The organism is Streptomyces sp. NBC_01410 (assembly GCF_045040195.1).
Lineage (GTDB): Bacteria > Actinomycetota > Actinomycetes > Streptomycetales > Streptomycetaceae > Streptomyces.
This window is the reverse complement of record NZ_CP109530.1, coordinates 115,344-173,014: the sequence shown is the minus strand read 5'-3', so window position 1 is coordinate 173,014 and position 57,671 is coordinate 115,344. Positions and strand designations below refer to the sequence as shown.

The following is a 57,671-nucleotide window of genomic DNA, read 5'->3' as shown; positions in this document are numbered from 1 at the left end:
AATCAGGGAGTTAGTATCCGAAGTTCCGGTGGAGGAGCTGTACCGGCGGCACCGTTCGGCGGTTCTGTCTTATGCGCGTACGTGTTGCCGTGATCCACACACGGCTGAGGACCTGGTCTCGGAAGCGTTCGCCCGCACGCTGCAGGCGGTGCGGTCCGGGGGCGGTCCGGAGGCCGCCTGGCGACCGTATCTGCTCACCGTTGTCCGCCGCGTCGCCGCGGAATGGGCGGGCACGGCACGGCGCACCGAGCTGTCGGCCGACTTCGAGCAGTGGCTCGGCAATCTGCCCGACAGTCCCGAGGCGGAGAGCAGCGAGGAGCGGATACTGCGTCTGGAGGACAACAGCCTCGTCATCCGCGCGTTTCGCTCGCTGCCCGAGCGCTGGCAGGCCGTCCTGTGGCACACCGCCGTCGAGGAGGAACCCGCCTCGAAGGTCGCCGGCCTGCTCGGCATGGGCGCCAGCGGGGTCGGCTCGCTGGCGTCCCGGGCCCGGGAAGGGCTGCGCGAGGCGTACCTGGCCGTGCATGTCGAAAGCGCCTTGGTGAGCGAGGATTGCCGCCGCTACAGTTCCCTGCTCGGAGCCGCGGTGCGCCGTAGTGGCCGTCGCCCGAACAAGGACCTCGACCGGCACCTCGCGCAGTGCCCGCACTGCGCTCACGCGCTGAGCGAACTGACCGACCTCAACGAGCGGCTGGGCTCCGCGCTGCCGACATGTGTGCTGTTGTGGGGCAGTTCGGCGTATGTGGCGGCCCGGATGGCCGAAGCCGGCGCGAGTGCCGCTGGTGCGGCCTTGGCACCCGGCACACTGGGCGGCGGCCTCTCCCCGAACGGTGGTACGGGGTGGTGGCCACCGGCCGCGGACTCCCCACTGCGCTCGGGCGCGTTCGCCGGTGGCGTCGTCACCGCCCTCGCGGTCGCCCTCCTCGTCCTGCCCATGCCGTTCGGTGACGGCGGCACCGAGTCCTCGCCCTCGCAGGCGGCGCCGGCCCTGACGGAGGCCGAGCATCCGCCGCCCGTGACGGTCACGGCCGCCCCCTCCCAGCAGACCCCTTCCGGCCGGGCCGGGCCGGCCGTCCACGCATCGGGTACGGCATCGGGGAAGCCGGCCAAGCCGTCTCCCACCGGGGCCGGTCTCGGGACCGTCACCTGGTCGGGCACCCTCCGCAACCGGGGAATCACCGCGAAATGTGTCGAGCCTGCCGGCACAGCAATCGTTCAGAACACGTGCGACGGCAGCAAGGACCAGGTCTGGCAGACCGTGTGGTCCAAGACCAGCAAGGACTACAGCCGGCTGCGCAACGCCGCCACCGGCGAGTGCATCGACTACGGTGCAGCGACCTACCACTCCGGGACCACCGGCAAGGACGTCATCGACGTCGGAATGTGCCCCTGCCGCACCGAGGGCGAAGGACAGCTGTTCCGCTTCGACCTGTGGTGGGTCGAGAACGACGGCAGCTACCTGGTGCGCGCCGACCGAACGGACGGCAAGCCCTGGGACGAGATGGTGCTCGGCATGCTGGACTGGTCGGAAGGCGGCGACCCGCCGCCCGAGACGAACGCCCCCCTCGTGCTCACCTACAACTACTACAACTCCACACGGCTCCGCTATTTCGTCGAGGGCAGGTGACAGGGCAGGCCGGGCCGGACCCCGTACGAGCCGGTCACTCAACGGCACTTGGGCCCCACTCGGCAAAGACTCGGCAAAGCAGCGGGATGGACGCTGTCGAACACCCTCTTCTCCTGTGACCAGCCAAACACGCATCTCGAGGGGGACTCAGTGGCCCGAAGCGTCCTCGCGCACCACGTCCACCAGCGCTTCAGCGACGCGCCCTGCGTTCGGCGGGTGCGGAGACCACTGTCCGTTGCGACCAGACCGACGCCGCGTCGGTCACCGCAAGGCCGGTTCCCGAAGCGGGTTCAGCACGTTGGGTTTATGCGGTCATGAGGTCCGCCATCGGCGGCCTCACGGCGTAAATCACGGCCGGTGCCGCAGCCAGATCCCCGCGTCGGCGCTACCGAATTCAACCAAAGCGAGTATCACCACAATTCCTTGCCGGCTGGGGAGCAGTGTCTCAGCCGGCAGGGAGGGTGGTGCCGTGACGGAGTTCACCCATGGCACCACCGGACTTGAGTGGAAGGCTCCTCAATGCAATTGCTCTTGGGCTCGCGACCGTCGCAGCAACCTCTCTCCGACGCTGCTGTAATGATTGCGTTGCGCAAAGGCCGGATCGAATTCTTTCGGCATCTCTACCGCCGCCACTACGCCGCAGTGCAGGCATACGCCTCCCAATGCGTGAGAGGTCCGCTGCATGTGCAGGAGGTGACGTCAGATGTCTTTGCGCACCTGTTCCAACAGATGGTCTCCGGGGAATCGCTCATCGAGCGTCGTCATCCGGGATGCCTGCGACCCCAGTTACTGGGAAAGGTCCGCACCACCGCGATCAATCGCTGGCACCGGGAGCGCGACACGCTGTCGCCGGACTTCCAGGCCTGGGTCGCGGCAGGATCACGGTGGCCCTGGGGCGAAGACGGCCAGCTGGCTCTCGCGTACGAGCGCCTCCCGGCCACCACCCAGTGCCTGCTGTGGCACTCGGTGGTGGAACGGGATGATCCCGTGTTCACGGCACGCATCACGGGCCTGGATCACCATGCTGTTCCCGCCGCGTGCGACCAGGCCATGACCGCGCTGCGCCAGGCCCGTGCGGACCTGTACCTCGAGCGGCTGGAACGTCCGGACTGCAGGGATGTGATCGAGCGGCTGACCCGGCGGCCTGAGGCGGACCCGGCTGAAGGATGGGGCCATCTCCGCGCGTGTCCGGCCTGTGCGGCTGTCTACAAAGACCTGTCCCAGCTCGACGAGCAGCTCGAAGCGCAACTGCCGGTACGGCTGTTGGGATGGTGGACGGGAGCGCGATACCTGCGTGCGAAGGCCGCCATTCCCATACCACTGGGCGATCCGCCGTTCCTGGCAAGGCTGCTGGAGCGAGGCCCGGCCGATGCCCCCGCAGAGCCCTCGCGTGTACACCGGGCCACGGCGGCCACCCGGGGGAGCCGGGGAAGAAACAGGGCAGCGTCCCTGCAGTTTCCTCCTCGCTCCCGGGCCGCTTTCGCGGTGGCGGGCTTCCTGGTCGGCGTCGGCGCGGGCGTGCTCCTGCTGACCGCTTGTGACCCGCAGCTCGGAGCGCACAGACAACCGCCGCTTGCCTCCGGACCTTCACCTGCCCCGAACGACCCGCCGTCACAGCAGGCAACACCTCCTCCTGCGCTCTCGGCCCGATTCCCCGTCCAGGCCAATGCGTACACATCGCAGCAGGGGACAAGCGCCAGCCCCGACCCCGGTGCCCGTGAGCTCGGAAGCTCTTCTGTCCTGCGTTACGACCGGGTCGATTTCTCCACCGTCCGAGACACCCTCGCCGTGGCGAGGCTCGCGGGGCCGTCGGGCGGCGGTGCCCGGATAGAGCTCAGGCTCGATTCCCCTGCCCGACCACCGCTGGCACAGATCATTCCAAGTGCCGACGGTTCCGTGAATGACATCTCGGTGCCCATCACCCCCGTCGTCGGCGTGCACCGTGTCTACGTCACCGCGCACTGCCCGACGACCACCGATCGATGCGTCGAACTCTTTGCGTTCGGTGCCGCACCGTCGCTGTCTGGGGCTCTGCTCGTCCTTCACCGTCCATAGGGGGCGTCATGCTCATCATCCGCGGCCAGCACCGAGCAGCCACGACTTCCTTGTTGCGTGCGAAGAGGCCGACCTGGTGGAAGCCGAAGGGACTGGTCCTTCTCGGGCTCACGTCGGTGTCGGCTGCGCTGCTGCCACTCACCACCCCGGTGGGGGAACCGCGAACGCCGGTGCGGTGAGTGTGCCGCGTGCCGCTCCGGCAGTGGGCGCCGCGGCAGTTCCTCATCACCACGCGGCGCCGGCGGCGGCGATGGGGCCCGCCGCCGACGATTGCGGACCTCGTCAGTATCGACGGTGCGCGAAAGGTCATCCGTTTCGCAAAGCCTGATTCGCCTCGCCGCGCAAACCGAACGAGACGGCGCACGTTGTTGTTGCGTCCCTTCCTTCAGGCGCTTAAGCGCTGATTCGAGTCGCGCCAGGGACGAGTCGAGTTCCCAGCGGAATGCTGGTCGAGAGAACCTCGACCGGCATTTCTGCGTTGCCCGGGGCGGGACGTGCGCACATGCGGAGGCGACGCTCCGTCAGAATCCAGAAAAATTCCCGGAGTTCCGTTGAGTGGGTCTGGATCCGCATCCGTACTATCAGGTGACGGTTGCCAATGATTCGGCCCAATGAGGTCGTCATTCGAGGCAACCGGAAAGTGGGGTCTGATGGCCCCTGAGATCCAGCATGGAAAGGAAGAATAAGTCATGGGATTTGATCTCTTCGCGCTCGGCCGGCAGGGTGCCGGGCGCGGCCAGCAGGGTGCCGGGCGTGGCAGGCAGGCCGCTGGGCGCTGCCGGCGTGGCGCTGGTCAGGGCGTGCGGGGCAACGGCCGCGGCCAGGCCCGCGGGGCAAATGGAGGCCGCAGGCGCGCCTGCGGGTAACCGTTCTGCGGATACGAGAGATTCCAGTCGGCTCCGGCAGTCGGCCCTGCGGATGACAACGCCGGAGTTCTCTCGGTCCGCCTGACAGGGACTCGGGGATTGATACCGTCAGCCCCTCTTGCGGACATCAACTCCGATCACCGCAACGAAAGGGCCGCGGCCGCAGCATGAATTGTTGCGGCCGCGGTCTGCCGGGGAATGGCTCGGCTTCGGCAATCGCAGCACTCCAACCCAACACCGGTTATATGCGTCAGATGAGCAAATCAGTCATGCCCACAGTCGCCATCACACGCGGACAGCGAGTCCGTCACGCGAGAACATCGCCTGTTGCCAGCTTCAAGGAATTCTGGCCATTGGCCCGGAAGAACAGACCCGCCATGGCGGCGACCTTATTGTTGCTCATGCTCTCCGCGGGTTTCCAGACAGCCTCCATCTGGCTGGTTTCCTACCTCACCGACAATGTGCTTGCCGGTGGCAGGGTCTCTGCGTTCTGGCTGCCCGCCGCGACATGGCTCGCCTTGGCGGTTCTCGGTGGACTGGCGGGATTTGCGGGCGGATACCTCGCCGACTGGGTTAGTGAGCACTTCCTGCTTCAGTTGCGTGACCACACCTTTCAGCACCTGCAGAAGCTGCCCCCGGACTATTTCGGAAAGCGTGGGATCGGCGACCTGGTGGCGCGGCTGACAGGCGACATCGAGGCCGTGGAGTCCCTGGTCACCTCCGCTCCGGTAGCAGCAGTGACCGCCATGTTCGAGATCGTGTTCTTCACCGTCGCTGCCTTCTGGATCAGCTGGCCGCTCGCCCTGGCGACCGTCGCTGCCGCTCCAGTGTTCTGGCTGGTCGCTCGTGCCTTCTCCCAGCGCATGCGGACTGTGACCCGGCAGGAGCGAGACAGCAACGGACAGCTCGCCTCCCTGCTGGAAGAGAACCTGACCAACATGCCCGTTGTGCAGGCATACAACCGGCAGGAAGCAGAGCGCGCACGGGTGCACCGCGAAGGGCGGACATGGATGCGTGCGAATCTACGCCAGGCGCTCCTGGACGGTGCCTACCGGCCCCTCAGCGGGTTTGTCGAAACCCTCTGCGTCCTGCTCATCATGGGCATCGGAGCCTGGCAGATCTCTGCTGGTCAGCTCACCATCGGCGGCCTCCTTGCCTTTTCGGCATACGTCGGACATCTGTATCCCCAGTTGGAGCAGGTCAGCGCACTTTTGATCCAGATGTCGTCGGCGACGGCTGCAGCGGAACGCGTCTTTGAGGTGCTTGCAGCTCGGCCCGTTGACCCGCCCACGGACGGTCTTGTCACTGTCGATGACGGTCCTGCTGGACGCATTTGCCTTGACAAGCCGCACCTGAGCAAGGCCCGTCCGCGGCGACGCACGGCCGTTGGGTCCACTCGGGGCTCCGGCAAGCGCCCGACTGCACCGCACACGCCAAGCCTCGACCGGCCGGCCCCGTCCGAAGTCCTCGCATCGGTTCGTGGCTCGATCGCCTTCGAAGGTGTCAACTTCTTCTATCCCGGTGCAGCCCGACCATCGCTCTGGGAAGCCTCGCTCACCGCTGCACCCGGTCAGCTCGTTGTGATCACGGGACCGAGCGGGGCCGGCAAGTCCACGATCGGCAAGCTCCTTCTACGCTTCTACGCTCCCTCGGCCGGCCGCATTCTTCTCGACGGTCTGGACATTGCCCCGATGACGGCGGCATCACTTCGCCAAAACGTCTGTCTCCTGCCGCAGGAAAGCATGCTCTTCGAGGGGACGATCCGTCAGAACATCGCCTACGGTCGTCCTGACGCCGACGAAGAGCAGATCACCGCAGCCGCCAAGGCCGCCGACGCGCACGATTTCATCAGCGCCTTACCTGACGGGTACGCCACCTCGGTCGGCCGGCAGGGCCAGTTCCTCTCCGGAGGGGAACGTCGCCGACTGGCCATCGCACGTGCCATGATCCGTGACGCACGGGTCCTCGTCCTTGATGAACCCACTACGGGCCTGGACGACGAATCCGCGGAGCGGATCACGGAACCCCTTCGCCGCCTGACCACCGAGCGCACCACGTTCCTCATCACTCACGACCTGCGACTGGCCTCTTACGCCGACACCATCATCGAGGTGGATGCAGGAACGTTGACGACGATCACTCCCTGACGCACGCTACGGAGCCCGCCGCCGCGCTGCCGACAGCCGCGGATGATCTTGTAGTTCTTCATGCGGTCGAAGGCATGCTCGACGCGGGCACGGACCCGGCCATGTTCCGCGTCGTCCCTCTCCTCACCCGCCATCAGGGATGCCCCTCGGTCGGGAAGGCGGTCGGCGTTGCTCGTTCCGGGCAGGGGATATCGGGCTGTTCGCCGTCCGGTGGCGCCTGTTCGAGCCTGGCGCACGCCCGGGCCGCGGCTGGATGAGCGACCTGCGGACCTGCCCGTCACCTCGGCGCGGCCGCGGGTCAACTCAATGACACACGGGCCGATTTGGCAAAGCATGGGCAAAGCGGCGGGATGGTCGGGCCCGGACAGAGTCCTCTCTGGTGACCGGCCGACGGTCTTCCGCGCTCGTGACGACGCGCGTGAGGCCCTTTTCTTCCTTGCTCTCGGGGGCGATGTCATGGTGCGTGCGTCACGGTTGTTCCGGCTGTCCCGGTTCAGAAGCAGAGGTCTCGTTCTCCTGGCCCTGACGGCAGTCATGACAGCGCTGCTGCCGCTGGTCACTACTACCGCCGACGGCGGGACTCCCGCCGCGCGCCCGCACCCGACCGCCACGGGGCAGGCGGCGCCGCATTCTGCGCCGCATCACGGGGCGGCGCCCGCGGCGGCGATGGAGCCTGCCGCTCCCGTACTGCCGCGTGCGGGCTGGACGGCCATGGCAAGTGACGAGGAGACCGCGGCCGAGGACGGCCGTGCCCAACTGGTCCTGGACGGGAATGCCGACACTTTCTGGCACAGCAAGTGGTCGGGCACCCCTGTGCCGCTGCCGCACAGCATCACCATCGACATGCACCGCACAGCGGTCGTCTCGGGCTTCGTCTACCAGCCGCGCCCCAGCAACATCGCCAACGGCCGGATCGGTGAATTCGCCATTCACCTCAGCGCCGACGGCACCAGTTGGGGGGCGGCCGTGGCGAGCGGGACCCTGGCCGACGACGCGACCACCAAAACCCTGAGCTTCGCCGCCAGGGGCGCCCGCTTCGTACGGCTGACCGCCACGTCCGAGGCCGGCGGGCGCGGTCCGTGGTCCTCGTCCGGGGAGATCAACCTGCTCGGCGACCCCGGTTCGCCCGCTTCCGTCGTCGACCTGCCGCGTGCGGGCTGGACGGCCATGGCAAGTGACGAGGAGACCGCGGCCGAGGACGGCCGTGCCCAACTGGTCCTGGACGGGAATGCCGACACTTTCTGGCACAGCAAGTGGTCGGGCACCCCTGCGCCGCTGCCGCACAGCATCACCATCGACATGCACCGCACAGCGGTCGTCTCGGGCTTCGTCTACCAGCCGCGCCCCAGCAACATCGCCAACGGCCGGATCGGTGCCTACTCGGTCACGACCAGCACCGACGGCACCACCTTCGGCGCGCCCGTGGCCACCGGCACCTGGAAGGACGACGACTGGGTCAAGGGCGCCACGTTCACCCGTCCCGTCACCGCCCGCTACGTCCGCCTCACCGCCACCACCGAGGCCGGCGGGCGCGGTCCGTGGTCCTCGGCCGCCGAATTGCGCCTGAGCGGCCCGGCCGACCCCGAGGCCCACGGAGCGTGGGGACGGCTGACCGGCTTCCCCCTGGTGCCGGTGGCCACCGCGGTACTGCCCAACAACAAGCTCCTGGCCTGGTCCGCTTACGCCATCGACCGCTTCGGCGGCAGCAACGGCTACACCCAGACCGCGATCATGGACCTGGCCACCGGCAGGATCACCCAGCGCCGCGTCGACAACACGGGCCACGACATGTTCTGTCCCGGCATCGCCCTCCTCGCCGACGGCCGGGTACTGGTCACCGGCGGCAGCAACGCCGCGCGTGCCAGCATCTACAGTCCCGCCACCGACGAGTGGATTTCAACAGCCGACATGAACATCGCACGCGGCTACCAGGCCATGACACTGCTCTCCAACGGTGACGCGTTCGTCCTCGGCGGCTCCTGGAGCGGCGGCACAGGCGGCAAGGACGGCGAGGTGTGGTCGGCCGCCAGCGGGACCTGGCGCAGGCTGCCCGGTGTGCCGGCTACCGGCACGATGACCGCGGACCCGCAAGGCCCCTACCGGGCCGACAACCACCAATGGCTGCACGCCACCTCCAATGGACGGGTCCTGCACGTCGGTCCCAGCAAGCAGCTCAACTGGATATCCACCGCAGGAGACGGCAGCATCACCCCGGCAGGCACGCGCGCGGACAGCGCCGACGCGATGAACGGCAACGCCGTCGCCTACGACATCGGCAAACTGCTCACCCTGGGCGGCGCCACCGCCTACGAGAACGCCCCCGCCACCAAGCGCGCCTACACCGTCGACCTGAACGGCGGCGCACAACCCGTCAGCGCCCGCACCGGCGACATGGCCCATGCACGGGCCTTCAGCAACAGCGTCGTCATGCCGGACGGAAAGGTTGCGGTCTTCGGCGGACAGTCCAACCCCGTGCCCTTCAGCGACGCCGGCCCCGTCCTCACCCCCGAGATCTGGAACCCCGCGACCGGCACCTTCACCGCGATGGCCTCGATGGCAGTACCGCGCAACTACCACAGCGTCGCCAACCTCCTCCCCGACGGGCGCATCTTCACCGGCGGCGGCGGTCTGTGCGGCGACTGCGCAACGAACCACCCCGACGGAGCGATCTTCACCCCGCCCTACCTCCTCAACCCCGACGGCACCGAAAAAACCCGGCCCCGCCTCACCGGCAACACTCCCGCCAAGGTGGCTCACGGGGCGAAGCTGCCGGTGACCACCGACACGGCCATCGCTTCGTTCGCTCTGGTACGAACCGGAGCCGCAACCCACTCGACCGACAACGACCAACGACGAATACCCCTGACCTACGAGACGACAGGCACCAACAGCTACGCACTCAACATCCCCTCCGACCCCGGCATCGCACTGCCCGGCACCTACATGCTCTTCGCGCTCGACACACGAGGCGTCCCCAGCAAAGCCGCACTCCTCACCATCGGCTGACGCGTGAGCGCATTCGCACTCTGATCAACCCGACGCAGACGGTCCCCGGAATCACTTGAGTTCTAGTGGTCCTTGCAACACTCCAGCTCAGGGGATGCTTTGGACTTCCAGATCCGGGACCGCCCGATCAACCAGGGACGCCGTGCACTGATCGACGAACGGCGGATCCACCTTCAGCTCGTGGGTGTCCCACAACCGCTGGTTCGCCGCCTCGCTTTGCGGACGTGGGCGGACGAACGGGGATGACCGGTACTGCACCGAGTGTCCCCGCAGCTGGGCTTCGAGTGGGAACACGCGCGACGCGCCCGCGGCGCCTTGCACTCGCGCTGCCGAATGGCTCCTTGCGACACCGCGGGAAGGCCGGACAGCGTCCGGCGGTGTGACGAACTTAGGCACATCGCATAGGAGTTGACTATTCGAGGGATCGAATCAGGGGTACCTGCTTAACTGCGGGCTCCGGGCAGTAGTGAGTCGGCCCTGCTGCCCGGCCGACGCGTCACCCGGGTGGGGAGCGACCAGCGCAGGCTTCAACGCGTGCTGGGGAACCTGGTCTCCAACGCCCACAAGCATGGCCGTCCGCCGGTGGTGGTCCTGACCGTCGACGGCCAGGTCATCACCGTGCGGGACCACGGGGACGGCTACCCCGGGCATGTCCTCGACCATGGCCCCCAGCGGTTCAGGAACCAGTCCGCAAGCGGCAGGAGGACCGGTCACGGTCTCGGGCTGACCATCGCTGTGGGGCAAGCCTGTGTCCTCGGTGCCACGCTCCGGTTCTCGAACGGCCTGACGGCGGAGCCGTCGCCGAACTCGTACTCTCCCCGCCGAGCCCGGAACAGCGGCTCCAACAGCCAACGGACCCAGGCAACTCCCGCCCGAAGGTGTAGGAGAACGCTCACGGCTTCGCGCACCGCCAGAACCGCTTGAACAGCGCTCGCCGATGGAGTCGGCGGCGTGTGCGGGGAGCGGCTCGCCGGGCCATGGGGAGAAACGAAGTGTTGGTCCGCGCGCCTTGGCAGGTGCGTGGGGTGCTGTTGATGGCGTGGCAGTGGCGGACATTGTTCGTTCCTGCCGAGTCGGTTCACCGCGCCACCTGGGACCGGAGTCGGCACAGAGGCGGTGCGTTGGAGCGGGAACAGCCGGATGGGTGCCGCGTGGCCCGTGGGTACAGGGGAGGTGTGTTCGGGCCGCTGCTGACATGAGGGGATGGGTCCCGGCACCTCAGGTGCCGGGACCCGTGTCACCCGTCATGTCACTGGGGGCAGGGCGCGTTGCAACCCAGCGTGTACGACCCCGATCCTGAGAGGGAGCGGACCTGGTAGGTGTGGCGGCCGCTGGATCCGTGGTGGGTGAGCGTACCGCGCGACCAGCTGGTCGCGACGGTCTGTTAGGTGGTTTCCGTTGCAATGCGGCAGCGCGAGGCTGACGTTGCTGCCGCTGGGGCCGCAGAGGCCGGCGCGGTGTGTGCCAGCGGCGATGAAGCAACCGCCGTCGCGCTGGTAGGCGGAGCCGTTGGTCAGGCTGCCGGTGCGCGACGCCTCGTGGCTGGTGCAGGCCTGTCCCCGGGCGCCGGCGTTCAGCTGATCCTGGAGCTGATGGCCCGTTCCATCGCGGTGAGACCGATGAGGTTGAAGGGCTTGTTGATGTTGCGCATGAGGGAGTCCTGCGACGGGCGGTAGATGCCGCGCTCGAACTGGTGCCCCCCCTCGTAAGCCCCGATGACGCCGCCGTCTGGGGTGTTCAGTCCCAGGAAGGACGCCCACTTGGCCCCGCGCGGGTCGGTGGTGACGTTCGGTTCCCTGGGTTCACCGCCCCGGTAGGTGGTGCCCGGTGTGAAGTACTCGTCGGCCAGGCCGCCTACGGAGTGGCCGAGTTCGTGGATGGCGATGCGGCCGGACTGCGCGTTGCCACCGGAGACGCTGGCGAGGCTCGGGGCGCCGGCGCCGCCGTACTTGGTGGTGTTGCCGACGGCGAGGATCGCGTCGACGCCGGGGGCCTGGGCGGCGTACGCCTTGGCCTTCGGCTCGTCGACACACAGCAGCCGCTCGAGACCCCCGCAGAAGAAGCGCATGTCCAGGGCGGTGTCACGGTTGATGCCCGGAGAGGGGTCGTTGTCCACGCCGGACTCGTTGGACCGGGCGTTGACCAGCCACACGTTGATGAGCTGGCGGTACTTGTTCCACGGGGCCGTGGCGGCAATCTCGTTCCACTTCGCCTGTGCGTGCTGACGCAGCAGCCCCGTCTGTGAGGCTGTGTAGCCGTCGCCCACGATCACCATGTCGAATCGCGAGGCAGACGGTCCGGTGTTCTGAAGGGCGGTCACCTCGGCGGCCGCCGCCTCGGCGTCGGTCGACGCGGCGCGTTTGACCCGCTTGGATATGCTCACCCGGGTGATGGTGCCGTCCGGCGAGAACACCTCCTGCCCTTCGGTCGGCTCGGCGGTGCCCGCCGCCGCGGCCTTGGGCCGCACGTCCTCAACCGCCGGACGGGCTGAAGAATTCAGCCCGTCCGGCGTTTGAGGAGCGTGGGTCCATCCCGCAGGCACGGCGGCGAATCCCGCAGCACACAGCATGGCCACGGCCAGTAAGACTGAACCTCGTCGGCGCATCAGCGCTCCTCCTTGTGCCTCAATTGGTGTGGGTGCGGCAGTACTTCGGCGGCCAGCCGCCGCCATGGGCGGGGTGCGGGGCTGCGGCGTATCAGCGGCGTGCGGCCCGCACCCCTGTCGGCCCCTCCTGACAAGCCCTCTGGCTGAAGGGGAGACATCGGGGCCGAGCCTCCGCGTCACCGGCCGAGGGGCTTCTTCACCTCGCCTGGCACGGCAGGAGGATGCGCGGCCGCCTCGACGCGCGTGCGTGTGGCGTTGGGTGCCTGACGTCGGGCGTATGCGGCCCGGCAGCGCACCGCCGTCGCCCAGCAGGGCCGCCCCTGAGGCATCGACACGGTCCATCAACCGCTCGACGGCCTCATCCGCCAGCTCATCGGGCTTGCCCTGCCGGATTCTTCTTGTCGCTCACGTCCGATCCGGGAGGCTGGGGGGCCCACAGCGAGCCCCCGGCCAACCTGCCCCCTCACGGACTTGGACGATCTTTCAGATACGCCCCCCGGAATCGCCACCTCACTCCGGGGGGCGTCCTGTTGTGCAGAGTCGTACGCGTCTCAGGACCTCCTTTCCGGTGTCGTGCAGTTGCCCGGCGTTTGGATCGAGGTGAATTCCTGGTAGTGCGGAGGTGGGTGACCCGCTCCCGCCCCAGGGACGGCGAGGCGGGAGCGGGAACCCGGTGCTGTTCCCGAGCTATCCGACGCGCTCGACGCGCACGTTCCGGATGACGTTCTTGCCCGGTTCGCGGACTTGCTCGAACGCCGCGTTGTTCAGCAGCACACAGCTTCCGGAGGGCGAATTCACCTCGACGGTCGTCGACCTGTTGTTGTCGAGGTTTGTCACCCTCAGCTGCGTCCCCGCAGGGAACTGGTTGCTGGATGCCGCCGGTGCACCGCCCTCTCCGGACAGTGTCACCGTCGACCCGGCACAGACCACCTGGGCCGCCTGGCGGCGGCCCGACCCGTTGCAGCCTGCGGATTGCTGCTGCTGCCTGATCTGACGGATCGCCGCTATCGAATTGGCGATCCTCGCCCGGGAGTTGACGTTGGGGTTGGCCCGCTCATTGGCGATGAACCGCTGGTGGTCCGCCCCAAGCCTGGCCAGCCCGTTGCACCTGCCACGGCCGCCGCGTTGAGCGCCTTGATCGCCTCCTCCCTGCCGGTCTCCGGGTGGGACGGCCTGGCGGCGGCCCGACCCGTTGCAGCCTGCGGATTGCTGCTGCTGCCTGATCTGACGGATCGCCGCTATCGAATTGGCGATCCTCGCCCGGGAGTTGACGTTGGGGTTGGCCCGCTCATTGGCGATGAACCGCTGGTGGTCCGCCCCAAGCCTGGCCAGCCCGTTGCACCTCGACGACTCGTTGCCCTGCCGCTGGCCGGCATTTCCGGTTCCGGTCATCGCGAATGCCGCACTACCGACCAGTGCGGCGGTGCCGACTAGCAGGACGATTTTCTTCTTCTTCGTGATCATTCTCTTTCGGGACACTTTCAACTCCGTCCTCGATGGCGAAACACGGTTCGGATTCGACCCGTGTGCCATGGAGTACGTGCCGATTCTCGATTGCGTTCAGAGCCCCATTTGATCTTTTTCGCGCCCCGTGGATTGCGCCCGAAGGCAGGGGTCACTGAATCCGGAAAGGTCGCACAGGAATTGACGGAACGCACCCTAGGGTGAAATCTCGGACGTCATGCGTGACTTCGAGAATGAGCTGGGGAACGCCCAAAAGGAATGTGTAATACCGTGACACGGCTCTCCCGCCGGAGAGGCGGAACGCCGCGGCCGGGGAGCGGCATCCGACTCCTCGGTCAACTCCCCGTGCGTCTGAGGATGTCCGGGCAGCAGCGGATCGACTCGGTGAGTCGCAGCCGCTGCTCGACGTTGTGCATCAGGGCGCTTCGGGCCATCGGGTTCCCCGCAGATGTGTGTCGTATGGAGGGCCGGTCATGATGAAGGACTGTGTCCGGCCCCTGCCGTCCCGCCTCTTTGTCGATGCTTTACCAAACCGGCTCCCGCATCGCTGAGTTGACAGGGTGTGTACGGGGCTCGCCTGTCTCTCACCGGCCCTCGACCCACGTAGCGGAGCCGTGGAGCGTTGTCGTAGTTGTTCGTGATCACGACCGTGGGGTTGTCCCGCGTGGGCCGCGGGCTGCACGACTCGCACCAGTCCAGCATGCCGAGTTGCATCTCGTCCCAGGGCTTGCCGTTGCAGGGGCCCATCACGACGGGCATGTTGACGGCGTTGTCGCACCTGCTGGGGTCCTTGAGTTCGGCGCGCACGAGGTAGCTGTCGCCGGACTCCCTCCCACCACGGGTCGAAGCGGAACAGCTGTCCCGTACGGCCTGCACCTTGAGTGCGTATCCGTGTTTTGGGGCTACGAATAGTCGGCTCCCGGTTGAGTCCCTAGGTTTGCTGCGTCGGACAGGTGCCGTGCGTGCCGTGCCTGTCTGGGGCAGCGAGGTGTGCCTTGCGAATTGGCTGTATCTGCAGGGCCGCGGCTAACGGTGCCCTGCGGGGCGTTGGGGGCACGGTCAATCTCTCGTCCGTCGGCGACCGGTCGTGACCGCCAGGCGGGTGCGATGTATCGGGACCTCGACTGCCAATTTTGAGCATAGCGACGTCAACACTCCACATACAGAAAGGGATTCCGCGATGGCCAGACACAAAAGGGTGTCCGCGAAGGGCCGGCACAGAAAGGATTCCGGGAAGGGCCGTCCGGGACTCGTGGCTGCCGCGGCGGGAGGGGTGCTGTACGGTGCGCTGTTCGTCTCCAACGCGTCGGCGGCTGAGACTACCGATGCACAGTCCACTAGCGCGGAGCAGCAGCAGTCGTACCAGGAGCAGTCGGGTACCGACGAGCAGTCGTACCAGGAGCAGTCGGGCGGGGAGGAGTACCAGGAGCAGTCGGGTACCGACGAGCAGTCGTACCAGGAGCAGTCGGGTACGGACGAGCAGCCGGTCAAGGAGATGCAGTCGGGTACGGAGGACCAGCCCGGCACGGATGACGTGCAGTCGGGTACGGACGAGCAGCCGGTCCAGGAGATGCAGTCGGGTACGGAGGACCAGCCCGGCGTGGAGGACCAGCAGCCGGGTACGGACGAGCAGCCGGGCACGGAGATACAGCCGGGCGCGGAGGACCAGTCGGTCCAGGACGAGCAGCCGGGTCTGGACGCCCAGTCGGGTACCGAGGACCAGTCGGTCCAGGAGATGCAGCCGGGCACGGATGACGTGCAGTCGGGTACGGACGAGCAGCCGGGCACGGAGATGCAGCCGGGCGCGGAGGACGAGCAGCCGGGTCTGGAGGCGCAGCCGGGTACGGACGGGCAGCCGGTCCAGGAGATGCAGCCTGGCGCGGAGGACGTGCGGTCGCACCAGGAGGCGCAGTCGGGCGGGTACGAGGCTCAGCCTGGCGCGGAGGACGTGCAGTCGAGCACCGACCAGCAGCCGGAGCAGGAGGTGCAGCCTGGCGCGGAGGAGCAGCAGTCGTACCAGCGGACGGAGCCCGGCGCGGATGACATGCAGCCGGGTGCCGACGAGCAGCCGGGTACGGACGCCCAGTCGGGTGCCGACGAGCAGCCGGTCCAGGACGCCCAGTCGGGTACCGAGGACCAGCCGGGCGCGGAGATGCAGTCGGGTACCGAGGCGCAGCCGGTCCAGGACGCCCAGCCGGGTGCCGAGGAGCAGCCGGTCCAGGAGGCGCAGCCGGGCACCGACGAGCAGCCGGTCCAGGAGGCGCAGCCGGGTACGGAGGACCAGTCGGGTACCGAGGACCAGCGGCCGGGTGCCGAGGAGCAGCCGGTCCAGGACGCCCAGCCGGGTACCGACGAGCAGCCGGCCCAGGAGGCGCAGCCGGGTACGGAGGACCAGCAGCCGGTCCAGGATGCTCAGCCTGGCACCGACGAGCAGCCGGTCCAGGAGATGCAGCCGGGTACGGAGGACCAGCCCGGTGCGGAGGGTCTGCAGGAGTCCCAGGGGACGGAGCCCGGCGTAGAAGGCGCCCAGCCGGGTACTGACGAGCAGCCGGAGCAGGGAGTGCAGCCTGGCGGGGAGGCCCAGCCGCCGGGTCCGGCTGCGCAGCCGGGTGGGGCGGAGCAGCAGCCGGAGCAGGGAGTGCAGCCCGGTGCAGAGGGCTGGCAGGAGTCCCAGGGGACGGAGCCCCGCGCGTACGACGCGCAGCCGTACGAGGAGTTCAGGACTGTAAAGGTGAACGAGGTCGACGGGGCCAGTGTCTTTCAGATTGTGGAGGGCGATGACGGATCCCAGCCCGGCGTAGAAGGCGCCCAGCCGGGTACTGACGAGCAGCCGGAGCAGGGAGTGCAGCCTGGCGGGGAGGCCCAGCCGCCGGGTCTGGCTGCGCAGCCGGGTGGGGCGGAGCAGCAGCCGGTCCCAGAAATGCAGCAGGGTACGGAGGGGCAGCCGAACGACGACGTCACCTTGCTGAACGACGTCAACGGGCAGAGGGTCTTCCTAATTCCGGAGGGCGAGGAAGGATCCCAGCCCGGCGGGGAGGCCCAGCAGCAGCCGGGCCTGGTGGTGCAGCCGGGAGAGGGGGGTGAGCAGCCGGTCCAGGTGCAGGTATCGGAGCCGGCCTTCGCCGCACCCGACGCACGGGACCGCCAGGCAGATGTAGGCCCCAAGGTGGTCGCCATACAGAACACCGGCCCGTCCAGTGAGCGCTTCGACCTGGTATTCGTCGGCGACGGCTACAGGAAATCCGAGCAGGATCTCCAGCGACGCCATGCCGAAGAACAGTGGAAGGGGCTCGCGGAGTCCGAGCCGTGGAACAAGTATCGCGACTGGACCAATGTGTGGCTGGTCCCCGTGGTTTCCAAGGACTCCGGAGTGGACGACCCGGTCCGGGGCATCAACCGCGACACCGCGTTGGACATGGGCTTCCGCTGCGACGGTCGTACCGACCGGCTGCTGTGCTCTCCGGACTACACCAATGCCAAAGCGAAGTCGTTCGCGAGCCAGGCCCCGGAGGCCGACGCGATCATCGCGATGGCCAACTCCAACACGTACGGTGGAGCCGGCGGTGCCGGCGTCGCCACCGTGTCTGGCGGCAACGCTGCTGCCAATCAGGTCCTCCAGCATGAACTCGGCCATTCGGTCGCCGGCCTGGCCGACGAGTACTACACCCCTGGTACCACCTACTCCGGTGGTGAGCCGACCGCACCCAACGTCACCAAAGATCCGAAGGGCTCCAAGTGGGCCTCCTACCTGGGCCGGCCCACCCCCGACGGCGGAGTGATCGGCGTATACGAGGGCGGCCATCAATTTGAGCGCGGTATCTACCGGCCCTCGAAGGATTCAAAGATGCGTATCAACGGCAAACCATTCAATCTGGTGAGCCTGGACGCCATGGACCGTGCTATCCGGTCCAAGATCATCCGCCCCGCCGCCCCTGGCGCGGACACCGGTGGCGGCGGCACCGCATAGGAGCACCGGGCGGGGTGACCCCTTCGGCGCCGACGCAGCCGGCCGACAACGACTCGCTGAGCGTTTGGTGACGGTGATTCGCGTGTGGTCCCGGGTCGGCTATGGCGCCGGTCCGGGGTCACTTCGCCGGTCTTGCCGCGGGTGGAGGCGGCAGCGCCTGGCGACCGGCAAGAGCTGCTGATCGACGCCGCCTACGGAGAGGCGTACAGCGATGACCTCTTCGAGCATGGCTGGGCATGGGCCGCGCGGCCGGGTGGAGGCTGGTATGGCAGGTATGCCTTGCGGAACACGTTGGCTAAGCTCACGTTGGCCCCATGACACACGAACGCGTGTCCACCTTCGCGGGGGAAGGCCCACTGGCGCACGAATCTCACGTTGCGGCAGGTGGCGCCGCTGTTCGGGGTCTCGAAGTCTGCGGCCGACCGCATCCTCGATCACCTCGCACCGCTGCTGGCCATCTCGTCGGCCCGCCGGCCGCACAAGGACACCGTTTACATCGTCGACGCACCCTGGTGCCGACCCGCGACCGGAGCATCGCCGCCTCCAGCAAGAACTACCGGTACTCGACCAACCTGCGGGTCGTCATCGACGCCAACAGCCGTCTGGTCGTGGCGATCGGAGTTCCGCTGCCCGGCAGCCGCAACGACTGCCGGGCGTTCACGGAGTCCGGTGTCGACCGGGCGCGGGGCCCCGGTTATCGCAGATGGCGGCTACCAAGGCACTGGCCTTCTCGTCCCGCACCGCAAACGGCGTGGCCAGAAGCGTCTCAGCCCGCAGCAGGAGGCCGAGAACACCGGGCCCGAGCACGAGTGGAACACGCCCTGTCCCGACTGAAGAACTGGAAGATCCTGCGGGACTGCCGACTCAAGGGAAGCGGTGGTCACCAGGCCATGCTCGGCATCGCCCGGCTACACAACCTGGCCGTCACCGGATAACTCACGCAATACACGGGGCACCCTCTAGCGCTGCGCGGCCTCCGCCCGGTCGCCTTCTTCGCGGCGGTCGTCTTGGCCGCTGCCTTCTGCTCCGGTGGCTCGTGCACGTCGGCCTCGGCGTCCTCGCGCGCGAGGCCTTCGCCTTCGCCCCCGGCTCCGGCGCCTCCAGTGGAGCGTGACCCTCACGCTTGGCCGCAATCACCTCGTGCAGCGCTTCCGTGTAGGTGTCCCGGAATTCGTCGCCTTCGAGGTCCTCGCGCGTGAGGGTGTCGATCAGCCGCTCGGCTTCGGTGTCGTGTGACAGCTTCGGCGATCTCGTCGGTGTCCGCCGACCCGGCTCTGCGAGAGACTTTGGCTTCCCTCAACAACCCCGCGCTGATCCGCCGTTGTGCCCATCTCGCCCCCGATCGCGGCGGGGACTACGCCGATGTCCAGGCCGCCACGCTGGTCACTCCTCACCTCCTGGCCCAGCGCATGGAGCAACTGACGGAGCAAGTGCGTGACCTGCAACGACGCTTGACCGCCGTTGCCCAGACCCACGCCCGGCAGTTGCTGGAGCGACCGCTATAGGGCCTGACAGTGCCATCACGCTGTTGATCACCGCAGGCGACAACCCCGAGCGTCTGGCCTGACGAGGCTGCCTTCGGCCGCACTGTGCGGAGTCAGCCCGTAGAACGTTCCTCCGGCGAGCAGCAGCGCAGACGCTGTAACCGTGGAGGCGACCGGCAAGCCAATGCCGCGCTCTACCGCATCGTGCAGAGTGGCCTTCGCTGGGATCCACGCACCCACGAGTACCTCAAGCGACGGACCAGCGAGGGAAAGACCCGCCGCGAAGTGATCAGCTGCTTCAAGCGTTGCGTCGCTCGAGAGATCTCTGTGAAGTTCAGCGTGCTGCGGGTTGCGGCCGCATCGTCACCTCGCTGTATAACGGTTTGGTTACGTAGCGGGATGGTGCGGCCGTAAGTCGCTCTTCATCACCATAAGAAGTTCCGCCCCGTCCACGGCACCAGGATGATCGCCATTGCCCAACAGCCCCACCGGCACCCCTGCCGCAGGTGCCGCCAGCAGTGACGCCAACCTGGCCGCCGGCGTACGCAACGGCACGTTCCGCGAGGCCCAGACCGCGCTGCAGAAGTTGTACCGGCGGCATCAGCCGCCAGTGACCTCAAAGGCGTATGCCCGTGCGCTGCAGGCAATGCGTGGCGGCAGCGGTCCCGAGGGGGCCTGGAGCCCGTACCTGCTGACCATGGTCTGCCGCACCGCCGCAGCCTGGGCCCTCACGGCCCGCCGTACCGAACTCGCTCCCGGCTTCGAGACCTTGCGGGTGCAGGCGGCGGTGACGGAGAGCGGAGAGGAGCGGAGGCGTTCTGCAGCTTGCCCGAGCGCTGGCGGACCGCTCTGGCACTCGGCCGTCGAGGGCCAGTCGCCGGACGGGATCGTGGCGCTGCCCGGACTCAGCCCGAGCGGCGCCGCCTCGCTCGCGGCACGCGTGCGCGAGGGTCTGCGGGCGGCTTACCGGGCCGAGCATGCGAGGGATGCAGCGGTGCCGGACGAATACAGTCATGTCGCTGGCCCACTGGCTGCATCGGTCCACTGCGCGGGGCATCGTCGCGTCCACCGGGGTCTGGAGCGGCATCTGACGGTCTGTTCCGGCCGCCGTCGCGCATCGCTCGACCTGCGGAAACTGAAGGATTCGTGGAGTGTTGCACTCCGCGTCGACGTCCTGCCGCGAGCAGGGGACTGCTGCGGGCCGAAGGCCACGGAGGCCGTGGTCGCACGGCGGCCCGGCAAACGGTGGCGGCAAGACCGGTTTCGGTGCGAAGAGACCCTCAGGGTTGTCGGCACGGGCGCCTCCCTGCTCGCCATTCACCTCAGCAGCCGTACGAGGCGAAGTGCGACGGCAGCCAAACGCTGCAATGGGAACTGATGAGCGACCGTATCGCCCGGGAGGTGACCATCGGCACCTGCGCGACCGGCCTCACTTACACCGGCTCGGCGATGGACGGTGCTCCGGTCTGTCAGCCACGTGCCATCTGCAACTCCGCCGCGGCCACGGCCCGCTGGGCGTACCTCCGGTTCGACGGACAGACAGCCTTCGCGCAGAAGGATTCCAGCCCGGTCCATCGGCACGATGGCCAGCCGCTTCAAGTCGCCATCGCTTCGATTCGTTTACGAGGGCGATGCCTGTGGTGGCAGCCAGCACACATGTGGCGGGGCCGGCCGGGACCAGGCGGGCTACCGGATCGAGTTCGAGTACGGGGAAACGAAGTAGGGGGAACGTGATGCGTGAGCGTGAGTGGGACTCGGCAGTACGGGAGTCGTTGGCCTCGGCTGCGCCGGGCGCGTCGGTCCTGGTGATGGTCGAAGGAGAGGCAGGGACCGGCAAGAGCAGGTTTGTGCAGTGGTTGCTCGCTCTTCCTGAGCTCGGCAGGGTGCATCGCCTGACGGTGACCTTCAAGGTGTCTGGTGCTTGCGTCGTCCGCGAGTCCCCCCATGTGAAAGGCGCCGCGCCGGCGGGGCCGGAGGCCAGGTCGGCACGTCGTCCCGAGCCCCCGCAGCCCGGAGCCCTGCAGTCCGGCGCTCCCGTGGCGCCCGCGTGGCTGGCCCCGCTGGCGGCTTCCTCTCTGAGAGAGCTGGCGGCCTCGCTAGGCACGGGTGTTCCGGTGCTGCTGGTGGCCGAGGACGTTCACCGTGCGGACGAGCAGGACGCTCGTGCACTGCGTATCCTGCTGGCCGATCCGCCGGCCGGACTGCGCGTTGTGCTGACCTGTCGCCCCGAGGAGCTGGCCAGTCGCGGGCTGATGCTGGGCGCGCCGGTGGGGTACCCGGCTGAGTTGCCCGTCATCCGATTGCGGCTCGGGGCACTGAGTGAGGCCGAGGTGCGCGGGATGGTGGTGGAGGCGTTGGGCGAGGACGATTACTCGGATCCGTTTCTTGCTCGGCTCTGCGAGCGGTCGGGGGGAATCGCGCAGGTCGTGGCTGATCTGTTGGAGGAGCTGAAGACGGCCGCGTCGCTGCCGGACCCGGGAACCGCAGAGGCCGGTCGGAAGCGGTTCACGGCCAAGGACATGGACGAGGTCAGGGTGCCGGTTCGGCTCGCCGAGTCGGTGGTCGGCCGCTTGGCGGCGCTGGACGAGGAGCCACGGCGCGTGGTCTGGGCGGCGGCAGTGCTCGACGAGGCCGCGACTGAGGAGGAGTTGGCCGCCGTAGCGGCCCTGCCGGCGGAAAGTGGGCGTGCGGCGCTGACGGCTGCTCTGTCCGAAGCGGTGCTGCAGGAGTCCGGGCTCGGCCGGTACGGGTTCCGGGCACCGATGGAGGCCGCGGCCATTTACCACGTACTGCCCGGCCCGGTGCGGCAGGAGCTGCACCGTCGCGCGGCCGAGGCGTTGGCGGCGCGCCGCCCGGTGCCGTGGGCGCGGCTTGCCCGCCAGCAGCTCGCCTCCGGCCGGATCGCGGACTGGCTTCAGAGCGTGGAAACCGCAGCACGCGAGGCCGTCGAAGCCGGGGACCCCCGGCTGGCGATCTCGTTGCTCGAGGACACGCTGGCGCGTCCTGACGTCTGTCAGTCGGACCGGGCTCGGCTGGCTTTGATGCTCGCGCGCAGCGTGATTCATGGGTTGCGCTCCGGCCAGACGCTGGAGGTCCTGCGGCGATTGGTCGACGACCGTACGCTGCCCGCGGCCGTGCGTGGCGAGATTCGCCTCCATCTCGGACGGATCCTGCTCAGTGCTGGGCGCAGTGGCCACGGGCGTATCGAAATCCTCAGAACAGTTGACGAGTTGAGTAATCGTCCGGCGTTGGCGGCGCGGGCCATGGCGGTCCTTGGGGTTCCCTACTGGCCCGGTGAACCGCTGGCGGACTGTCTGGTCTGGCTGGCGCGGGCCGAGGCGGCAGCGGCCGAGAGCGGGGATGCGGCGGTCCAGGCGGCCGTCGCGGTGCACCGGGCGGCCGTGGTGGTTTGCGTGGGTGATCCGGACGGATGGCGACGCTTGGAACAACTTCCCCGGGAAAGCGAGGATCCGCGGATCCTTCAGCACTCGGCATATGGTCTGTGCAGCGCCGCCTATGCGGCGATCTGGCTGGGCGAGTACGCGCGAGCGCGCGAGCTGCAGGCCGAAGGCCTGATGTTGTACACACGAAGCGGGTCTCCGTTCGGAGAACAGCTGTCTCGGGGTATGTCGCTGCCTCTGGACATGTTGACCGGCCAATGGGCAGGCCTGGCTGCCCGAGCCCGTCTGTATGCGGCGGAGGTCGGCGAGCTGCCAAGCATCGCGGGCGAGGCCAGGCTGGTGCTCGGCCTCCTCGCCCTGGCAAAAGGCGAGTGGAGCCGAGCAAGCACCTGGCTCGCCGCACCCGGCCTGTCTGGGGCCGACGGCACCGTACCCCAGGTGGCGGCGGCCTCAGGCGGCCGCATCAGGCTCGCGCTGGCCCGCCAGGAACTGGCGTCCGCGGCGCAGGAGGCCGCTGAGGCATGGGCCAGGCTCCAGGCAACGGCCGTGTGGGTATGGGCGGCGGAATTGGTCCCATGGGCTGTGGAAGCAACAGCCCGAGCGGGAGCGTTGGACACGGCGCGGACGATGGTGGATGAGTTCTCGGCAGGCATAGAGACCAGGCAGGCACCCGCCGCCGCGGCGGCACTGATGTGGTGCCGGGCGCTGCTGGCGGAGGCGGATGGCGAACTCCCGGCGGCGGGGGAGCACTTCCGCCACGCCCGCAGGCTCTACCAGGCGCTGCCCCGGCCCTATGAGGCGGCCCTCATCGCGGAGGCCAGCGGACGATGTGCTCTGGCAGGTGGTCCGCAGACCACCACAGGCATACAGGAACTGACCACCGCCGCACACGAGCTCGAGGTGCTCGGCGCGACATGGGATGCCGCTCGCGCACGAGCGGAACTACGAACCCACCAGAGTACCCACCCGCTTCGCCGTACGGGCCGCCTCAGCTACGACGAGCGGCTGTCGCCCCGCGAGCAGGAGGTGGCCCAACTCGCCGGTTCCGGCATGAGTAACCGCGAGATCGCGGTCACCCTGTACCTCTCCCCGCGGACGGTGGAGTCGCATGTCGCTCGCGCCATGCGAAAGGTGGGCGCGCTTTCCCGGCATGACCTTGCGCGTATGGTCCGCAACGGCGAGGCGGAAGCTGAACAGGCGGTGGGATAGAGCTCCGCAGACACGCCGCGACCTCGGCGATCGCATACATCTGGATTCCTCCGTGGATACCCCCGCCTTCAGGCGGGGAGGAAACGGACTCCTGCGGAGCAGGGCAGCGCAAGCCGATGCGCCGCCAGGCCGGCCGCATCGCCTGGACGCTGGGCGACTGCGATGCCCTGGCCCCTTCACTTCGGGCTCCCCGTGCTGGACTTGCTGGGCGGACCCACCAGAGCATGCGAGGCGCTGCCTACCGAGCGGCGCCGACCGTCGCATCCGGAAGGAAGGTCGCCAAGGTCGCCAGGCTCCTCGGCATCAGCGACCAGACGATCTATGTCTGGCGTCGCCAACACCTTGTCGACACGGGGCAGTTGCCCGGTACGACCAGCAGCGGCCTGTCTGAGCTCGCTGCGGCCCGCAGGCGTATCGCCGAGCTGGAGGCCGAGTTGGCCATCCACCGGCGGGCCGCCGAACTGCTGGGTGAGGTGACGTCCCCAAAAGGCGGTTCGAAGCGATCCGCGTGATGGCCCGTGAGCACCTGCCGGTGCCCCGTGCCTGGGCCCCCTTCGCTGACCTGCAGCCGGCATTCACAGGGGATGCCCTGGCTCTCTCGAACAAGCGACTCCTGTTGATATGGCTCTCAGCGCTTTCGTACGACCTCCGGTTCGTGGCGGCGTAGGAAGCAGATCGTGAGCAGGTAGCAGATGATCGCCGTGACGAGCAGTGCACCTGTGTCGGTCAGCCACTGATCGAGTGTGTGATGCCACAGGGGATCAGTGGCGGTGTGAGCCGTCCGACCCTGGGGACCGAGTAGCTGTCCGAGATCGAGTGTTGCGCCGTGCGCCGCGATGGCCCAGCGTGACGGCGCCAGCCAGGCCATCTGTTCGACACCGGGGTTGTCGAAGAGTTTGAATACGATGCCTGAGAACAGATACTGGACAACCGAGAAGAGAACCAAGAGCGGCATGGTGCTCTCGGCAGTCTTCACGAGTGACGAGATGACCAGTCCGAACATCATCGAGGTTAACCCAAGTGCTGCGATGACGAATGCCATCTCGACGGCGGGGGTGCCTTTCACGACTACACCTTCCGTCGGCAGCTTGCGAGGGGCGAAGCTGATCGCGCAGAGCACCATCCCCTGCAGGCCGGTGATCAGCCCCAGTACGGTGATCTTCGAGACCAGGTAGGCGGATCTGGAGAGACCTGCAGCACGTTCCCTCTCGTAGATCGCCCGTTCTTTGACCAGCTCACGGACGGAATTCGTAGAGCCGATGAAGCTCATGCTGATAGCAAGAGATACGAGGATCGTGCCGGCTTCGACGTTCGCCGTTCCGTCGGGTGGTCTTCGAAGTCCGAAGTCAGCGGGTATGACGGTGTTGGCCAAGCCGAGGACGACGGGCAGGAGAGCCATCAGGCCGATGAATCCCTTGTCGGCGGCCATGACCTCAAGGTACCGGCGGACGAGTGTGAACAGTTGAGCAGTCCATCGCGGCGGCTTCGGCGCGTGGAGGACTTCAAGTGCCGCGGGTGCCGCCGGCTTCAGGGCGGCAGCGGAGGCCACGTACTGGTGCGACTCGCGCCAGCGGCCCGACCAGTTGCGGTCGCTGTGTTTCTCGAAATCGGAGAAGACGTCCGCCCAACTGTCGCGTCCGAAGAATTCCAGTGCCTCGTCCGGGGGGCCAAAGTACGCCACAGATCCGCCGGGGCCCAGGACAAGCACCTTGTCGCACAACTCCAGCTCCCTGGTGGAGTGTGTGACTACCAGGATGGTCTTACCGTCGTCGGCGAGTCGGCGGAGCAGTTGCATGACATCGCGGTCCATGCCGGGATCCAGACCGGAAGTCGGCTCGTCCAGGAACATCAGGGAGGGTTTGGTCAGCAGTTCCAGCGCAACCGAAACACGCTTCCGCTGTCCACCGGAAAGCGTGATGATGCGCTTGTCGGCATGCAGGTCGAGTCTGAGCTCACTCAGCACCTCCTCGACACGGCGGTCGCGCTCGGCGGGGTTGGTGTCGCGGGGGAAGCGCAGTCTGGCGGCGTGACGGAGCGCTGCGCGGGCAGAGAGCTGTGGGTGGAGAATGTCGTGTTGCGGGACGATGCCGATGTGCTGACGTAGATCGGCGAATCGCTCATGGAGGTTTCGGCTTTCGTAGAGCACCTCGCCCTTGACGTTCCGCTGGTGACCGGTCAGAGCGCGCAGCAAGGTGGACTTCCCGGAACCTGACGGTCCTACCACCGCGATCAGAGTCTTCGAAGACACTGCGAAGCTCACTTTGTTCAGCAGTATTCGCACGCCCCTGCTGCTTTTGGCCTTGACGGTCAGTCGGCGGACGACCAACCCCGGTGCCTCGTCTGCATCGGCGCCGTCCGTGAGCCGGTCGCCGACCAGCCGAAGAGTCCGGGAACCCACGGTGAGCGTGTCGTTGGGGCGCAGCTTGGCCCGCTCGACACGATGGCCGTTGACATACGTACCGCGAGGAGTGCCTAGGTCGATGATTTCGTAGCTGGCGGGGGTGAAGCGGAATTCGGCGTGGTGCGGAGAAACTTCGGGATCGCGGATGACCAGATCGTTGTCGGGTGACCGGCCGATGTACGTGACGAGGGTTCCCTGCCTTTGGGAAGGGGAGACTGCTGGTTCGCCGTCCTGGTGCATCGCCTCAGGCGCGGTATCGCTCTTCCCATTTTCGCCCTGCGACTGCGTGAGGTCATGGGAACGTTGATGCCGCGGAGCCTGGACCGGAGTTCCGGACGGGAGCAGGGTGGGCCGGGGCGCCGGGGTCTGTCGGTCTCTGACGATGTCGGGGTGCTTCGGCGGAATGGTGAACCGTAGTTGCAGTCTTTCGGCCTCGCCGCCGAGGCTGAACACGGCACCGTTTGTGATCTCAGCCAGAGTGACGCGCTGGCTGTGGGCATATATTCCGTTGGTGCTATTCAGGTCCTGTAGGAACCAGTTGCTTCCGCTCCAGTAGATTCGGGCGTGCCGCCAGGAGACGGTGGCCTCCTGACAGGGTATGTTCGACTCCGGATCACGACCCAGCAGATACGCCTGGGCGGGATCGATTCTCTCGGTGGTCCCATTGAATTCCACCAAGAGTTCCGGAATTCCGTGCTCCACGAGTGTTGTCTCCCCGACGGTGAGCGTGGCTTCGCTGAACAATTCGACGATGGAAAGCGGCACCGGAGGGGCTATCGCATGTCGAGATGACCTCAGACCGTGTCGCGTCTTCGGGTCGGGTCGATACTGGCCGCAGAGGCCTGTTGGCCCACCACTTCGCGCCGGTCGATCCGGCCACCCGTCACCTGATCCCTTGTGGCGGGACCATTCCGGACACGCGGATGAACGCTCGCCCGCCGTGGATGCTGACGAGGTCTATGACGAGGTCGTCGACCGTGGACGTTCCAGAGCCGGTCTGGTTGCCCCTGAACCGCGCGCCGTTGTTGCCGAGCGGGTCGTATGTCGGCGTGCTGTCGGCGACGCTGACGACCATCAGCGCTCGTCACTTCGACCTCACACGTGCCGTCAAGGCAGGCGCCGAGGCCCGTACTGACTCCTGCTTGCCTTGCCCCTGCCGATGGCGTTGGCCGGCGCGGCCCAGCCGTCCGGTCCCGGAGCAATTTCCTTCGCGATTTCGGCGCAGGTTGTGAGTGACCAGGTCGGTGTGCTCGGCGGAAGCGGTGTCCGGGGCGGCGACCGTCGCCCCTCCGCTGGCGAACGTGCGCCAGGCGTCAGGCACGTTCATGCCCACGGCGGGCGGATGTCTCAAGGCCGTCGATGCCGGCTGCCGCCTCCCGGCCAGCTCGGAATCGGTCCATGAAAGCGGCGCCTTCCTTGGCGGCTGCACTTCGCCCAGATCGAGCAGCACGGCGTCCCTGCCCAGGCAACGTTCGTAGGACAGCTCCTCGTTGGCCTGCGCAGCCATGGCCTTGGTGTTCTCGCGCACAGAACTTGTCCGAACGCTCATCGGGTGCCTTTGGCTTGCCGCCGACGATCAGGCTGTCGGGCAGCTCGTCCGCCGCCTGCGTGGCCTTAGCCAGCGTGGGCGCGCTGGACGCCAGGGGTGCGGGCGTTTCCTCCCTCGCCTTGTCAGCGACCACAGCACCAACGCCGAGGAGTGTGGTGCCCGGCGCGGCGGCCACACGGTTTCCGCTACGGGATGTTCGGCGTGCGCCGATCACACTGATTCCCTTCGAGTCGAGCAGGCCGGATCCGGCCATGCCGAAGCCGGTCGCGTGCAGGTGGTGTACCGGCCCGGAGCCGACGGTCGGCCGCCCACTGCGGTCATTCTGAGGGCTAGCCGTTTCACACCGAGCGGATACATTCCGCACCTGGGCCTCCAGGCGCGGTCGCACGCGCCACGTAGGCGCGTGGGCGCGGTGGCCGAGGACTCCGCCTCGGCACCGTGCGAGGCTCGGGTCCCGAAGCTGCAACGAACCTAGGGTCTGTTGCGAAAGTGGATCTTGATCGGTGATGATCATGCGTTGTGGCGCGTGGAGATCTGACGGATGCACAGTGGTCGCGGCTGGAGCCGCTGCTGCCGATCGGCAAGAAGGCCGGGAGGCCGCCGGTATGGACCAGACGGCAGCTCATAGACGGCATACGGTGGCGGACCCGGGCGGGAACGCCATGGCGGGATGTGCCCGAGCGGTACGGGCCGTGGGACCGGGTGTACGACCTGTTCCGCCGGTGGCAGCGAAACGGCACCTGGCACCGGATTCTGGAGCAACTGCAGGCCGATGCCGATGCGAAGGGCCTGATCACGTGGGACGTCAGCGTGGACTCCACGGTCTGCCGCGCTCATCAGCACGCCGCCGGGGCACGTAAAAAGGGGACCTTCAAAAGGAACCGCCCGGCGGCTTCGTCACCGAACCCGACGACCACGGCCTCGGACGTTCCCGCGGCGGTCTGACCACGAAAATCCACCTCGCCACCGAGCAGGGACAGAAACCACTGTCACTGCTCATCACCGCCGGCCACCGGCACGACAGTCCCTACCTTCGCCCGGTCCTGGAGAAGATCCGAGTACCCCGACAAGGCCCCGGCCGGCCGCGAACCAGACCTGACAAGGTCCGGGGCGACAAGGCCTACGGATCCCGCGCCAACCGCGCCTACCTGCACGAACGCCGGATCGCCTGCACCATCCCGGAGAAAGCGGACCAGATCCGCAACCGCAAGAACCTCGGCTCCCGCGGAGGCAGACCACCGAGGTTCGACCGCGAAGACTACAAACAACGCCACGCGGTCGAGTGCGGCATCAACCGCCTCAAGAGACATCGCGCAGTGGCAACGAGGTACGACAAACTCGCCGTCCGCTACGAAGCCACCGTGCTGGTCGCAGCCATCAACGAATGGCTATGACCAGCACTTTCACAACAGACCCTAGTTGCGGGGTGAGGTCGTTGACTATCCGTAGTGGCGATTTACGGGTACGTGCTTAACTGCGGGAGCTGCCCGCAGCGGTAGCCAGGCCGGGGCCGCGGTCGCCTCGCAGGGAGTCAGCTGCCTGTGCCGAGGCTGGGGGCTGGAGAAGGGCTTGCAGGGTCCGTGCCAAGGTTGAGAGGCAGGTGGAGCGGCGGATTGTGGAACGGTTTTCGCCCACCTGATGCGTACCCGCCGTCTTGCGCGCGACTTCGAGCACCGCACCACAAGCGCCGAGGCGATGGTCTACTGGTCGATGATTCTGCTCATGACCCGCCGCCTGGCCCGGCCACGACCTCAGGGAGCGTGAACCGGCCCGGGCTCGGCCAGCCAGCCACGCGCGACCAGGCGTTTCGCCTTCGACCGCAGTGCCTCCACCCGCGCCGGCACCACGTCCATGCCGAAGCCCGCGGCCATCTCCTGGCCGGTCAGCGGGCCTTGATCGAGCCGCGGAACTTGAAGAGCTGTTCCTCCGTGTTGGCGGGAGGTTCTTGCGCGTCGAGCTTCGGCGGCGGATGCGCGACTATGTGCGCGGCCTGCTGGGCCCCTCACCCGCAACAACGGCTGGCAGCTTGCGGAATTCGCAGGTCACGCAACGCCGGACGGACTGCTGCGGCTGCTGGCGGAAGCCGGTGGGATCCCGGAGAGCTTCGCAACGACCTGCAGGCGTATGTGGCGGAACCCAACTGCGTGACGTCCTGTGTCAGAGCTGACCGCTGAGAACAGCGCGATAAGGGCGGTCGGAGCCAACTGAACTGGCTCCGGCCGCCCTTATTGAGTGTCGCCTCCCGACGATCTACCGGTTCAGAAACGGGCACTGTCAGCGGTGGTTGAGGCGGTCGAGCATTCTTTGAGGCAGCCTCAGCTCGATAAACAGACGGCGTACGTCGTCGAGGGACAGGTAGCGGCCCTGGGGGCCGTCACGGCCGATCACCGTCAGGAGCGCTGGGAATTCGAAGTCCATGAGTTTGCGGTCGATGACCCGGCGGTGGCCTCGGGCCCGCGCGTAGTTCGCCTCCATGTATCGGGTGATCTCGGCGAGGTCGAGGCCGCGCTCGGTTCCGCCGTCGGGCCGTTGTTTGTTGCTGGCGAAGGTGTCCAGCTGGTCGAGCTCGCTCTGGTCGCCGTTGGCCTGCTGATCGAGGATGCGCGAGCCCGACCCGCGTTTGTCCAGGGGGCCGCCACGCAGCGCGTTCAGCCGCACGCCGTGCCGGGCGTTGCGGAGCAGTTGGGCGGGGGTGAGACCGTTGGCGATCAGCGCGATCAGCCGCACCACCCTCGCAGGCAGGGCGGGGGAGCCGTCGCCGGTGGCAGCGACCCGCGCGAGCGTGCGGCCCACCACCGGCAGCGGTTCCACGTCATCGGACATGTAGTCGTGTGCCACCAGGGCACGCAGAAAGGGGCACGGGTTGCCGGCCGAGACCTCCGCCATCAGTGTCCTCGCCTTCCGGGTCGATGGGCGCTGGGTGCCCGCCCTGCTCTGGCGGCCGCCAGAGCAGGGCGGAGTGTGGGCAGATGGGATTTTGCTGCGGGGTGCTGCGGATGGGTTAGCCCGCCTCACCGCACAGGTCACGCTCTAATTTGCCGGGTACATCAACCGCACCCCGTCGATGTCGCCCTGCGACAGCCCTGTTGTCTGGCCCATCACCACGCCGGGAGGCAGCGGGCGGCGCGGGATGATGGTCGGCAGATTCGGGTTGATCGCGAATGAGTTGAAGGCCGGGTAGTGCATGATCGAGCCGAAGTCGTACGGTCCCTGGTCGTCGCCATCGGCAATGTTCTGATCGAAGTTGTGCCGCATGGCCGGGATGATGTTCGCGTGATTGATCACGACGTGCTGATCGCGGTCTTCTCGGCTCTGCTCGTGCCACAGGCCCACCGCGTGGCCGATCTCGTGGATGGTGCTGCCGGTGGTGCAGCCGGGAGCCAGATTGATGGCCTGGCTGCCGCCCCGTCGGCCGACTTGCGAAGTACACCCGCCGCCCGGGACGAAGCGCACGAAATCCGGGAACTGTGCGGCGTTGGCGGCTGTCCGCGCCACGAACCGGATGCGGGTTCGGGATTGCCAATGGGCGATGGCGTCCGTGACGCGCTGCTGGTTGGGGAGGGCAGGATCGATCTCGAAGGGCACGGTCGCGTTCGGCCAGCGGCGCTGTTGGCCCGGGATCCCGATGGACTTGAGCCCCGGCTTGGCAGCCCGCGCTTTCATCTCCTGCACGGTGCCGAGCACGATGTCCCCTTCGACGATCGCCGTCCCGTCCACATCGGCGTACTGGAGGCGCTTGCCGTCCACCAGCGCGGTGCCTGCGACTGGCCCCGACCGGAGCTGGTCGCTGCCGATTGTTGTGCCGGAGGGGGTCGCCTTGTGCGTGGTGGCTTGCTGTGCTCGGCTGTCTTCGTGAGGACGGGCCGGCGCGTCCTGACCGGCCACCGCCGGAGCGGCGAGGGCCGCGACGGCCAGCGCCGAGGCTGCCGTGGCTCCGGCGAGTCCGGCGAGTCGACGTATGTGCATTTTCGAGGACCTTTCATTGTGGGGGGTTTGGGGTGCGAGACGTTCCCAAGGACTGAAGGTGACTTCGCCTGACGCGCGCCGGAGTTGAGGGCACTATCCGTCAGGCCACCGCCATCACCGGCCGCCGCGAGGCTCGGGCCGCGCACCGGCAGTGCAGCGAACCTAGGTACAGCGAACTGGAGTTGCCTATCCGTAGCGCCGAAACACGGGTACGCGCTTAATTCGCGGGGGAGCTACCCCGGCAGAACCGTCTCCGGGGCAGGGCTGCGGTCGAGACTCGTCCCCAGCCAACGGGGACGCCGCATCCTGCGCGGAGCGTGCGCCGGCTACTCGTCTTCTGCCGGCGGCGACGCCGGATCCTCTGGGGGAGTGGCGCCCCCGGCGACGTTGGCGACGGTCCTGGCGGCGTCGGCGAGCCCGCTGCCGCAACCGCCCGCACACGTGCCGGGCAGAGGGCGCGCGTTGTCCTTCATAGCCCTCTCGAGCTCGGCGGGCGTGAGCGCGGGCATGGCAGCCTTCAGCAGGGCGGCGAGGCCGGCGATGTGCGGGGCGGCCATGCTGGTGCCCTCGTAGAACGCGAAGGTCTCGGCGGCGGGCGCGTCGGCGCCGGAGTTCAGGGTGGACAGGATGCCGTCGAGGGCGGCGGGATTCCGGTTTGTCACACCGCCGGGCGCCGAGATGTCCACGGCATTGCCGAAGTTGGAGTATCCGGCCTTGTCGCCGGCGCGGTTGGTGGCAGCGACGGTGATGACGTTGTTGCAGCTGGCAGGGGAGGAACTGGCGGCATCGCTGTTTTCGTTGCCGGCGGCCACGACGACGGTGGTGCCGCGCTGGACGGCACTGTCGATGGCGCCCTGCGTAGCAGGGTCGCAGGCTCCCCCGCCGCCCAGACTCATGTTGATGACCTGTGCCGGGGTCCCGTTGGCGGGTACGCCGGCGACGGCTCCGCCGGAGGCCCAGGTGATGGCGTCGACGATGTCGGAGGTCGACCCGCCGCAGCGGCCCAGCACCCGCACCGGCTGCACCTTCGCGCCGTGTGCGACGCCCACGACACCCTTGCCGTTGTCGGCCACGGCGGCCACGGTGCCCGCCACGTGGGTGCCATGCCAAGAGGAGCGCGCCGCCGGCAAGGGCCTCCCCAGGGCGTCCTTGCAGTCACCTGCCTTGCTGGCGTCGCCCGGGTCGGAGGCGTCGTTGTCGCGGCCTCCGCCGTCCTTCGCCGTGAACGCGTCGGTGATGAAGTCGTACCCGGCGACGGTGTTGGCGGCCAGGTCGGAGTGCGGGGCGCTACCTGTGTCAAGGACCGCGATCGTCACCCCCCGGCCGGTGGACGTACGCCATGCGTCAGGCACATTCATGCCCGCTCGGGCCTCGGTCAGGTCCCACTGCTCGCCCAGGCGCGGGTCGTTGGGGTTGCTGGGTGAGGCGACGGCCGCGGCCCGCACCGTGCGGTCCGGGACGACGAACGCCACGTCCGGGTCGGCCCGGAACTGATCCATCACCTCGGCGACGTCCTTGGCCGGCTGTTCTCCACCCAGGTCCACCAGCACCGCGCCAGTGCCCAGACGGCGGTCGAACGACAGCTTCTCCTCGGCCTGCGCAGCCACCGCCTTGGTGTCCTGGCGTACCGCCGTGTCCGAACGCGCCCCGGGCGCCTTCGGCTTGTAGCCGACGATCAGAGCGTCGGACTGCCCAGCCGCCGGCGCGGCCTTCGGTGCCGCAGGCACGCTGGGAGCTGCCGAAGAAGACTCCTGCCCCGCTATGGCGTTGGCCACGGCCGCGCCGCCGAGAAGCGTGACGCCCAGGGCGGAGGCCACAAGTATTCGTCCGTGCCGAGTTTTTCGGTGTGTGCCGTTCACGTGGTTCCCTTTCGAGTCGACCGGATTCCGGTGATAGGCCGAAAGCCGGGTCGTGTGGGGGTGATGTCCCACCGGATCGACGACCGCCCAGTGGGACGCGGCTGGCTGCCCATGACGACCGTGGGGATGAACCGGCGACGGCACCGAGCGGGTTTGTGTTCGCACCCGGGCGGGATGGGTGCCGTGGGGCCGGTGCCGTTGCGATCGGAACCAGGCCGGTGCCTGCTGATTGAGCCACCAAATTGCGTAAGAGCGCGTCTCGGTTGTGTCGCAGCAGAGGTGTTGCCCCAGGTGGCGGTCCTGCGGAGGGTTTTCCGGTCCGGTCCGGACCGTCATGTTCTCGTGAGCCCGCCATGTCGTCGCTATGATCCTGCGCGGCCGTGGTCAGCGAATTCGTTCACGGTCGCTGGTGCGCACCCGGCCTTGCTGCGCTCGATGTTGACGAGCTGCACAACGCGAGCCACATCCTCGGGCACCGGGGCGGCGTTGGTCGCCCCGGGCTGGAAGGTGAAAGCGGCGAGGGTGACGGCACCGATCGCGGTGGTGGTCCTGGGGCCAACAACACCGCGAACTCGGAGAATCTGCACCAACCCGGCGAAACGAACCAGGCGAGTCAGTCAACACGCCCCGAAGAGTGATGGAATGCCCTCTTAGTTCGGCTTCTCCTTGAACGACACTGCCTCCCAGATTTGGTCCTTGCTTCCGTCGCACGATTTCTGGACGGCTGCCGTGCCAGCAGGCTCGACGCACTGGGTGGTGCTTCCCGCGTTGCCGAAGGTGCCCGACCAGGTGACGAACGCTGGTAGAGATCTTCGCCCGGCGCCCGGTTTCTCGACTGCCGTGACCGCGGCAGGCGGCGGATACTCGGTGAACGTCTGAGGCGACTTGGTATGCCTGCAAGGGCCGGGAACCCTTGCCGTGGCCACGGAACGGTGTCGCCAGGATGAGGAGGGCAATCCCGACGGTGGCGATCACGCAGCCGGCGACGGTGCACATGTGGGTTGGGGAGCCCGTGACCGGTGGCCACTACCCGGTACCGCGGTGCCGTGTGCCGGGTGGCGTCGCCGCCTCAGCGGCGCTCGCCCGGGCGTCGGCCATTGGGTCGCCACGTACGCTGAGCCGCCCCGCAGCAGGACCGGCCGGCAGTGCCGAGCCCAGTCGTTGGTTGATGTCGGTGAAGTCGATCAGCGCGCTGCGGCAGTGCGCGCACTGCGCGAGGTGCCGGTCGAGGTCCTTGTTCGGCCTGCGGCCGGTGCGGCGCACGACGGCCCCGAGCAGGGAGCCGTAGTGGCGGCACTCCTCGCTCACGGAGGCACTCTCGGCATGCGCGGCCAGGTAGGCCTCGCGCAGCCCTTCCCTGGCCCGGGACGCCAGCGAGCCGACACCGCTCGCGCCCACACCCAGCAGCGGGCCGACCTGTGTGGCGGGTTTCTCCTCGACGATGGTGTGCCATAAGACGGCCTGCCACCGCTCGGGTAGCGAGCTGAACGCGCGCAGGACAAGGCTGTTGTCCTCCAGGCGCAGTATCCGTTCCTCGCCGCTCTCCGTCTGGGGGGTGTCGGGCAGGTTGGCGAGCCAGTGTTCGAAGTCGGCTGAGAGCTCGGTACGGCGGGCCGTGCCCGCCCAGTCGACGGCGATGCGGCGGACGACGGTGCGCAGGTACGGGCGCCAGGCGGCTTCCGGACCGCCGCCGGACCGCACCGCCTGCAGCGTGCGGGCGAAGGCTTCCGAAACCAGGTCCTCGGCAGTGTGCGGATCACGGCAGCACTTACGAGCGTAGGAAAGAACCGCCGTACGGTGTCGCCGGTACAGCTCCTCCACTGGGGCGTCGGACGCTAACGCCCTGAGTACAGCGGTGAGTTCGGCGTCGGACTGGGAGACAGCGCTATCAACAGGCATGCGTCACCAAGGCCTTTCGAATAGGCGGAGTGGTTGGGGCACCAAGCCAGGTCGGCGGGCGTGTCCTTGGGCCGGCAGCCGGTGTTCACCAGGGCGATGGGTGCAGCGGCCAGGACAGCCACAAAGCGCGGGTGCGGAGGAGCGCGCATGACGGTTCTCTCCCGTGGCTGGTGTCGCTGCGGCGGCTGGATGGGGTGTGTTGCGGCCGGTGCCGTTGCGGCGGTCGGTGCGCACCGGAGCCGTGCGGAGGCTGCAGCCGGTGCATGCAGATTGAGCCATCGATCGCGTAACAGCGCGCATCAGTTTCGTCACGGTGGGGGCGTAGGGGCTGGTGGTGTTCCTACGGTGGCTTTCCGGTCCGGACCGGTCCGGACGCCGTTTGTGCTAGGGGGAGCTATGGGGAGTGTGGAGCCGTTACCGCGGCGGTTGTTCGCTGACCGGTTGGGTGAGCTGCTGGAGCTGACGGCGGATCTTCCGCTGAAGAGTGCCGTGGCCGAGGCCAACCGGCGGCGGCCGGCCGGCCGGGGCCGGCCGGTCTCGGGGCGCAGGGTCAGTGACTGGAAGCGCGGTCGGCATCTGCCCGATTCGGAGATTGCGTTCCTTGTACTGATTCGGGTGCTGGTCGAGCACTGCCGCGGTCGCCGGGTGCCTGAAGATGAGGTCAGTCCGGGGCTGCTGGATGAGGAGCAGTGGCGGCGGTGGCTGCGGGCCGCTCGCTCGTCCCCGCCCGATCCCGAGACCTTCACGGAGCAGTCGGCCGGGCAGGAAGAGCGGGCCGGGCAGACGTCCGCTTCCGGCCGGTGGGAGTCTGAGTGCCCGTATTTGGGTTTGGCGCCGTTCGGGCAGGAGCAGACGGAGGTGTTCTACGGGCGGGAGAAGCTGACCGCGCAGCTGGTGCACACCCTCGCCGACCGGTTGGACCGGCCCGGGATCTTGATAGTGAGCGGGGCCTCGGGCGCGGGCAAGTCCTCACTGGTGCGCGCCGGCCTGCTGCCCGCGCTCGCCGACGGCGCGCTCAGTGCGGAGTCGGCTCAGTGGCCGGTTGCGGTGATGCATCCCACCTCTCAGCCTCGCGATGAGCTGGCGCGGGCGCTGGCCAAGGTCGCCGGGCGTGATCCCGCAGGCATCCGTGCGGCCCTTGAGAGCGCCCCGGAGCGGGCGCACACGGTGGTGCGGGACGTGGTGGACGCCCACGCGGCCACCGCACAGACGACGGCGGGCAGCACAGGTGACCGGCTGGTGCTGGTGGTCGACCCGTTGGAGCAGCTGTTCACCCTCCCCGGCGCCCCCCAACCCGACTCCGGTCCCAGCTCCGGCCCCGGTTCCGTTGATTCGGCGGAGCGGCAGCGCGCGGATGTGATCGCGGCTCTGCACGCAGCGGCCACCTTGCCGTGCGGGCCGGACGGGGAGCCGGCCGCGTTGGTCATCGCGGTGATCCGCTCCGATTTCCTGCCCGCCTGCGCGGCCTACCCCGAGCTGGCCGAGGCGGCAACCGACGGACTGTTCCTGGTCGGGCCGATGACCGCGCCTCAAATGCGGCTGACCATCACCGGACCTGCCGAACGCGCGGGCCTGCAGATCGCGCCCTCCCTGGTCGACGCCATCCTCGCCGAACTGCCGGCCTCCTTAACCGACGGCGGGTACGAGGTGGGGGCGCTGCCGCTGCTGTCGGAGGCCATGCGCGTCACCTGGCAGCACCGCGAAGGCAACGAGCTGACCAGCCGCGGCTACGAGCTGTCCGGCGGTGTCGCCCACGCCATCCAGACCAGCGCCGAAGCCGTCTACAGCGACCTCACCCCCGCTCAGCAGGCCGCAGCCCGCCAAGTGTTCCTCCGCCTCACCAGGATCACCTCTGACGGGCAGGCCGTCCGCCGCCCCATGCCCTACCGGCACGACGACGCCGCCTCCGAGGTTCAGGACGTCGTGGAGGCCTTCGCCGCCCAACGCCTGATCGTGGTGGGCGAGAACACCGCGCAGATCACCCACGACACCCTGCTGCACGCCTGGGGACGCTTGCGCGGCTGGCTCGAGGACGACCCGGCCAACCGCGCCCTGTACAGCCAGCTGGCCGAGGACGCCGCCGACTGGGCCGGCAACCACCACGACGCCTCGTACCTCTACCGGGGACAACGCCTCACCGCGGTCACCAACGCCCGACAGCACTGGAACACCGACCCCGACCGCTACCCCACCCTCGCCCAGCAGGAAGAGGACTTCCTCGACGCAAGCGTCAAAGCCGAGACCCGCACCACCCGTCGACGACAAGCCTTCACCACAGCCCTCACCATCCTGCTCGTCCTCGCCATGGCCGCCGCCTCACTGGCCTACCGACAACGCGAAACCGCACTCACCGCCCAAGAACAGGCGCTGTCCAAGCAACTCGCCGCCCGGTCCGACGCGCTCATCGACACCAACCCCGACGTGGCTTCCCTACTGGCCGTCCACGCCTACCGGACCAGCGTCACCACCGAAGCAACCGCCAGCCTTTATGCGGCAGCAGAACTCCCCCTCCACCGCCGCCTCACCGGACACGAGGACATCGTGTTTTCGGTGGCGTTCAGTCGTGATGGGCGCACTATCGCGACCGCCAGCAAAGACGGCACGGCGCGGCTGTGGGACGCCACCACAGGCCGCACCCGCAAAACCCTCACCGGCCACAAGGACACCGTGTATCAGGTGGCGTTCAGCCCCGATGGGCGCACCCTCGCCACCAGCAGCGAAGACAAAACGGTACGGCTGTGGGACCTCACCACAGGCCGCACCCGTACCACCCTCACCGGCCACAAGGACACCGTGTTTTCAGTGGCGTTCAGCCCCGATGGGCGCACCCTCGCCACCAGCAGCGAAGACAAAACGGTACGGCTGTGGGACCTCACCACAGGCCGCACCCGCAAAACTCTCACCGGCCACAAGGACGCCGTAGGGTCGGTGGCGTTCAGCCCCGATGGGCGTACCCTCGCCACCGCCAGCAAGGACAGCACGGTGCGGTTGTGGGACACCACCACCGGCCTCACCCGCACCACCCTCACCAGCCACAAAGATTGGGTGAATTATGTGGCGTTCAGCCCCGATGGGCGCACCGTCGCCACCGCCAGCTTCGACGACACGGTGCGGTTGTGGGACACCATCACCGGCCTCACCCGCACCACCCTCACCAGCAACACAGACCTGAGGTGGGTGGCGTTCAGCCCCGATGGGCGCACTCTCGCCACCGCCGGCGAAGACGGCACGGCGCGGCTGTGGGACGCCACCACGGGCCGCACCCGCAAAACCCTCACCGGCCACAAGGACACCGTGTATTCGGTGGCGTTCAGCCCCGATGGGCGCACTCTCGCCACCGCCAGCGAAGACGGCACGGCGCGGCTGTGGGACACTGCTGAACGCACCCGTAGCACCCTCACCGGCCACAAGGACGCCGTGGGGTCGGTGGCGTTCAGCCCCGATGGGCGCACCCTCGCTACCGCCAGCGCCGACGGCACGGCCCGGTTGTGGGACGCCACCACGGGCCGCACCCGCAAAACCCTCACCGGCCACAAGGACACCGTGTATTCGGTGGTGTTCAGCCCCGATGGGGGCACCCTCGCTACCGCCAGCTCAGATGAAACGGTGCGGTTGTGGGAGGCCACCACCGGCCGCATCCGTAGCACCCTCACCGGCCACAAAGGCGCCGTGGGGGCGGTGGTGTTCAGCCCCGATGGGCGCACGCTCGCTACCGCCGGCGAAGACGGCACGGTGCGGTTGTGGGACGCCACCGGCCGCATCCGTAGCACCCTCACCGGCCACAAGGACGCTGTCTGGTCGGTGGCGTTCAGCCCCGATGGGCGCACCCTCGCTACCGCCAGCTCAGATGAAACGGTGCGGTTGTGGGACGCCACCACCGGCCGCACCCGCACCACCTTCACCGGCCACAACGCCTGGGTGAATATGGTGGCGTTCAGCCCCGATGGGCGCACCCTCGCTACCGCCAGCGAAGACAACACGGCCCGACTGTGGGACGCCACCACCGGCCGCACCCGCACCACCCTCACCAGCCACACAGACGCCGTGAATTCTGTGGCGTTCAGCCCCGATGGGCACACTCTCGCCACCGCCAGCTTCGACGGCACGGCGCGGTTGTGGGACACCACCACGGGCCGCACCCGCACCACCCTCATCGACCACACAGACGCTGTCTGGTCGGTGGCGTTCAGCCCCGATGGGCGCACCCTCGCCACCAGCAGCGAAGACGGCACGGCGCGGCTGTGGAATGCAGACATGCCTGACCAGGCCGAAGCGATCCGAAGGATCTGCCAGGTCGTTGGCCGAGATCTCACCGCGAAAGAACGCTCCGAGTACCTTGCCGGACAGTCGCCTGGCCGGGTGTGCCCCTCCTGAGCCCTGCCGGAACGTGCAGACGGTATTCGCCTTCAGCTTGTCCTACCTTCCAAGCGTGGGTCACAGGCGATCATTCGTAGGATCGTCGGCCCAGGGGTTCTGGAGTGCTGTTGGACGACGAGCTGGCGGAGGTGACTGTGCCCGAGATCTGGGCCGGGGTGGATATCGGCAAGGAACACCACCACTGCCTTGTGATCGACGCGCACGGCGAACGCCTGCTGTCGCGCCAGGTCCTGAACGACGAGCCCGCGCTGCTGGAGCTGATCGGCGACGTACTCGCACTCTCGGAGGACGCGTTGTGGGCGGTGGACATCAACCACGGCGGTGCCGCCCTCCTCATCGGCCTGCTGCTCGGCCACGACCAGCCGATGGTCTGCCTCCGGCCTCGCCGTTCACCAGGCTTCGGCCGCCTACCGCGGCCAAGGCAAGACGAACGCCAAGGACGCCTTCGTCATCGTCGACCAGGCCCGCATGCGCAAGGACTTCGGCGTGCTTCGGCCCGGTGATGAGATAGCCGTCTACCTCAAGATATTGGTCTCGGCGTACCGACCTCGTCAATGACCGCACCCGCCAGATCAACCGGCTTCGCGAGCAACTCCTGGAGACCCTGCCCGGCGTTGGAGCGGGCCCTCAGTCTGACGAATAAGGGGCCGGCCTGGTTTCACGAGCCGCTCGGCGCCCAGGACCGGGCCCATGCCGGGCAGGGATTCGATGATCTCAGCACGTTCGTCCGTGCGGAATGTCTCGCGGATCTCCCGGTCGTTCTCCTTGATGCGCTCGTCAAGGGACAGAAGCTGACGGGCGAGGTCGCGAACCAGCTGACCTGCACGTCCCTCACCTGGGAGCTCGGCCTCCACTGCCTTGGCCGCGACGGCGGCAGCACCGTAAAACCCGCGCTGTTCAAGCCGGGCGGCCAGCCGCTTCTCGCCGGTCCTGCGGATCGCCGCGGGCGTCTGGTATTCCGTCAGCAGGATGACGGGCCCCTTGGGCCCCGGAGCGTCTGGCCCTCGCCGCGGTAGGCACCGGACATCCGGTTCACCGTGCGACCGGGGACATAGACGACTTGCTGGCCACGTGCGATGAGCAAGGCCAGAAGGAGTGTGGAAGCCCGGCCGGAGATGTCCACGGCCCAGCGCACTTCGAAACCCGGTTCGCAGGCGACCGAGATGGGCTGGAGGATCTCGTTTTCGTCGTTGAACACTTTGCGGGAGAAGAGCGCCTGGCCAATCCGTCGACGGCAACCGCTCAGTGATTGTCGACGACGGCTGAAAAGTGGACCAGTAGCGACGCTTGAAAGTTGACCCCCTCCAAGGGTCTGGCTCGTTGAGTCAGACCGGGAGGATGGGTGATCAGCGTGGAGGATTGGGCGGAGATCCGCCGGCTTCACCGGACCGAGCAGATGCCGGTGCGAGCGATCGCGAGGAAGCTGGGGATCTCAAGAAACACCGTCCGTAGGGCCATCGCGGACGATGCGCCGCCGAAGTACCAGCGGGCGCCGAAGGGCTCGATCGTGGACGCCGTCGAGCCGAAAGTCCGTGAACTGCTCGAGCAGTGGCCGGAGATGCCCGCGACGGTGATCGCAGAACGGATCGGCTGGGACCGTGGCCTGACCGTACTCAAGGAACGGATCCGGGAACTGCGGCCGGCCTATCGGCCCGTCGATCCGGCGTCGCGGACCGTCTATGAGGCGGGCGAGATCGGCCAATGCGACCTGTGGTTCCCACCGGCCGAGATCCCGCTCGGTTTCGGGCAGACCGGGCATCCGCCGGTGCTGGTGATCGTGGCCGCTTACTCACGGTGGATCACCGCGAGGATGCTGCCGTCGAGGAACGGGGCCGACCTGATCGCCGGGCACTGGCGGCTGCTGACCGAGCTCGGCGCCGGCCCGCGGGTGCTGGTCTGGGACAACGAGGGCGCCGTCGGATCGTGGCGGTCTGGTGGTCCTCAACTCACCGACGACTTCTCTGCGTTCGCCGGGCTGCTGGGCATCAAGTTCGTCCTCTGCAAGCCCCGCGACCCGGAGTCGAAGGGCCTGGTCGAGCGGGCGAACGGTTATCTGGAAACCTCGTTCCTGCCCGGCCGGGTGTTCTCCTCGCCTGCGGACTTCAACATCCAGCTGGCCGACTGGCTTGCCAAGGCCAACCGGCGCATCCATCGGACCTTGCAGGCCCGCCCGACGGACCGGATCGACGCCGACCGCTCAAGGATGCTCTCGCTTCCGCCGATCGCGCCGCCGGGTGCTGAGACAACGCGCTCGCCGAGTCGTTCTTCGCCACCAGTTGCTCGACACCACCGCCTGGCCCAGCCGGGCCGCAGCCCGCACAGCGATCTTCGACTTCATCGAAGGCTGGTACAACCTGCACCGGCTGCACAGCAGCCTCGGCTACCTCAGTCCCGCCGACTACGAGGCCGCTCTCGCGGCCTGAACACCACACCGATGGTGTCCGTCAAAGCGGAACAAGCCCAAAGGCTACTGGGCGAGGTGGCGCTGTAGATCGATGTGTCGGAACTGATAGACCGCCCCGGCCTGCCGCAGTACGCCGCGGCGTTCGTGAGCATCTTGTAGAAACGTCATCAGGTCGAGAGGGATCTCGCGGCGTAGCTTGAGATAGATTCTGGCCACCTCGAAGTACGGCCAGGCAGTCTGTAAGAGTCCGGCCATTGGCCCGATCACGATCCAGCAGCCGAGCCCGGATACTAAGCCACCGACAATGCCGGTCCCGAATCCGGTCCCGAAGATATTCCGACCACGAGTGCGGCACGAACCCGAGGGCAAGGCCGAGCATAATGAAGGCGCGGCGGTCCGAGGCGAGAAGCGCGATGGGTTGAGTCGCGGTGGTCAGGCGAGGCGCCTGCGTTCCGAGTGCGTTGACGAGCCCGAGGCCGATCCCGAAGATGAGTGTGTTCGCGATCCCGATCGCCAGTCTGCCGTGAGGCCACCCATGAGTCCGGCCCCGATTCCGGACATGCCTCCGGCCGCGAGCCCGGCTGCCAAAGTGTTGAGGAATCTGCCGGTCGACCAGCGGAGCCGGAGACTACCCTCGGATGGGGGCACGTTTGGTGATTCCGCCCAACACGGCGCGCGCTCCAGACCTCTAGGCACGATCTAGAGGATTACAGAGGCGCCAACTCCACCCTGCCTGTGAACCGGCCACCCACTTGATCGGCGAGCCAATGGACGCGGGCGATCTGGTCGCCGTTCCGGTTCTGGACGTGCACGTGGACGGTGTGATCCTGCACCGGCTCGTCCTGGTAGAGGTCCCGGGAATTCACTGTCAGCGTGAGGTACGCGTACTTCTGCGAGATCGCCTCCAGTCCCGCTTCGGGAACCGCAGGCCATGCGTCCAGATCCCACCGAACAGCCGCGGGATCTGGCCCCATAGCGGCGATGAAGGGCTCGGCGCGGTCCAGCGGACGACCCCAGTCGAACACTTGGATCGGCAGACAGTCTGCAGGGTCGTTGCCGACCTCTGACGAACCGTGCTCCTTGCCAGCCGACGCCCACCATTCGAGGTCGGGCAGTACCTGACGTACTGGCGTCAGGACATGCGGCGACCTGATCACGGCTTCGAAGTCGACCTCCCCCTGACCGATGTCTGCCATGCCCAGCAAAGTACGCACCGCACGTATCGCTTCAGGTAGGTCGGCGGTTGTGAGGACAGCAGCCGCAGCAGAGTTACTCATCCCGGAACCATAAGACGGCACTCACAGACCGGCCCGAGCGGGTTCTGACCTGCCTCGCATTTGGCAGGACCGGAGCCATATTGCAAGCGACGCTGCGGTGACGGTGCCGAGGAAGACGTAACCGCGCTTGTCGTACCGCGTGGCCACCGCTCGAAACGGCTTGAGTCGGTTGATCGCTCGTTCCACGGAATTGCGTCTCCTGTAACGCTCTTCGTCAAAGCCGGGTGGCCGTCCGCCGCGTGAGCCTTTGCGCAGACGGGCGGTTTTCCTGTCGGTCTTCTCCGGGATCGTGTGCCGAGCGAGCTCACGCATCGCACCGGACCGAGCCGTGGAAGGCGCACCGTACCCTGCCGCAGCGTAGCGACGCGATGCGCTCAGATCGCCATCGCTTCTTGGATCCATCGCTTGACCCGGTACGGAAGCCACCAGGCGATCTCACCCACGGTGAGTACCAGGTGTTCCCCCACGAAGTCCTCGAGGACGTTCTTGGGAACGGTCGATGCCACGGTGCCGTAGTCCAGGGCGGCGATCGCATCGTGGTAGTGCGGTTCGTCGGACGTGAAGCGCCGCAGGTCGCCCCAGCGGCGATCGCGGATCTGGATGAAGCCGGGGCCCTGGCGCCACAGGCACTTGCACAAGTAGTGACTGTGCCGCCAGAACAGCAGCTGCTCGTCCGCCTGGTCGGGGCCGTCCACTGCCTGAGGCGGCTGGAGGTGGCTTAGGAGTTTCCAGGTCTCCTCGTCCTCGCGGTCGAGCCGCAGCCGCCATTCGACCAGAATGGCACGCGCGGTGAGATCCCGTACGAGGCTGAGGCCCCGCACTGCCTGCCGGGCGGCGTCTTCTGTGGCGTTGGCCGTGGGGGTGAGATCGATGGCGTCGGGCATGACGATGCGCCGGGCGCCGAGGTTCCACAGCCGCTCGCTCGCCTGCCCGATGGGGCCGGGAAGTGAGACTTCGCCGAGGAACATACCGGTCAATGTGCTGGCATGCGGGTCGTAGTCACGCCAGGCGGTGACGGTCGGCGGTTGAGCGTCATCGGTGCGGGTCGGACGGAGTGCGGTGCTCACGGGGCCTCCTGACGGGTGGTCGTGGTCAGGCCATCAGAGACGGCTGTGCCTGTTGGGCCGCGGTGGTGGCGCTGTCTCCGGGCGGGCTCGTGGACGGCTCGAACACCTCCGCCGTGTGCAGGTGGCGCATGAAGTCGAGTCGCAGCAGATCCTCGTTGACCGCGGCCGGGGCGAGGTGCACGTACTGGCCGCTGTCCGTGAAGAGCAGGCCCAGTGCGGTCCACCGGTCCAGGACGATCTGGACCTCATCCTGGCCGGGCGCTTCACCGGACAGTCGCGCGGCCGCCTTGCGGGTGAGGGCGGCCGGCGCGTGCGGCTGGTCGAGAAGGCGGAAGAGCACGATCTCGACGGGGGAGGTCAGTTCCATGGTGCGCCAGCTGAACGCCCGTCGTCGGCTGACCAGCACGATGCGATCGCCCAGGTCGACATGGGTGAGGCGAGCGTCGACGTGGTGCTTTTTCCAGCCGGCGAGCGCCTCGTTGAGCGCGGTGACAGTGGATTCGTCGATGCCGCGTGCGGGGGCCTCGAACACATAAGCCAGGTCGTAGAGTTCCTCTTCGGGCAGGTCGTAGGTGAAGCGATAGTGCGCCTCGGGCCTCAGGCCGTCGAAGCCGAGTTCGGGCCGGTTGAAGTAGGGACTGAACCGTTCGATGGCGATGCGGGCCGACATGTCGACCGGGGGATCGAGGTGTTCCAGCGCCGGGATCTGCTCGATGATGGGGGCGTAGTCCTCAGTGCTCTCACCGGGGAAGCCGTGCAGGTAATTCCAGGACACCGACAGACCGGTCTCCGCGCCGTCGCGGAGCATCCGGACGTTCTGGCAGCCGCTGACCCCCTTGTCCATCAGGTCGAGCACCCGGTTGTTGAGACTCTCGATCCCTGGCTGGACGTAGATGAGCCCCGCCTCCGAAAGCGTGCGGAGCTGAGATCTGCGCATGTTCGCCTTGATCTCGATGTGCAGGCGCAAGTCGTAACCGCTCTCGATGATCCGCGGCAGTACGGTGTTGAGGTACCCCATGTCGAGGATGTTGTCGACGACGTACATGTCCAGCACCCGGTGCCGCTCGGCGAGCTCCATGATCTCGTCGTAGAACACCTCGGGGCTCTTACTGCGGAACTGCATGAACGACCCGTTGAGCCCACAGAACGTGCAGTGATGCTTCTCGCCCCACCAGCACCCACGCGCACCCTCGACCACCAGCTTGGGCTCGACCCAGTTGCGGGCGACGGAGGACGCGAGGCATTCGAAGTAGCCGCTGTAGTCGGGCGGGAGAATGTGGGCCGGGGGCAACGGAGCCGTGGCCATGGCATTGACGATGCTCGCTCCGTCCGCTCCCCGATGGCAGAGGCCTGGGATGGCGGAAAGGTCGCTCTGCCTCTCGGCAAGGGCGTTCACCAACTGGGGAAAGGCCGTTTCGCCCTCACCGCGGATCACGAAGTCGACGAACGGGAAGTTGCGGTGTACCGCCGCTCCCTGCTCCGCGTCGCAGTTGGCGCCACCCATAACGGTCACGATGTGCGGTGCCAGCCGCTTGACATGTTTGGCGGCGGCCAGCGCGGCAGTGTTCTGCTGGAAGGTGGAGGTGAAGCCGACCACGTCGGGCGCATACGCCACTATGCGGCGTGCGACGTCCTCGACGAACTGCGGTACTTGACGGTGCAGCGCCTGAGTCATCTTCATGCGTGACTTGCGCAGCCGGCCGCTCATCACCTCGGTGAACTCCTCCTCCTTCCAGCCCGGGTCGTCGTAGAGGGCCGAGGAGAACACCCAGTCGCCGCAGCCCATGAAGTAGGAAGAGAGGGCGTAGTACTCGTAGTCGTCGGCGGTGAACTCGGTGCGGTGAGTGATCCAGTCGGTGAACTCCAGGTTGGCGTGCAGCACCTCGGCGCGGGCATCGGCGACGCGTTCGTCGACACTGCGCTTGAGGATGCCGAGGGCAAGGGAGGGCAGGTCGATCGGGGACCACGGCATATTGACCAACAGAACGCGCACAGAGTCTCCTTGACGGGATGAACGCAACCCGCGCGAGGCGGGTTGCCGGCTTCGGTGAGGGCACCGGCCGGCCCGGCGTCGAGCCGGGCCGGCCGGTGTCGTTCAGTCCTCTTCGGTGTCCTCGGCGTTGCGGAACGGGATCGTGATGGTGATCCCGACGCTCGGCTTGCGGTTTTCCTCGTCACCCGCGAGCGGGTCGTTGTTGATGACGTCCTTCTGCACGGCGTGCCTCCTCTCCGTTGTGCGGTCCGTGGTGCCTGTCCCGGCGGCAGCGGCAGGTTGCTCTGCGGCCGGGATCCCGCTCCGGTCGGAGCGGGACGTCTCAGCGTTCACCGTGCTGCGGGCGGGGCCGGTGAGAGCCGGTCGGTCCGGCGCCCGCGCAGTTCCCGGTCCAGAAAGGTGATGGCTCGGCGCAGTACCGCGACGTGGTCGTGTCCGACGTAGCCGTCGTGCCCGGTGTCGAGCCACATGTCCTCGTAGCGTGCCCCCGCGCACTCAAGTGCCGACAGATAGCCGCGCACCTGCCCCGGCGGGCACTTCTCGTCGCGCTCGGCGGCCACGAGAAGCAGGGGCGCCCGCACCCGCGAGACGTAGTGGATGGGAGAGCTGCGTGCGTACATGTCCGGTATGTCGTCGGGGTTGCCGCCGAACAGCCGCTCATCGAGGGCCTGGAGGGCCGGGGTGCTGGTGCGGTAGGCCGCGGCACAGTCGGCGATGGGCTTGACCGCGACGGCCGCCTGCCATAGGCCGGGGTCGATCCCGAGCGCGAGGAGGGTGAGGTAGCCGCCCCACGAAGTGCCCCACAAGGCGGTCGCGTCGGGGCGCACCAGCGAGCGACGTACCAGGTCGGCGCGCACGGCGGCGAGGTCCTGTACCTGAGTGAGCCCCACGCCGGCCGAATAGGCGCGCCGCCAGTGCGGACCGTAGCCGGTGGAGCCGCGGTAGTTGACCCGCGCGACCGCGAACCCCGACCCCACCAGGGAGTGAACCACGCCGTCGTAGGCGTCGCGATCGTGATCTGCCGGGCCGCCGTGCACGAGGAAGACGACCGGCGCCGGTAGGACGTCGTCAGGCAGGCTCAGGAGGGTATGGACCGGGCCGTCGGGTCCGGGAGTCCACAGATCCCGATGCTGCCCGGGTACCCTCTGCGCGACCGTTCCCAATGGAGGCAGGTGTGTGCCCGCCGTCGACTGCATACGCGGAGGTTCGGCGGTGGTGGACCACAGATAGTGGACATCGCCGTCCGGCCGAGCTGCAGCGGCCAGGAGGCTGCCTGGAGGCGTCGCAACCGGGGCCACCTTGCAGGCCTCAAGGTCGGCACGGTGAAGCAGAGTGCGGCCGTGGCGGTCCTGTCGGATCAGTACCTGGGCACGGTCGGGATACCAGGAGGCGGTGATCTCCGTGTCGAAGGAACACCAGTCGTAGGCGAAGAAACCGGTTTCGGACCGCCAGCCGGCGAGCCGGTAGCGGCCCTGGTGCTCCTGCACGAGCAGCAGCTCCTCGCGGTCCGCCATGGGGGAGAAGCCGCGTGCCCACAGGTGCGCGGTTCGAGAGCCCCGCAGAACGGCCCGGATCCGCCCGCTGGGTGACATGACGGTGACCGCGCGGTCGGAGCCGGCTGACCCGGCGACCGCCAGATTGGCTCCGCTCGGTGAGATTCCGGCGAGGGACACCATGCCGTAGAGGTGCGTCACCTGCCGGGCGTGGCCGCCTCTCCGGCCTATGTGGACAGTGGTTCCCCTGCTCGTGCCCATCGCCATGGCCACGGTTGCCCGGTCGTCAAGGCCGATGCCGCGGGGTACACCCGGCTCCACGCCTTCCAGTCCGGGGATGTCGGGTCCTCCTGCGAACGGCTGGAAGAGCCAGCGTCCGAGACCGTCCGCGTCCTCGTCGAACCACCAGATGTGGCCGTCGCGGTCGATGGCGTTGTGCAGGGTGCCGTGGGGTCGGTCGGTGACCTGGCGGGCGACCCCGGAGACGGCGTCCCAGGTGAACACCTCGCACCGACCGTCGGCGTCGGCCGTGAAGGCCATGCGGGAGGCGTCAGTGGCGCACACCTCCGGCAGCTCGCTGCGGTACGTCTGGTAGCGGGTAGCGCGGCGTAACGTCGTGTCGTGAGTGGTGACGCGTGACGCGCTCGCCGGTCGAGGCTCGGTCATCGGTCAGCCCCCGTCTTCAGATGTCTGCCACGGGCGGTGGTGAGCAGGGCCAGCAGGGTGAGGGAGACGCCACAGGCCAACGGAGTGGCGGAAGCGCCGGAGTGGGTGACGAGCACACCCGCCACTACCGGCGCCAGGGCTGCTCCTGCGATGTTCACGATGGCGATGGCGGCCCCTGCTCTGGCTTGTAGGTGGGGCGGGGTGTCGGCGATGGCCGCGGACTGCACGACCACCGTCGCCGGTGCGAGGATCAGGCACAACGCCGCGAAACAGATGCCATACCCCCATGCACCGGCCATGAAGGCGACCGCCGAGGCCGGCACCACTGTCAGCCAGGTGACTCCCACCAGCGTTCTCGTGCCGCCCAGGCGTCGCACCACGGCCGGGGCCGTAAAGGCGCCGACGAGTCCTGCTGCGCCGGACAGTGCGAGCACCAACCCCATGGCGGCGGGCCCGCTGTTGCGCTGGAGGGAGAACAAAACGGTGAAGTACAGCGCGGCCAGAGCGGTGTTGACCGTTGTCGTCCACACGAGCACGAGGCGCAGGCGGGACGACGACCACACCAGCGCGATGCCAGCGGCCGCCTCCTGGGCGAATGCCCTCCCGTGGCGTGCGGGCGTACGGCTCCTCGGACCCGGTACGTCCGTCCCTGTGTGCTCGGAGCCGGGCGAGGGCTCGTCGGCGCGCAGGTCCGATCGCATGCAGCGAACACACACGGCCGTCACGAGATAGGAGACGGCATCGGCGGCGAAGGGCAGGGCGCGGGAGACCTGGTACAGCACTCCACCAAGTGCCGGACCGATCACGAGCGCCGCACGGTCACCGGCCTCCAGACCCGTGACCGTCCGCACCACGGCCTCCGGCCCGCTCACCAGCGCGACAGTGCCCCGGACCGCCGACTCGAAGCAGGCGGTCGCCACGCGCTCCACCAGCAGCGCCGACACCAGCAGCCCGAGCGGCGGGCGGACGGTCGACGCGGACACCGCCACAACTGCCATGGCAGCGGCCGCGAGAGCGGCAGAGGCGACCATGACCGGTTTGCGTAGACCACGGTCCGCCGCGACTGCGACGACCGGCCCGCACACAAGGACCACCAGCATGCTGATGCCCGCGAGAAGTCCCACGGTCGTCGGCGAGTGGCCCAGGTGCAGAAGCAACAGGGGAAAGGCGACGGTCGAGAGCTGTGTGCCGAGTGCGTCGGAGGCATTGGCCGACCACAGCAGCCGGACATCGCCGGACCTTGGACCACCAACGATGTCCCGTGTGTGCCGGGCAGACCGGGACGCTGAAGCGTGTAAGTCGTCGGCGCTGGAAGCGCCGGCCCCCGAAGCTCCGTTCACACGCTGCCCCCTTGAGTCGCTTCAGGCGAACGGCACCGTCGTGCAGGCACATCACGAACGCCGAAGTGTGCAGAAAATGTGCAGGAGATGAAACCAAACGGAGCTTAACCACGTCGAAATAAGGGGTGCAAGGGTCCCGGCCACCGCGGAATCGGCCACCTGCGACCCCGTCGAACACCGCAGTGACACGGTAAACAGGCCGATGCCTACGTGCGTCGGGCCATGGAAGAGTGCGCAATGGCGGCGACTCCTTCACTCCGCTTCGCGTCGGCTCACCCCCCGTGCAGCGGTGGACCGGGTGACGGCCCGGACGGCCGAGCCGTCATCGGGACTGCGGCAATCACCCCTGGTGCCGCCTCCCTGCCCATCTCTCACCGACTGTCAGAAGTTCAGTTCCGCAAACACCGCGAGTATTGTGCGACCGCCGCGGGCGCAGACCCATGCGAATCCCACATGGGCAGGGTGTCCGCCCCTGACGCCTGTGGCTGCGGTTGGCCAGAAGTGACCGCTTCTGCCCGCATACGCTCGTACCGTCGGCCCCACAACGACGCAAGTGCGTATCTCTTGCCCGCTAATTTTGGGGCTGGCGCCTGTCATCGTTTGACGTGGCCTCGGACGGCGAGGACGGCCGGGCCCAGCAGGGTGGCCGAGGCGCGGCGGCTCCTGGTGAGTACGGAGATGCCGCGGCGGACATCGCCATCGCCGCAGGATTGAGATCAAAAGCGCGACGAGCTGGCGCCATCCGGATGCGCCACGTGGGCAGGAGAGGTCACATGGGACGGTTGCTGGTACCGGTTGGTGACGCGGTCGGACCAGGCCCAACAACACATCCAATCAGGGCTTGATGAGTGCGTTTCGCAGGGCATCGAGCATGTTGTTCCGGAAGGCGGTCATCGAGGGCGCTTTGCCGTCGAACAGAGCGTCGGCGCCGTGATACATGCCGGGTTCGACGCGCAGTTCGGACTCGACGCCGGCCTCGCGCAAGCGACGGGCATAGTCCATGTCCTCCGGGCAGAACAGGTCGAGATCGCCGACGCCTATCCACGCGGGTGGGAGACCGGTGAGGTTCGCACGGCGTGCGGCGGCGGTGTAGGGGCGGTCGTCCCGTTCCTGGGGCGGGCGGCCGAGGTAAGCGGTCCAGGCGAAGCGGTTGGACGTCGGCGTCCAGGTGTAGATGGTTCGCTTGTGGGGTTCTGCACGCAGGACGGTGCGATCGTCGAGCATCGGGTAGACCAGCAACTGGAAGCGGACCGGGAGGCCGGTGTCGTGAGCGCGCTGAGCCAGGGCGGCAGCCATTCCGCCGCCGGCGCTATCGCCGCCGACGGCGATTCTGGCGGGGTCGATGCCGAGCTTGATGGCGTTGGCGTGCAGCCAGCGCAGGGCGCGGTAGCAGTCGTCGAGACCGGCGGGGTAGGGGTTTTCAGGCGCGAGGCGGTAGTCGACGCTGACGACGAGCGCGCCAAGTTCGTCGGCGACGCGGCTGCACCACGCGTGGCCTTGCCGCACGGTGCCCATGACGGTTCCTCCGCCGTGCATCCACAGCAGTGCTCCGCTCGGCTCAGCGTGCGGCTGGCGGGGGTCCGGCGAGCGCGCGGCGGGGAGGGAGGTTCCAGCGGGCGGCGCCGAGGTTGTCCGAGCAGTGGGCATAGAAGCTGCGGACGGCGGAGACGGCGCGGCCGCCGGAGGCGGCCGCCATCGGGCTGCCGTCGAGGTTGGTCAGGCACCCCGCCCAGTCCTGGATGTGCGGGGTCTCGAAGTGCCAGACGAGATCGCCGATGTAGGTGAACCAGTTCTGGCGCCAGGCGGACGGGGCGTCGATCCCGGCGAGCAGCAGGCCGTAGCGGTATCTGGTGTCGTCGTCCCAGGCGCGGCCGCGGACTTCCTGGCCGTCGGGCCAGATGTAAGCCCCGGCGAGCCATCCGGCCAGGACCGCGTACGGGTCGGGGGCCTCAGCAGCAGAGCTCATCGGCACACTCTATGAACTTTACGGAACAGACCAGCCACCGTCTCCAAAAGACAGGAGGTGGCCGAGCTCCGTACGGAAGGTGCGGGACGGCGCCGCGCCCCGCCCACCGACGGCACTTGGCTGGGGTAGCGGTCTGTTCCGTAAAGTTCAAAGGGCTGGCACGGCGACGCCGCGGCCCGAGCCCCGCCGAGGCAGTGGTCACCGCGGCGATCGAGACCGTCGATAAGGCCGAGCGGCATCTGCGCTCCACTGACATCGTCCACCAGCTGCGAGTCACCGACGGCTACCTGGTCACCCGGCGCATCTGCGCGCCGTGGCCACCACATGGCCTGACAAGGAGATCGACTTCCTGTCCATCCATCTGCACATGGAGATCTGGGACGGGACGGACTGTGGGCCACGGCTCGCACGCCGCCTGGCTCGCCACGCCCGCGTCCGCTACTACTCGTCTCCCACCCTGGGGGGCTTGCTTGAAGGGCCTGGCATCCTCCGCACGGGCTGGGCCCGGGTACGTGGCATCCGCCTGGAGAGCATGATCATGGCTCCGCAGGACTTTCTCCGCTCGAAACGGCGCGATCAACGGCCGACAGAACCGCCCACCCAAAGTCGGCCGCCGGGAACGTCCACGGTGTAGGAGGCGGCGGTCGAGCTCCACGACCAGATCGTCATCGCCAAGCAGGGCGGATGGGCCCGCACTCCAAGTCCCCGCCGGTACCCGGAGATCGTCGAACAGTGGGAGGACAACGCCCCGATCGGGGGCCATCAACTGCCCTGCTACTTGGGCAGGATGAGCGGCATGACCTTCACGTGGAAGATTCCGCGAGCGACGCGGACGCCGACGTAGGGGCCTATGCGGCCCGGAGCCTCACCACTGCTCGGCCAGCCTGAGCACCAGGACCAGCACCGCTGACGCCAGCACGAACAGGACCCAGGCCGCGATCCACGGCCGGCGTCCGTTCACCAGGTGTCCGACGGCCCCGGTGATCTCGACGGCGGCGCCGATCAGCCCCAGAACGCCGATGACCGCCGCGGTCCAGTATGCCCAGGCGTGCTCGCCGAGGTACCTCAGCAGCAGGACGGCCGGCAGCACGAGCACGGCCGGCCAGGTGTCGGCGCTGCCCGGAGTCCGGCGCCGTTCTGTCTGGGCTGCTGGAGATTCCACGGTGTCCCCCTGTATCCGCGATCAAGGTCCGGCGCCCTGGAGGACGTCGGACCTTGATCGCGGGTTGCCCGCTGGCGTTGTCTTCGCTTCGCAGGCGCGCTGGCAGAGGCGGCGCCTTTTCCGGAGCCATCCCCGCCCGTCCGTTTAACCCTGGGTTTATGGCTAGTCACTTTCCTGCCGGGCGTTGGGCGTTCACGGCACGAGCCGGCTGAGGACGGCCGAGGCGAGTGCCGCGTCGAGTGCTCCGACACCAGTGAGGTCGGCGACCGTGACCGCCGTGTCCGGCCGGTCGAGGGGGCCCCTGAGCAGCAGGCCGGCCGCGATGTCGCTGTCCTCGGCGGCGGCCCCGGCGCGGACGGCGTGGCCGAAGTCGCCGTGGTCGAGGCACTGGGCGTGGTCGTCGGTTGCGATGAGCCGTGCGCGATGAAAGAGCGCGGGTGGCAGCTCGTTCTTGTGCGGCATGTCCGTGCCGATGCCGGTCACGTGTGCGCCCTCGCGCACCTGGTCGGCATCCAGGACGGGTGCTGTCGCCGGGGTCGTAGTGATGATCATGTCGGCGGTTGCTGCCTCTTGTGCCGAAGCGGGCCGGGCGTGCAGGCCGCCGTGTGCGTTGAGCTCGTCGCACAGGGCGGTGGCGTTGTGCTGGTTGCGGCCATGGACCAGCACCTTGCTGACCGGGCGGAGTTTGGCAAGCCAGGTGGCCTGGAGGCGGGCCTGTTCGCCGGTGCCGAAGACGGCCAGCGCGACGGCGCCGGGCCGGGCCATGGCATGGGTTATCAGCGCGCCCGCGGCGGCGGTGCGCCAGGCAGTCAGCAGACCACGGTCGTCGAGGAGCGCGCGCACCTGTCCGGTGCGGGCGCTGACGACGCACACCAGGCCGTGGTTGGACGGAAGGCCGAGCCCGGGGTTGCCGTAGAAGCCGGTCGCGATCTTGACGGTGAAGTCGGTGGCGCCGGTGATCCAGCCGGCTTTCACGTGGCAGTCCCCGTCGGCTTCGGGGAAGTCGAGGTGCAGCGGCGGCGGCACGCTGGTGCGGCCTTCGGCGTGAGCGATCAGCGCGTCACGGACGGTGTCGAGGACCAACTGCGAGGTGGCGGCCTTCTTGATGGCGGCCGTGTCGAACATGGGGAGGGTCATCGGCGTGCTCGCATCCACTGGGCGAAGGCGGCCAGGCCTTCTTCCGGGTTGCGACGGCCGATGCCGATGCGGAACCGGTCGGCGGGGGTGGGGGTGAGTTCGGAGCGGTAGATGCTCGCGGGCAGCAGCAGGACGCCGGCTTCCTCCACCAGGCGGGTGCAGAATTCCTCCACTCCGTCGGCGCCGAGGTAGCGGGGGTAGGCGACGCATCCGCCGTCCGGCGCCTGCCACGCGAAGTCGTCTGCGAACTCGGCGAAGAACGCCTCGAAAGCCGGCAGATTGGCCGCGATCCGGGCCCGGTTGCGGTCCAGGATCGTCCCGCGGGCCTTCAGCGCGATGCGGGCCAGGACCTCGCTGGGCGCGGAGTTGCAGATGGTGGTGTAGTGCTTGGCTCGCTCCAGGCGCGAGAGCAGCGCGCGGTCGCGGCAGGTGATCCAGCCGATGCGCAGCCCGGGCAGTCCCAGGGACTTGGAGGTGACGTTCAAGGACAGTGCGCGCTCGGACAGATCGGCGGCTTGCGGCAGGATGCGGGCCGGGTCGCGCTCGAGGCCGCGGTAGACCTCGTCGCTGAACAGGTGGATGCCGCGCTCGTCGCACAGACGGGCCAGGGCGGTGAAGTCGGCGGCGTCGATGATCTTGCCGGTGGGGTTGTTGGGGAAGTTCACCGAGATGACCCGGGTGTTCGGCCGGATCGCCGCCGCCACCTCGTCGAGGTCCAGGCCCCAGTCCCGGTTCGGATCGAGGGCCACGCCGGTGACCTCGCACAGGGCGAGCGGTACGGTCTCGGCGGCCTGGTAGTTCGGGGTCACCACCACCGCGTGGTCGCCTGCGCCGAGCAGGACGTTCATCGCCAGGTAGAGGGCTTCCTCGGCGCCCGCGAAGCAGATGACGTCGTCCGCGTCGGCGTGCTCATACGTCTGGGCGATCACCTCGCGCAGCACCGCGTCGCCGAAGGTTTCGGTGTAGCCCAGGGACAAGTTCTCGAAGGCGTCGCGGTCTTTGTCGCCTGCCAGCCCGAGCAGCTCGCTGAGTGTCATGGTCTGGACGTCGGAGGCGGTCAGGTGGTGGCGGGCGGTGAACTCCCAGCGGGAGAAGTATGTTTCCAGGCGGAAGTCGGGCAGTCGTGTCATGGTGGGTCAGTCCTTTGCGCTTGGTGCTCTGAGCTCGGCCAGCAGGCCGTAGACGGTGGACCGGGACACCCGCAGGGCGCCGGCGACGACGGGGGCGGCGCGGCGCACCGCAAACACCCGGGCCTCATCCAGCCGGGCGAGGACGGCCAAGCGGTCCTGGCGGGTCAGGCGTTCGACGGGGCGGCCCGTTTCGCGGACATAAGCGCCGATCACGTGCCCGATACGTTCGGACCAGTCCTGCTCGAACAACGGCTCGGGGCGCTGCACGGTCGGTGCACCGAACGCCGACAGGACGGCAGCGGCCTGTTCCAGCGGCGTGCGGTCGAGATTGATGCACAGCACCGCCGACGGCCGATCCCGCGCATCCCGCAGGACCGCGCTCACCGAAGACAGCCGGCGGCCGTCCGCGAGCAGCTTCTCGTACGGCCCGTACACATCCCGCGCCGACGGATCGAGCTCGTCCAGTTCGCCGAGGAGTGAAGGATCCCCCGGGCCGCGGGAGGCCATCGGGTTCCAGATCTCCAGCACCCGGTCGGTTTCCGGATCATGCAGGACGACCTCTGCGTACGGGCCTAGCAACAGCGCGACGGCCTGGCACACCGGCGCCCACATCTGCACACGAGGGTCACGACCCTCTTCCACATTCCCCATGATTGGACTGTACGTCCAGATTGGACAGAAAGTCCACAGAGAGATGTAGGTAGTGGCAAGGCGCCCTCGCTAGGGGGCGGTCGCGGAAACCTACGGATTCACCGCGACGGAGCCTCCCGGCGCCGATTCGGCCCCCGCGATGGCCTCGTGTGTTCGATCGAGCATGATCACCGCCGCCGGGGCGAGGAGTACGCATGCGCGCCTGCTCACGCGGGCCAGCAGGTGGGTGCTCGGGGTGCAAGGGCCTGGGTGGCGGGGTGCTTCCACCAGCGCAGGAGATACCGGATTTTGCTGGGTTCCTGCCCGGTGGTAGCGGCGATCTCCTCGAGTTCGCAGCCGATGATGTGGGGAGATCAACTGAGCAGGTTTGGCCAACTCAAGAGCCGCACCTGAGGAGTTCAAAGAGCGTCATCACTGAGCCCGACGTGCAGGCGCCACAGGGCGGCGACCTGGTTCTCGGCCAGGGCCTTGGTGCGGTCGGGCGGCGCCGGCCGCCGCTCGATGCCGATCGTGGGGTCGGATTTGATCCATCCCTGGCGTTGCCACCAGCCGATTGCCTTGCGCGCGATGGACAGCTCCCGGTTGACGGTGTCGGCGTCCATCTCGTCCGCCTGCGCCGCCGCCAGTTCGGCGCGCAACTCCGGTAGCGCCGGGTGGTCGATCGCTGCGATCGGGACGGCGGCCGGCTTCGCGCCCCGGCGGGCGGGTCCGGTCGGCGCGGGTTCGCCGGCGAGCATCCATCCCCATGTCGTCAGCGAGATCCGGTAGATCCGCGCGGAGGACTTCGCGATGCCCGCGCCGGTGAGGTACCGCTCTACCGCCGCGGTGTATGACGACGGCGGGGCGGACAGGGGCACCACCGGGTGCGCGGCAGCCGAAGCTCGCCCCCTACTCCGAGTTCGGTCACTGGTTCGATCGTCATGCCCGCCCCGCCTCTCGCGCGCTGCCGCAGTAAATGCGTACACCTCGCCCCGGCGGCCGGATAGGCCCGCCGCAGGTCGCGGTGATCACGGTAGGGGCTCTGCCGCAGTAAATCCGGTCTTTACTGCGGCAGTTGCGAATGCTCCGCTGGGCACCCTCTTCCAGCCAGATCGGCGAAAGTCGCACCTCTTCGATGCACGGGTGGTGACGGCGGCGACGGGACGGCTGCGCCTGTGTCACCACTTCGCGCGTGAGGACCTAACGCTCATGATGGCTATAACACTTGCTTTCGGAGCGCCGGGGAGTCCGGCCTGCTGAGTCCCCTCACGGAAATCCTGTAATGGTTGTCATGCCTCACGGTATTACATCAACCTGTCGACATGCACTCTTCGACACCCAGTGCCCAGCGCGCTGACTGTTCCCACCCCCACCGGCTAGACGGAGCGGCCACCGGTTCTCCGGATGTTCCGTTTGTCTCGGGGAGGGCCGGCTGGTGACTGGCTGCCCGGTGACACCTTCCGGCTCACCCATCCTGGAGATGGCCCGCCGCGCTGCCGAGTATCGCGCGGAAGGCCGTCGCAT

The 57,671-nt window shown here is 68.0% G+C and carries 37 protein-coding genes and 7 pseudogenes (2 of these 44 cut by a window edge); 21 read left to right on the top strand and 23 right to left on the bottom strand.

What is annotated here, in order from left to right; all coding sequences use genetic code 11:
- The 5 genes and pseudogenes from OG741_RS00700 to OG741_RS00680 form a co-directional block, all read left to right on the top strand.
- Nucleotides 1–1,627, top strand: partial view of a sigma-70 family RNA polymerase sigma factor gene (locus tag OG741_RS00700; RefSeq protein WP_405594019.1) — the 3' portion only. 50 nt of this gene lie to the left of the window's left edge; 1,627 of the gene's 1,677 nt are visible here — the last part of the coding sequence; its start codon lies beyond the left edge, outside the window; its stop codon occupies nucleotides 1,625–1,627.
- Nucleotides 1,628–2,146: 519 nt separating this feature from the next.
- Nucleotides 2,147–3,682: a carbohydrate-binding protein gene (locus OG741_RS00695; RefSeq protein ID WP_405594017.1), complete on the top strand. Its 1,536-nt coding sequence runs from the start codon at nucleotides 2,147–2,149 to the stop codon at nucleotides 3,680–3,682.
- A 1,243-nt stretch (nucleotides 3,683–4,925) separates the two neighbouring features.
- A complete protein-coding gene (locus tag OG741_RS00690; RefSeq protein ID WP_405594015.1) occupies nucleotides 4,926–6,695 on the top strand; it encodes an ABC transporter ATP-binding protein in 1,770 nt (589 codons plus the stop codon).
- Between the two features lie 534 nt (nucleotides 6,696–7,229).
- Nucleotides 7,230–9,701, top strand: a complete 2,472-nt coding sequence (locus tag OG741_RS00685; RefSeq protein WP_405594013.1) for a discoidin domain-containing protein — start codon at nucleotides 7,230–7,232, stop codon at nucleotides 9,699–9,701.
- 492 nt (nucleotides 9,702–10,193) lie between these two features.
- Nucleotides 10,194–10,585, top strand: a pseudogene (locus OG741_RS00680) (sensor histidine kinase); the annotation flags it as partial.
- A 689-nt stretch (nucleotides 10,586–11,274) separates the two neighbouring features.
- On the opposite strand, the gene OG741_RS00675 reads toward OG741_RS00680, so the two are convergent.
- Together OG741_RS00675 and OG741_RS00670 are read right to left on the bottom strand one after the other, a co-directional pair.
- Nucleotides 11,275–12,168, bottom strand: coding sequence for a M64 family metallopeptidase (locus OG741_RS00675; RefSeq protein ID WP_405594011.1), 894 nt, complete (start codon nucleotides 12,166–12,168; stop codon nucleotides 11,275–11,277).
- An 825-nt stretch (nucleotides 12,169–12,993) separates the two neighbouring features.
- Nucleotides 12,994–13,785: a hypothetical protein gene (locus tag OG741_RS00670; RefSeq protein ID WP_405594009.1), complete on the bottom strand. Its 792-nt coding sequence runs from the start codon at nucleotides 13,783–13,785 to the stop codon at nucleotides 12,994–12,996.
- Between the two features lie 1,165 nt (nucleotides 13,786–14,950).
- On the opposite strand from OG741_RS00670, the gene OG741_RS00665 reads away from it, so the two are divergent.
- The 8 genes and pseudogenes from OG741_RS00665 to OG741_RS00630 all read left to right on the top strand — a co-directional run bounded on the left by OG741_RS00665 (nucleotide 14,951) and on the right by OG741_RS00630 (nucleotide 24,343).
- Nucleotides 14,951–17,737, top strand: coding sequence for a M64 family metallopeptidase (locus OG741_RS00665; protein WP_405594007.1), 2,787 nt, complete (start codon nucleotides 14,951–14,953; stop codon nucleotides 17,735–17,737).
- A 351-nt stretch (nucleotides 17,738–18,088) separates the two neighbouring features.
- A pseudogene (locus OG741_RS00660) lies at nucleotides 18,089–18,672 on the top strand (transposase); the annotation flags it as partial.
- Between the two features lie 175 nt (nucleotides 18,673–18,847).
- Nucleotides 18,848–18,973 carry a hypothetical protein gene (locus OG741_RS00655; RefSeq protein WP_405594005.1) on the top strand — a complete coding sequence of 42 codons (126 nt, stop codon included), beginning with the start codon at nucleotides 18,848–18,850 and terminating at the stop codon, nucleotides 18,971–18,973.
- Entirely contained in the window at nucleotides 18,970–19,242 is a 273-nt protein-coding gene (locus OG741_RS00650; protein ID WP_405594003.1) for a hypothetical protein, read from the top strand. Before OG741_RS00655 ends, OG741_RS00650 begins: the two co-directional genes overlap by 4 nt.
- Nucleotides 19,243–19,326: 84 nt before the next feature.
- Nucleotides 19,327–19,635 (top strand): transposase, encoded by a 309-nt coding sequence (locus tag OG741_RS00645; protein WP_405594000.1) that lies wholly within the window; start codon nucleotides 19,327–19,329, stop codon nucleotides 19,633–19,635.
- 58 nt (nucleotides 19,636–19,693) lie between these two features.
- Nucleotides 19,694–20,599, top strand: coding sequence for a hypothetical protein (locus tag OG741_RS00640; RefSeq protein ID WP_405593998.1), 906 nt, complete (start codon nucleotides 19,694–19,696; stop codon nucleotides 20,597–20,599).
- Nucleotides 20,589–23,831, top strand: a complete 3,243-nt coding sequence (locus tag OG741_RS00635; RefSeq protein ID WP_405593996.1) for a LuxR C-terminal-related transcriptional regulator — start codon at nucleotides 20,589–20,591, stop codon at nucleotides 23,829–23,831. The genes OG741_RS00640 and OG741_RS00635 overlap by 11 nt, the downstream gene beginning before the upstream one ends.
- A gap of 224 nt (nucleotides 23,832–24,055) precedes the next feature.
- On the top strand, nucleotides 24,056–24,343 hold the full coding sequence (locus OG741_RS00630) for a transposase (protein ID WP_405593994.1): 288 nt from the start codon (nucleotides 24,056–24,058) through the stop codon (nucleotides 24,341–24,343).
- A gap of 116 nt (nucleotides 24,344–24,459) precedes the next feature.
- Here the strand turns inward: OG741_RS00630 and OG741_RS00625 are convergent, their stop codons facing one another.
- The 3 genes from OG741_RS00625 to OG741_RS00615 all read right to left on the bottom strand — a co-directional run bounded on the left by OG741_RS00625 (nucleotide 24,460) and on the right by OG741_RS00615 (nucleotide 27,760).
- On the bottom strand, nucleotides 24,460–26,997 hold the full coding sequence (locus tag OG741_RS00625; protein ID WP_405593992.1) for an FHA domain-containing protein: 2,538 nt from the start codon (nucleotides 26,995–26,997) through the stop codon (nucleotides 24,460–24,462).
- Between the two features lie 118 nt (nucleotides 26,998–27,115).
- Nucleotides 27,116–27,307 (bottom strand): hypothetical protein, encoded by a 192-nt coding sequence (locus tag OG741_RS00620; RefSeq protein ID WP_405593990.1) that lies wholly within the window; start codon nucleotides 27,305–27,307, stop codon nucleotides 27,116–27,118.
- A 9-nt stretch (nucleotides 27,308–27,316) separates the two neighbouring features.
- On the bottom strand, nucleotides 27,317–27,760 hold the full coding sequence (locus OG741_RS00615; protein WP_405593988.1) for a hypothetical protein: 444 nt from the start codon (nucleotides 27,758–27,760) through the stop codon (nucleotides 27,317–27,319).
- 540 nt (nucleotides 27,761–28,300) lie between these two features.
- Between OG741_RS00615 and OG741_RS00610 the strand changes: the two genes are divergently transcribed.
- Together OG741_RS00610 and OG741_RS00605 are read left to right on the top strand one after the other, a co-directional pair.
- Nucleotides 28,301–29,175, top strand: a protein-coding gene (locus OG741_RS00610; protein ID WP_405593854.1) for an IS5 family transposase whose coding sequence is annotated in 2 segments (ribosomal slippage) — nucleotides 28,301–28,690 and nucleotides 28,693–29,175 — 873 coding nt in all. Because the reading frame shifts where the segments join, the coding sequence is not laid out codon by codon here.
- A 244-nt stretch (nucleotides 29,176–29,419) separates the two neighbouring features.
- The gene (locus OG741_RS00605; RefSeq protein WP_405605994.1) at nucleotides 29,420–29,545 is read left to right on the top strand and encodes a hypothetical protein; all 126 of its coding nucleotides are present in this window, start codon (nucleotides 29,420–29,422) and stop codon (nucleotides 29,543–29,545) included.
- Here OG741_RS00605 and OG741_RS00600 read toward each other — a convergent pair.
- The 4 genes and pseudogenes from OG741_RS00600 to OG741_RS00585 form a co-directional block, all read right to left on the bottom strand.
- Nucleotides 29,502–29,685 (bottom strand): annotated as a pseudogene (locus OG741_RS00600) (hypothetical protein); the annotation flags it as partial. The gene OG741_RS00605 and the pseudogene OG741_RS00600 sit on opposite strands and share 44 nt — an antisense overlap.
- Before the next feature lie 370 nt (nucleotides 29,686–30,055).
- Nucleotides 30,056–30,667, bottom strand: a complete 612-nt coding sequence (locus OG741_RS00595; RefSeq protein ID WP_405593986.1) for a hypothetical protein — start codon at nucleotides 30,665–30,667, stop codon at nucleotides 30,056–30,058.
- A 144-nt stretch (nucleotides 30,668–30,811) separates the two neighbouring features.
- Nucleotides 30,812–31,666: a M12 family metallopeptidase gene (locus OG741_RS00590; protein WP_405593984.1), complete on the bottom strand. Its 855-nt coding sequence runs from the start codon at nucleotides 31,664–31,666 to the stop codon at nucleotides 30,812–30,814.
- 407 nt (nucleotides 31,667–32,073) lie between these two features.
- A complete protein-coding gene (locus tag OG741_RS00585) occupies nucleotides 32,074–33,564 on the bottom strand; it encodes a S8 family serine peptidase (RefSeq protein ID WP_405593982.1) in 1,491 nt (496 codons plus the stop codon).
- 422 nt (nucleotides 33,565–33,986) lie between these two features.
- On the opposite strand from OG741_RS00585, the gene OG741_RS00580 reads away from it, so the two are divergent.
- The gene (locus OG741_RS00580; protein ID WP_405593980.1) at nucleotides 33,987–34,244 is read left to right on the top strand and encodes a hypothetical protein; all 258 of its coding nucleotides are present in this window, start codon (nucleotides 33,987–33,989) and stop codon (nucleotides 34,242–34,244) included.
- Between the two features lie 388 nt (nucleotides 34,245–34,632).
- Here the strand turns inward: OG741_RS00580 and OG741_RS00575 are convergent, their stop codons facing one another.
- A complete protein-coding gene (locus OG741_RS00575; protein ID WP_405593977.1) occupies nucleotides 34,633–35,505 on the bottom strand; it encodes an RNA polymerase sigma factor in 873 nt (290 codons plus the stop codon).
- Between the two features lie 441 nt (nucleotides 35,506–35,946).
- On the opposite strand from OG741_RS00575, the gene OG741_RS00570 reads away from it, so the two are divergent.
- Both OG741_RS00570 and OG741_RS00565 read left to right on the top strand, forming a co-directional pair.
- Nucleotides 35,947–39,879 (top strand): AAA family ATPase, encoded by a 3,933-nt coding sequence (locus tag OG741_RS00570; RefSeq protein ID WP_405593975.1) that lies wholly within the window; start codon nucleotides 35,947–35,949, stop codon nucleotides 39,877–39,879.
- 104 nt (nucleotides 39,880–39,983) lie between these two features.
- Nucleotides 39,984–40,440: pseudogene (locus OG741_RS00565) on the top strand (IS110 family transposase).
- A 17-nt stretch (nucleotides 40,441–40,457) separates the two neighbouring features.
- Here the strand turns inward: OG741_RS00565 and OG741_RS00560 are convergent.
- A pseudogene (locus tag OG741_RS00560) lies at nucleotides 40,458–41,128 on the bottom strand (transposase); the annotation flags it as partial.
- A gap of 96 nt (nucleotides 41,129–41,224) precedes the next feature.
- Here OG741_RS00560 and istA point away from each other — a divergent pair.
- Both istA and OG741_RS00550 read left to right on the top strand, forming a co-directional pair.
- A pseudogene (gene istA / locus OG741_RS00555) lies at nucleotides 41,225–42,112 on the top strand (IS21 family transposase); the annotation flags it as partial.
- Between the two features lie 67 nt (nucleotides 42,113–42,179).
- Nucleotides 42,180–42,305, top strand: a pseudogene (locus OG741_RS00550) (IS3 family transposase); the annotation flags it as partial.
- A gap of 688 nt (nucleotides 42,306–42,993) precedes the next feature.
- Here the strand turns inward: OG741_RS00550 and OG741_RS00545 are convergent.
- The 12 genes from OG741_RS00545 to OG741_RS00490 all read right to left on the bottom strand — a co-directional run bounded on the left by OG741_RS00545 (nucleotide 42,994) and on the right by OG741_RS00490 (nucleotide 57,028).
- Nucleotides 42,994–43,563 carry a hypothetical protein gene (locus tag OG741_RS00545; protein ID WP_405593973.1) on the bottom strand — a complete coding sequence of 190 codons (570 nt, stop codon included), beginning with the start codon at nucleotides 43,561–43,563 and terminating at the stop codon, nucleotides 42,994–42,996.
- Nucleotides 43,564–43,937: 374 nt separating this feature from the next.
- A complete protein-coding gene (locus OG741_RS00540; protein ID WP_405593971.1) occupies nucleotides 43,938–44,630 on the bottom strand; it encodes a DUF5825 family protein in 693 nt (230 codons plus the stop codon).
- A gap of 25 nt (nucleotides 44,631–44,655) precedes the next feature.
- Nucleotides 44,656–46,623, bottom strand: a complete 1,968-nt coding sequence (locus OG741_RS00535; protein ID WP_405593969.1) for a RiPP maturation radical SAM C-methyltransferase — start codon at nucleotides 46,621–46,623, stop codon at nucleotides 44,656–44,658.
- Nucleotides 46,624–46,952: 329 nt separating this feature from the next.
- Nucleotides 46,953–48,782 carry an alpha/beta fold hydrolase gene (locus tag OG741_RS00530; RefSeq protein WP_405593967.1) on the bottom strand — a complete coding sequence of 610 codons (1,830 nt, stop codon included), beginning with the start codon at nucleotides 48,780–48,782 and terminating at the stop codon, nucleotides 46,953–46,955.
- Complete coding sequence (locus OG741_RS00525) at nucleotides 48,779–50,122, bottom strand: MFS transporter (RefSeq protein ID WP_405593964.1); 1,344 nt, start codon at nucleotides 50,120–50,122, stop codon at nucleotides 48,779–48,781. The genes OG741_RS00530 and OG741_RS00525 overlap by 4 nt, the downstream gene beginning before the upstream one ends.
- A gap of 834 nt (nucleotides 50,123–50,956) precedes the next feature.
- Nucleotides 50,957–51,769 (bottom strand): alpha/beta hydrolase, encoded by an 813-nt coding sequence (locus OG741_RS00520; RefSeq protein WP_405593961.1) that lies wholly within the window; start codon nucleotides 51,767–51,769, stop codon nucleotides 50,957–50,959.
- Complete coding sequence (locus tag OG741_RS00515) at nucleotides 51,681–52,088, bottom strand: hypothetical protein (protein ID WP_405593959.1); 408 nt, start codon at nucleotides 52,086–52,088, stop codon at nucleotides 51,681–51,683. Before OG741_RS00515 ends, OG741_RS00520 begins: the two co-directional genes overlap by 89 nt.
- Nucleotides 52,089–52,953: 865 nt before the next feature.
- Nucleotides 52,954–53,250, bottom strand: a complete 297-nt coding sequence (locus OG741_RS00510; protein WP_405593957.1) for a hypothetical protein — start codon at nucleotides 53,248–53,250, stop codon at nucleotides 52,954–52,956.
- Between the two features lie 192 nt (nucleotides 53,251–53,442).
- Nucleotides 53,443–54,387 carry an ornithine cyclodeaminase family protein gene (locus OG741_RS00505; RefSeq protein ID WP_405593954.1) on the bottom strand — a complete coding sequence of 315 codons (945 nt, stop codon included), beginning with the start codon at nucleotides 54,385–54,387 and terminating at the stop codon, nucleotides 53,443–53,445.
- On the bottom strand, nucleotides 54,384–55,517 hold the full coding sequence (locus tag OG741_RS00500) for an aminotransferase class I/II-fold pyridoxal phosphate-dependent enzyme (RefSeq protein ID WP_405593952.1): 1,134 nt from the start codon (nucleotides 55,515–55,517) through the stop codon (nucleotides 54,384–54,386). The genes OG741_RS00505 and OG741_RS00500 overlap by 4 nt, the downstream gene beginning before the upstream one ends.
- Nucleotides 55,518–55,523: 6 nt before the next feature.
- Nucleotides 55,524–56,168, bottom strand: coding sequence for a transcriptional regulator (locus tag OG741_RS00495; RefSeq protein ID WP_405593950.1), 645 nt, complete (start codon nucleotides 56,166–56,168; stop codon nucleotides 55,524–55,526).
- A gap of 398 nt (nucleotides 56,169–56,566) precedes the next feature.
- Entirely contained in the window at nucleotides 56,567–57,028 is a 462-nt protein-coding gene (locus tag OG741_RS00490; RefSeq protein ID WP_405593948.1) for a hypothetical protein, read from the bottom strand.
- A gap of 554 nt (nucleotides 57,029–57,582) precedes the next feature.
- Between OG741_RS00490 and OG741_RS00485 the strand changes: the two genes are divergently transcribed.
- On the top strand, nucleotides 57,583–57,671 hold the 5' portion of the coding sequence (locus tag OG741_RS00485; RefSeq protein ID WP_405593946.1) for a pyridoxal phosphate-dependent aminotransferase. Its footprint extends 1,066 nt past the window's final position; only the first 89 of its 1,155 coding nucleotides appear in the window; its start codon is at nucleotides 57,583–57,585; its stop codon lies off the right edge, out of view.

Excerpts from the sequence above, each read along its gene's own strand:
- OG741_RS00695 (WP_405594017.1), top strand. The coding sequence starts at position 2,147 with ATGCAATTGCTCTTGGGCTCGCGACCGTCGCAGCAACCTCTCTCCGAC.
- OG741_RS00630 (WP_405593994.1), top strand. The coding sequence starts at position 24,056 with ATGCGAGGCGCTGCCTACCGAGCGGCGCCGACCGTCGCATCCGGAAGG.
- OG741_RS00665 (WP_405594007.1), top strand. The coding sequence starts at position 14,951 with ATGGCCAGACACAAAAGGGTGTCCGCGAAGGGCCGGCACAGAAAGGAT.
- OG741_RS00530 (WP_405593967.1), bottom strand. The coding sequence starts at position 48,782 with ATGACCGAGCCTCGACCGGCGAGCGCGTCACGCGTCACCACTCACGAC.
- OG741_RS00505 (WP_405593954.1), bottom strand. The coding sequence starts at position 54,387 with ATGACCCTCCCCATGTTCGACACGGCCGCCATCAAGAAGGCCGCCACC.
- OG741_RS00635 (WP_405593996.1), top strand. The coding sequence starts at position 20,589 with ATGGGAACTGATGAGCGACCGTATCGCCCGGGAGGTGACCATCGGCAC.
- OG741_RS00595 (WP_405593986.1), bottom strand. The coding sequence starts at position 30,667 with ATGGCGGAGGTCTCGGCCGGCAACCCGTGCCCCTTTCTGCGTGCCCTG.
- OG741_RS00605 (WP_405605994.1), top strand. The coding sequence starts at position 29,420 with ATGCGTACCCGCCGTCTTGCGCGCGACTTCGAGCACCGCACCACAAGC.
- OG741_RS00620 (WP_405593990.1), bottom strand. The coding sequence starts at position 27,307 with ATGGTCGTCAGCGTCGCCGACAGCACGCCGACATACGACCCGCTCGGC.
- OG741_RS00575 (WP_405593977.1), bottom strand. The coding sequence starts at position 35,505 with ATGCCTGTTGATAGCGCTGTCTCCCAGTCCGACGCCGAACTCACCGCT.
- OG741_RS00545 (WP_405593973.1), bottom strand. The coding sequence starts at position 43,563 with ATGAGTAACTCTGCTGCGGCTGCTGTCCTCACAACCGCCGACCTACCT.
- OG741_RS00500 (WP_405593952.1), bottom strand. The coding sequence starts at position 55,517 with ATGACACGACTGCCCGACTTCCGCCTGGAAACATACTTCTCCCGCTGG.
- OG741_RS00495 (WP_405593950.1), bottom strand. The coding sequence starts at position 56,168 with ATGGGGAATGTGGAAGAGGGTCGTGACCCTCGTGTGCAGATGTGGGCG.
- OG741_RS00685 (WP_405594013.1), top strand. The coding sequence starts at position 7,230 with ATGACAGCGCTGCTGCCGCTGGTCACTACTACCGCCGACGGCGGGACT.
- OG741_RS00690 (WP_405594015.1), top strand. The coding sequence starts at position 4,926 with ATGGCGGCGACCTTATTGTTGCTCATGCTCTCCGCGGGTTTCCAGACA.
- OG741_RS00520 (WP_405593961.1), bottom strand. The coding sequence starts at position 51,769 with ATGCCCACTGCTCGGACAACCTCGGCGCCGCCCGCTGGAACCTCCCTC.
- OG741_RS00515 (WP_405593959.1), bottom strand. The coding sequence starts at position 52,088 with ATGAGCTCTGCTGCTGAGGCCCCCGACCCGTACGCGGTCCTGGCCGGA.